Origin of the sequence: Lichenibacterium ramalinae (assembly GCF_004137085.1) — a bacterium.
In the GTDB taxonomy this organism is placed as follows: domain Bacteria; phylum Pseudomonadota; class Alphaproteobacteria; order Rhizobiales; family Beijerinckiaceae; genus Lichenihabitans; species Lichenihabitans ramalinae.
In genome coordinates this window covers 1-41,515 of the sequence record NZ_QYBC01000031.1, presented here as the reverse complement: position 1 = coordinate 41,515, position 41,515 = coordinate 1, and the positions used below count along the sequence as shown (strand labels likewise).

Below are 41,515 nucleotides of genomic sequence, written 5' to 3'. Positions count from 1 at the left end.
GGCATTCTTGTGGATGTTCATCCGGTCCCTCCCTTGGGGCTGAAGCGTCGCAACCTCAGCTTCCTCGGTTCGGATCGGATGGACAACCTATGGAAAGCTCACAGCTAGAGCGCTTCCGTCCCGGCTGAATCCGCTCCAGCTCCGACGCGAGGGATGCCGCAGCGGGTGGGATTCGCCGAAGCGATGCCGCCTCGTCCGACATGGCTCGGGACCGTGTCGTGCGGTCGCCCACCCACCAGCCCGTCAGCCCGCCAGCCCGCCCGCCGCCGGGTGCCGCCGGCTCAGCCCGGCCCCGGCAGGCGCCGCGCCACGAAGTAGCGCCCGGCCGGCACGCCGGGCGGCAGCGGGTGGGGGGCGAGGCGCGGGTGGGGCAGGGGGCAGCCGCTCGCCGCGAAGCCGCCGGGGGCCAGCAGCCGGGCCACCAGGGCCGGGAGCCAGTGGCCGAGGCCGTCGTCCCGGTCCGCCAGGCCGCTCTCGATGTCGGCATGGACCAGCGCCGCGCCGGCATCCGGCAGGTGCCGGGCCGTGTCGCGGACGTCGCCGACGAGCAGGTCCTCGGGCGGCGGCAGGAAGGGCAGGTCCGGCACCACCACGGATTCGAAGACCAGGATGCGGCGCCCGGGGAAGCGCTGGCGCAGGTGGTCGTAGGTGCGCCCGTTGCCGAAGCCGATCTCGAGGATCGGGCCCGGCACGGCGTCGAGCCGCCCGGCGAGGTCGTCGAGGATGTCGCGCTGCGCCGACATCCGGCGGATAAAGGATTCGAGGCGGCTCATCGGCGGCTCATGGTCGGCTCATGGGCGGGCGATTCGAGGATGGGCGGCTCCCCACGGGGCCACCCCGGCGGTCGCGGGCGGCCGTGGCGTCCCGTCAGCCCGCCAAACGCCCGGCATAGGCGGCGATGCGGCGGAACGCTTCCGCGAGCCGCGCTTCGGGGGCGGCCAGGGCGATGCGCACGAAGCCCGCCGTGGCGGGGCCGAAGGCGGCGGCGTCGACCAGCGACACGCCTTCGGCACGGAACAGGCCCCAGGCGAAATCCGTCGAGGTGAGGCCGGTGCCGCGCACGTCGAGCAGGGCGAACATGCCCGAGGCCGGCCGCAGCATGGCGAGGCCCGGCAGCCCGGCCAGGCCCTCGGCCGCCACGGCGACGCGGGCCCGGTAGGCGTCGCGCATCGCCTCCGCGGTCTCGTCGTAGAGGGCGACCGCAGTCAGCGCCGCCGCCTGGACGAACCCCGGCAGGCCGTAGATCATGTTGAGCCCGAGCCGGTCCATGTGGGCGATCAGCGCCTCGGGCCCGATCGCCCAGCCGATGCGCCAGCCCGTCATGGCGTGGGACTTCGACAGGCTGCCGATGGTGACGCTGCGGTCCGCCATGCCGGGCAGGGCGCGGAACGGCCGGTGGGTGCCGGCGAAGACCAGGCTCTCGTAGACCTCGTCGGCCACGACCCACAGGTCGTGGCGCAGCGCCACGTCGGCCACGGCGGCCATCTCGGCCTCCGTCATCACGACGCCGCTCGGGTTGTTGGGGTTGGCGAGCAGGATGGCGCGGGTGCGGGGCGTCACGGCCCCGGCCAGCGCCGCGACGGCCGGGCGGAAGCCGTCGTCGGGCGAGGCGGCGACGCGGACGACGCGGGCGCCGGCCGCCGCCAGCGTGGCCTCGTAGGTGGCGTAGATGGGCTCCATCACCAGCACCTCGTCGCCCGGGTCGAGGAGGCACAGGGCCGTCGAGAAGAGGCCGTTCTGGGCGCCCGCCACGATCATGACGTTCTCGGCCGTCGTGGGCACGCCCGCGCGCCGGCGCTGCAGGCCCGCCACGGCGTCGCGCAGGGCGTGGCGGCCCGGGATGGGCGTGTAATGGGTGTCGCCGGCCCGCAGCGCCGCGACCGCGCTCTCGACGATGGGGGCCGGCGTGTCGAAATCGGGGTCGCCGACGCTGAGCAGGATGACGTCCTCGCCCCGGGCCGCCGCGAGCCTCGCCTCGTGATGGATGTGCCAGGCGGCCCCGCCGGGCGCGTCGAGCCGGTCCACGAGCGAAGAGAAGCGCATGGGGGAACCTTTCTCGAGGGGGTGGCGGACGCTGCCTATCCCTAACCGCCCCGGGCCGCCCGCACCACCCCGGACGCGGGGCGGCGCCACGCGTGCCAGCGTGCCAGCAGCAGCACCGCCACGGCGCAGAGACCCGCCAGCAGGCCCGTCCACACGCCCGCTGCCGCGTGCGAGGGCGCCAGCAGGGCGGCGACCGGCACGCCGACCGCCCAGTAGCCGAAGCCCGAGATCAGCATCGGGACGCGGGTGTCCCGGAGGCCCCGCAGCATGCCGGCCAGCACCACCTGGGCGCCGTCGGCGAGCTGGAAGGCTCCGGCGAGGGCGAGCAGGACCGTGGCGGTCCGCACCACCGCCTCGGCATGGGGCTCGGCGGGGTCGAGGAACAACCGCACGAGCGGGCCCGGCAGGGCGAGCATGACGAGGGCCGCCGCCGCCATGGCGCCGAGGCCGAGCGCCAGCGCCGTCCAGCCCGCCCGGCCCACGGCCGCCGCCTCGCCGGCGCCCGCCGCCCGCCCCACCCGGACGGCCACGGCCTGGCCGATGCCGAGCGGCACCATGAAGGTGAAGGAGGCGATCTGCAGCGCGATGGCGTGAGCGGGCAGGGCGGGCGCGTCGTAATGGCCGATCAGCGCGGTCGCGGCCGTGAAGGACCCGGTTTCGAGCATGATGCTGATGCCGATCGGCAGGCCGAGCCGCCACAACGCCCCGCAGGCGTCCCAGGGCGGCCGGGCGAGGCCGGCGAAGACGCGGATGTCGCGCAGCCCCGGCGCCAGCGCCACGGCGCCCGCCAGCGCCCCCGCCATGAACAGGTTCGACACGACCGTGGCGAGCCCCGACCCCGCCGTGCCGAGCGCCGGCAAACCGGCCCCGCCCCCGATCAGGAGGACGTTCAGGCCCGCGTTGAGGACGACGGCGGCCAGGCCCGTGACCACGGCCCAGCCCGGACGCTCGAGCGCCGCCAGCATGGAGCGCAGCACCAGATAGGCGAGGGCGGGCAGCAGCCCCCATTGCATGACGTGGAGGTAGTCGGCGGCGGCCCGCGACAGCGCGGGGTCCTGCCCGGCGGCCCGGAAGATCGCCTCCCCCTGCCACAGGACGGCCCAGATGGGCGCCACGATGGCGAGGGCGTTCCAGAACCCGCCCTGCACGACGCGGCGCGCGGCCCCGGGCTCCCCGCCGCCGCCGATCGCCCGCGAGATCAGCGGCGACACGGCCGCCGTGAGCCCGATGCCGAAGGTCAAGGCGACGTTGTAGAGCGCCAGCGCCAGCGTCACCGCCGCCAGCGCCTCGGGGGCGATGTGGCCGACGAGGGCCGCGTTGGTCAGGTTCATCGCCATCTCGATGGCGTTGGTGACGACGAGCGGCACGCTGAGGGCCAGGCAGGCCCGGACCTCCCGGCGCCAGGCCGCGGCGGTTCCGCCGCGATGCGATGGATCGAACATCGCCCCCTCCTACAGGGGACGGGGCGCGGGGGCCATGGGGCGGGGTGGCGCCCCCGGAAGCGAAGGGCGCGAAGGGCGGGGGGACGCCCCCGGGACCGGGCGAGGTCCCCGGGCCGCGCCCCGCCGTCGCGGGGGGGGGGCACCGGTCGGTCGGACGGACCCGCCGGCCCGGATGGCGGCCGTGACGTACCGCGGATCGAGGTCGGTCGAGCCGACATTCGGACGACGTGTTCCGAAACGGCGCCGCGTCGCGGTGTCGCCCGACATGGTCCGGACGCGGACAAAGCGTTGCGCGGTGCCACAGGTTTGCTAAGCGAGAGGATGAAGATGCGGGCGGCTTGCGGCCGCCCCCTCGGCGCGCCTCCGTGGGAACCGGTCTCCTTGTCGTCAATCACCGCAACGGCCCCCATCGTCGGCGAGGAGGAGCGCAGGGCGGCGCTGGCCGCCTATGCCATCCTCGACACCGCGCGGGAGCCCGAGTTCGACGACATCGTGGCCATGGCGGCCCAGGCCTGCGGCACGCCCATGGCCTACATCAACTTCATCGACGGCGACCGGCAATGGCTCAAGGCCGAGCTGGGGGTGGGCCGGCGCGAGATGCCGTCGGCGGCCTCGCTCTGCCTGCGCACGCTCGGCGAGGCCGACCTCCTGCTGGCACCGGACCTCGCCGAGGACCCGAACAACGCCGAGGCCGCGCTCATTCTCGGGCCGCCGCCGCTGCGCTTCTACGCGGGCGTGCCGCTGAAGACGCCGGGAGGCGTCGCGGTCGGCACCCTCTGCGTCATCGACTACAGGCCGCGGCGCCTCGACGACCAGCAGCTCTTCATCCTCCGGGCGCTGGCCCGCACCGTCATGGTGCAGCTCGAGCTGCGCAAGGCGGTGGCGGAGCGCGACCTCGCCCTGGCGGCGCGGGAGCGGGCCGACCGGCAGCGCGAGGGCGAGGAGTTCCGCAGCCGGCAGGTGCTCGACGGCGCCATCGATTACGGCATCATCACGACGGACCGCGAGGGCCGGGTGACGAGCTGGAACGAGGGGGCCCGCCGCCTCATGGGGTGGCGGGAATCGGAGGTGCTGGGACGACCCCTCGATCGCATCTACACGCCCGAGGACAGGGCGGCCGGGCGGCCCGCCGAGGAGATGCACCAGGCGCTGGCGACCGGGCGCGGCAACGACGAGCGCTGGCACCTGCGGGCCTCGGGCGAGCGCTTCTGGGGCGACGGCGAGGTCATGACGCTGTCGGACGAGACCGGCGCCGTCACGGGGTTCCTGAAGATCCTGCGCGACCGCACGGAGCGCCGCCGGGCCGAGTGGACCCTGCGCGAAAGCCGCGAAAGGTTCGACGCGGCCCTCGCCAGCGGCCTCGTCGGCTTCCTCGACTGGGACGCGGTGAGCGGGCACATCCGCGGCGACGGCGGCTTCGCCGGGGTGTTCGGCTTCACGGCCGCGCAAGCGGCGGCCGGGGTCGCGCCCGACGAGCTCATGTCGCGCATCCACGCCGAGGACCGCGAGCGCGTGCGCGCCGCCGTGTCGGCGACCCTCGACGCCGGGACGGACGTGCTGACGGAGTTCCGCGTCGGGGCGGCGTCCGGCGAGGCCCGCTGGCTGCTGCTCAGCGCGCGCTGCTATCTCGCCGAGGGCGGCAAGCCGCTGCGCATCGCCGGCATCACCATCGACGTGACGGCGTCGCGCTCGGCGGAAGCGGCGCTGCGGGCCAGCGAGGAGCTCAACCGGCGCATCCTGGCCTCGTCGAGCGACTGCATCAAGGTGATGGACCGCGAGGGCGTCATCCAGTTCGTCAACGACGGCGGCCTCGTGGCCCTCGACGCCGACGACCCCGAAGCCGTCCTCGGCCGTCCCATCACGGCACTGTGGACCTCCGCCGACCGCTCCGGGCTCGAAGGGGCCATCGCCGAGGCGCTCGGCGGCCGCGTCGGGCGTTTCCGCGGCCATGCCAGGACCCTGAAGGACCGGTCGCGCTGGTGGGACATGGTGGTGACGCCGATCCTCGGCGGCGACGGCCGGCCCGAACGGCTCCTCGCCGTGTCGCGCGACATCACGGCCGAGATCCTGGCGGAACGCGAACAGCTGGCGCTGATGGCCGAGCGCGACGCCGAGCGCCTGCGCCTCAAGGCGGTGCTCGACAGCGCCCCGGTCGGCATCGTCTTCGCCGAGGCGCCCTCGGGCCGCATCGTCGGCCAGAACCCGCGCGCCGACCGCATCTTCGGCCACGGGCTGCGCCGCACCGAGGCGCTCGACCAGCACGGCGCCTGGGTGCTGCACGACCCCGAGGGAGAGCGGCTGCCCGTGGACCGCTACCCGCTGGTGCGGGCGCTGACGCAGGGCGAAACGTCCGACGGCGAGGAATACCTCTACGGCCGCGACGACGGCACCCTGGCCTGGATCCAGCTGACGGCCGCGCCCCTCCGGGACGCGTCCGGCGCCATCGCCGGCGGGGTCGTCTGCATCGAGGACATCTCGGCCCGCAAGGCCACCGAGGGCGCGCTGCGGCGCCTCAACGAGACGCTGGAAGCCACCGTGGCGGAGCGGACCCACGAGCTCGACAGCATCTGGCGCCATTCGCGCGACATGCTCTGCGTGGCCCGGTTCTCCGGCACTTTCCTGCGCCTCAACCCGGCCTGGGCCGGGACGCTCGGCTGGGCCATGGAGGAACTGCTCGACACGCCCTTCATCGACCTCGTGCATCCCGACGACCGGGAGCGGACGCTGAGCGCCATGTCGGTGCTGGCGAACGGCGTGACGGTGCCGGGCTTCGAGAACCGCTACCGTCGCACGGACGGTTCCCACCTGTGGTTCTCCTGGAACGCCGTGCCGCACGACGGGCTCATCTACGCCATCGTGCGCGACGTCACGGCGGAGCGCGAGGCCGCCGCCGCCCTCGCCAAGGCCGAGGAGCAGCTGCGCCAGTCCCAGAAGATGGAGGCGGTGGGCCAACTGACCGGGGGCATCGCCCACGACTTCAACAACCTGCTGACCGGCATCACGGGCGCGCTCGACCTGATGCAGCGGCGCATCGCCCAGGGGCGCACCGGCGACGTCGCCCGCTACGTCGACATCGCCATCACGTCGGCCAACCGGGCCGCGGCGCTCACCCACCGCCTGCTGGCCTTCTCGCGCCGCCAGCCCCTCGACCCGCGCCCGACCGACGGCAACCGCCTCGTCCGGGCCATGGAGGACCTGCTGCGCCGCACGATCGGCGAAGCCATCGCCTTCGAGGTTTCGCTCGCCCCGGACCTGTGGCCGACGCTGTGCGACCCCCACCAGCTCGAGAACGCGCTGCTGAACCTCGTGATCAACGCGCGGGACGCCATGCCGGAGGGCGGGCGCCTGGCCATCGCCACCGGCAACGTCGTCCTCGACGAGAGCCGGCGGGACGTCGGCGCCCCCGGGCCCTACGTCTGCCTCGCCGTCACCGACACCGGCCACGGCATGGCGGCCGAGGTGGTGGCCCGGGCCTTCGACCCGTTCTTCACCACCAAGCCCCTCGGCCAGGGCACCGGCCTCGGCCTGTCCATGGTCTACGGCTTCGTGCGGCAGTCCGAGGGTCACGTCGCCATCGACAGCGCGCCGGGGCGCGGCACGACGGTGCGGGTCTTCCTGCCCCGCTTCCGCGGCGCGGCGGCGGGCGACGACGAGGCCGCGACCGTGTCCTCCGCCCCCTCCCCGCTGGCCGGGGCGGACGAGACGGTGCTGGTGGTGGAGGACGAGGCTTCGGTGCGCAACCTCGTGGTCGACGTGCTGGCCGACCTCGGCTACCGCGCCCTCGAGGCCGCCGACGGGCCGGCGGGCCTGCGCATCCTCGAAGGCTCGGACCGGGTCGACCTTCTCGTGACCGACGTGGGCCTGCCGGGGTTGAACGGGCGCCAGCTCGCCGAACAGGCCCGGGTGCTGCGGCCGGGCCTCGGCGTGCTGTTCATGACGGGCTATGCCGAGGACGCCACCTTCGGCGACAGCCACCGCGACCCGAGCCTGCAGATGCTGACCAAGCCCTTCGCCATCGACGACCTGGCGGCGCGCATCCGGGCCATGATCCAGGCGCGCTGAGCCGGCGCTTCGGGGGCCGCAGGCGGGCCACGCCCGCCGAAGCGCCCCCTCGCCGCTCCGGCGGCCCTCCGCTATCCTGGAGACCCCAGCCGGACGGACGCAGCATGCCCCACCCCCTCGAACTCGGCCTCGACACGTTCGGCGACACGACGGCCGGCCCGGACGGCACGCCCCTGTCCCACGCCGCCGTGCTGCGCGACGTCGTGGCGGAAGCGGTCCTGGCCGACGAGGTCGGCGTCGACTTCATCGGCGTCGGCGAGCACCACCGCGCCGACTTCGCGGTGTCGTCGCCCGAGGTCCTGCTGGCCGCCATGGCGGGGCGCACCCGGCGCATCCGCCTGGGCTCGGCCGTGACGGTGCTGAGCTCCGACGATCCCGTGCGGGTGTTCCAGCGCTTCTCGACGCTGAACGCCGTCTCGGACGGCCGCGCCGAAGTCGTGCTGGGCCGCGGCTCCTTCACGGAATCCTTTCCGCTCTTCGGCTACGCGCTCGACCAGTACGAAACGCTGTTCGAGGAGAAGCTCGACCTCTTCGCCGCCCTGCTCAAGGGCGGCCCCGTGTCGTGGCGCGGCACCACCCGCGCGCCGCTGGCCGTCGACGGCGTGGTGCCGAACCTCGAGGCGCCGCTGCGGTGCTGGGTCGGCGTCGGCGGCAGCCCCGACTCGGTGATCCGCGCAGCCCGCCACGGCTTTCCCATGATGCTGGCCATCATCGGCGGCGACCCCATGCGCTTCGCCCCCTACGTCGACCTCTTCGGCCGCGCCTTCGCCCAGATGGGCCTGCCCGTGCCGCCGGTCGGCGTGCATTCCCACGGCTACGTGGCGGAGACCGACGAAGCCGCCCGGGACGAGCTGTGGCCGGACTACAAGCGCATGCGCGACCGGATCGGTGCCGAGCGCGGGTGGCCCCCGATGCGGCGGGCCGAGTTCGACGGCGAGGCCGACAGCGGCTCGCTCTACGTCGGCTCGCCCGAAACGGTGGCGCGGCGCATGGCCGCCACCATCCGGGGCCTCGGCCTGTCGCGCTTCGACCTCAAATACAGCGCCGGGCCGCTCCCCCACGACCGGCTCATGCGGTCCATCGCGCTCTACGGCTCCCGCGTCGTCCCCATGGTGCGGGACCTCCTGGGCCGCTGAGCCCCGGGGCGCCAAAGCGCCGGCGCCTTCGGCGAAGCCGCTCCAGCTCCCGAATCGAGAGCAGTGTCATCGGCTTGGAGTCGCCAAGGCCAATCGGAGAAAGCCGGTACTGCTCCAGGCGACGCGCTGGCACCGAGCAACGTTTCCTCCATCGCAATCGGTCGATCGATTTAACCGGTCGATCATACATCGCTGACAGTCTCTGGCAGAACAAGATCCAATATCCTCCTTCGATATTGGATTTCGGCAGACTTTCATGATGTTCAAGTTGCAATCTCATCTTCACAGACTGGCTGCGCGATGGCGAGCGGACACGCGCGGCGTGGCCGCCGTCGAGTTCGGACTGCTCGGCGGCATGTTCATCCTGCTGATGTGCTTCTGGATGGAGATCGGGCTGAGCCTGTTCATGCAGGCCGCGCTCGACCGCGCGGTGCGCAAGGAGGCGCGGCTCATCCGCACCGGCACCATCACGGCCTCGGGCGCCGCGACTTTCGCCGCCAACCTGTGCACCGACCTTCAAGTCCTGATGAGCTGCGCCAACATCCAGTACAACGTGGCCTCGGCGTCGAGCTTCGCGGCCCTGTCGGCGGCGGTGCCGACCGACGGGTTGAGCCGGATGACGACGACGGGCTTCGCGCCGGGCGGATCGGGCCAGGCCGTGATCGTGCAGGTCGGCTACGCGCGGGCCCTGTTCCTGCCCATCGTCAACGCGGTCCTCGGCAAGAACGGCACGCTGCTGGTCTACGCGTCGCTGGCCTTCCAGAACGAGCCTTTCTGAGATGGCCCGCCCCAGCTTCCGGAGCGCGTCGCACGGCGCGGTCGCGGTCGAGTTCGCCCTGCTGCTGCCCGTGATGGTGGCGATGCTGTTCGGCAGCATCTCGGCCGCCAGCCTCGTGCGGGCCAGCATGAAGATCTGGAACGTCGCCCAGGCGATCGGCGACCTCGTCGCCCAGCAGACCTCCCTGTCGGCGGCGCAGATGAACGATTTCTGCAAGGGCGGCGCGCTGACGCTCGCGCCCCTCTCCGGGGGGTTCACCGCCACGGTGGCGAGCGTCACCTATGTCGCGGGGGGCAGCCGCGTCGTGAACTGGCAGGACACGACCTGCGGCGGCACCGCGATGGCCAATGCCCTGGCGCTCGGCACGCCCTACACGCCCAATGCCGGGGACAGCGTGATCGTGGCGCAGGCCACCTACGTCTACAGCTTCCCGCCGTCCTACATCCTGCCGCCCTCGTTCACCTTCACCCGCACCACCTATTCGCGCCCGCGCGCCGGAACCGCCGTGGTGCATTCGTGACGGTCCCCCACCCCCACACAGGACGGCGCGACGCCATGGCGACCTTCGGTGCAGTTCCCCGTGCGGTCCTGCGCGGCTTCGCGCGGTTCCGCCACGACCGGCGCGGCGGCGTCGCGGTCTGGTTCGGCGTCGGCGCCGTGGCGCTGCTGTTCTTCGCCGGCTCGGGGCTCGACCTCGCCCGCGGCATCAACCAGCAGGCCGAGATCCAGGGCGCGGCGGACGCCGCCGCCCTGGCGGGAGCCGGAGCCTATACGAGCCCCGACACGCTCGCCGCCGCGACGGCCGCCGCAAACAATTACATGGCGCAGTTCAAGACCGCGAGCGGCCTCACCGACCTGACCTTCACGGTGACGCCCGGGACCGTGAGCAGCGGCAGTGGTGTCGCGGTCTACAAGATGACGGTGAAGGCTTCGGGGACGATCGCCAATACATTGATGGCCATGGCCAGCAAATCCACCACGGTCGCCGTGACGGCTACGGCGCAGAACCCCGTCTACAACATCACCATCACGATGGCGGGCTTCAGCTCCAGCGCCGTCGATACCAACACCGTGTCCTATTACACGGTCCCGGCCGACGGGTCGGTGCCCACGACGACGGCGCTGCTCTACAGCAATGCCAAGAACTCGACCGCGACGGCCGGCTCGCGGGTGGTCCAGCTCACCGCCAGCCAAAAGCTCGGCTTCATGCTGACCAACACGACGGACGGCAATGCCGCGACCACCTGCACGACCGTTTTGTTCATCTTTCAGAACTGCTCGTCGAACAGCTATGGTAACAACGCCTATGGCGGCCAGCCGAACAGCGTGCATTATTTCTACTCGCACCTGTTCCCGCCCAGCAAGTTGGCCTACCCGAGCGTGACGCAGAACTGCAGCCTGCGGGTGCTGGTCGGCACGGGGTCCAGCCCGTCGACCGGCTGCTCGGCGGCGCTGCCGACCTATGCGACGGTCAATTGCGTCAATGCGTCGGGGCTGACGCTGTCCTATTACTGGAACGACATGGGCGGCAGCACCGACGACAAGGACTACAACGATGCCGTCTATACGGTTGCCTGCTCGCAGGTCGGCACATCCACCAGCAAGGGGCTGGTGCTGACCAACTGAGGGCCGGTAAATCAACGCCCTCGTCGCTGAGGCGAACAGAGGCGCTTCGACGATGGCGCCTGGCATTCGGGCGCAAGTCCACTGCCTCCACAGCCTTCGAGGTCGGCGGCGAGGCGGCGTCACGCGGCCTGCGGCGCCAGCCGGCCCATCTCGTTGTTGACGAGGGTGCGGTAGGGGCCGTCGAAACGGATGAGGTCGTCGGGGGCGCCGTCCTGCACCACCACGCCGCCCTGCATCACCAGGATGCGGTCGAAGGTGCGCAGCGTCGACAGGCGGTGGGCGATGGCGACGACGGTGCGGTTCTGCATGAGGTTTTCCAGCGCCTGGCGGATCGCTTCCTCGGATTCGCCGTCGAGCGCGGAGGTTGCTTCGTCGAGCAGCAGGATGGGGGCGTCCTTCAGGAAGGCCCGGGCGATGGCGATGCGCTGGCGCTGCCCGCCCGACAGCAGCAGGCCGCGGTCCCCCACCATGGTGTCGAGCCCCTCCGGCATCTTCTCGATGAAAGGGCGGCACCGCGCCGCGACGGCGGCGGCCCAGACCTCCTCGTCGGTGGCGTCGGGCCGGCCGTAGCGGATGTTCTCGGCGAGGCTGCGGTTGAGCAGCGCCGTGTCCTGCGGCACGATCGAGATGGCCCGGCGCAGGCTCTCCTCGGTGCTCATCGCGATGTCCTGCCCGTCGATCAGCACGCGGCCCGTTTCGAGCGGGTAGAGCCGCTGGACGAGCGCGATCAGCGTGGACTTGCCGCTGCCGGAAGGGCCCACGAGGCCGACGCGCTGGCCGGGCTCGATGGCGAGCGACAGGTCGCGGAAGATCTGCCGCCCGGACGGGAACCGGAACGTGACGCTGTCCAGCACCACGCGCGCCCCGCGCGGCTGGAGTTCCACGGCATCGGGGTGCTCGCGCAGGTCGTGCGGGGTCAGCAGCGTCGCCAGCGCCTCCGACAGCCGGGCCATGTGCTGCGTGACGTCGACCAGCGCGACGGCGAGGTCGCGGGTGGCGCTCAGCACCGACAGGCCGAGGGTGCAGACCAGGATGACGTCGCCGGCCGAGATGCGCTTGCCCTGCCACAGGTGGATGGCCCAGCCGAGCATCACCAGCGTCAGGGCCACCACCACCAGGGCATGGGCCAGCCGCAGCTTCTCGAGGTAGAGCAGGCTGCGCCGGCGGGCCTGCACCTCGTCGCCCACCGTCGCGTCGAAGCGGCGGTGTTCGCGCGGGATGCCGCCGAAGGCCCGCACCAGCGCCATGTTGCCGATGACGTCCACCATGGCGCCGTCGACCGCCGCGGCCTTGTCGGCGAAATCGTGGTGCAGCGGCTTGCCGGCCGCGGCGAAGCGGAACATCCCCACCATGACGACGGCGGCCACCGCCACCAGCGCCCCCGCCATGGGCAGGCTGACGGCCGACAGGTAAAGCACCGACCCCACCGTGGCGGCACAGGGCGGCAGCACGTTCCACACCGCCATGTTCTCCATCGTGAAGACGGCGTTGGAGGTCGCCGACACGCGGCTCGTCAGCACGCCCGGCATGCGGTCGGCGAAATAGCTCGGGGCGTGGCCGGTGAGGTGGCGGAAAAGGTCCGAGCGGAGGTCGCCGCTCACCTGCACGAAGGTGTGGCTGGCGACCCAGCTGGCGACCCGCCAGAGCAGGTTGTCGGCCGCGACGAAGCCCACCACCACGGCGAAGGCGTGCCAGGGCCGTCCGCCGCCGTCCTGCCCGGCCGCCAGCGTGTCGACCAGGAACTTGATGCCGTATTGGGTGGACACCGAACAGGTGACGGCGCCCAGCACCGCCGCCAGGATGACGGCGTGGCTGAGCCAGCGCCGGGCCGCGTAGCGGCCGAAGAAGGCCAGGGGGCGATGAGCGTAACGTTCCATCGGCGCGGAAACCTTCGGTCGTCGGTGGAAGCCCGCCGACGCCTGCGGCGGACCCGCCCCGGTTCGGCTCCGGGACGGGCGCAAGCCGCCATCCAAACAAACTCTCCCGCACTGCACAAGGCGCCAGTCGGCGTCACGCCGTCATCGACGCATGCCGGCGCCGGAATGCGAGCCTGTCGGCAGGCATGAGTTGCAATTTCGCGTCACCACCGTCCCGACAATCCTGGTCCGATCGGTCCTCAGGGCGGGTCCGCACCCTCGGCCGTCGCCGGGCGGGTTTCCGGCATGGCGAGCGCCGTCACCACCACGGCGAGCGCGGCGACGCCCGCCATGGCCAGGAAGGCCGTGTGGCTGCCGAGCGTATCGGCCAGCAGCCCCACCGCCGTGGTGCTGACCGAGGCGCCGATGCCGACCGCGCAGCCGATGGCGCCCTGGGCGAGGTTGAACCGCCCGCTCCGCCCCGCGACATCGGCGATGGTGAGGGGCACCAGCACGCCCAGCACCGCCGCCGAGATGCCGTCGAGCGCCTGGACGGCGACGAGCAGCGTCGGGTCGGTGGTGGCGGCGAAGAGCAGGCCGCGCAGGGGCAGGGCCGCGAAGCCGATGACCAGCAGCGGTTTGCGTCCCCAGGACTGGGCCTTCCACCCCACGACCGGCGACAGCACCGTCACGATGGCCTGCGGCACCACGATGGCGGCCGCCACCATGGCGGAGGCGGCGTGGCTCGAGCGCAGCGTGAGCATGCTGGCGGCCAGCGGCAGCATGCTGGCATTGGCCATCTGGAACAGCACCACGCAGGCCGCGAAGACCAGGAGGGCGCGGTTGCGGGCGAGCCCGGCGAGGCCGGACAGCAGCGACCCGCCGGCGGGCTCCGCCGCGGCCCTGCCGGCGGGGGCCGGGCGCCGGAGGTCCTCGGCGCGGATGCGCAGCAGCGCCACCAGCGCCGGCACCACCAGGGCGGCGGCGACGAAGAAGACGGCGCGGTTCGACAGGTAGTAGCCGCAGGCCCCCATGCCGGCGGCGGCGAGGCCCGTGCCGGCCGAGGCGAAGGCGGCGTTGCGGCCGAGGCGGCTGCCGAGCCCGGCCCGGCCCACGAGCGCGAGGCTGAGCGAGGCCATGGACACGCCGAGCACGCAGCTCGCCGCCGCCTGCAGGACGCGCGACGCCATCACGACCGGGACGACCGGCCACACCGCCAGGGCGAGGGCGCTGATGCCGATGCCGGCCAGCGCCACGGCAGCGGCGGCCCGGGTGGACCGGACGGCATCGACCAGCGCGCCGGCCGGGATCTGGGCGGCGAGGCTGACGAGGCCGCCGACCGTGAGGACGAGGCCGATGTCGGTCTGGGTCCATTTCGACGCCGTGAGATAGACCGCCACGAAGGGGCCGAAGCCCGTCTGCACGTCGGCGACGAAGAACACGAAGCCGTCGAGGCCGTGCCGGCTGCGCGGCGCGGGCGTGGGCCGCCCGTCAGGCGCCGGAGCGGGTCCGGCGGAAGCCGCCCGCGGCGGGTCGGAGGTCACCACGGCGGATCATTTCTGCGCCGGCGCGGCGGGGGCGGGAGGGGCGGCAGAGGCGGCGGGGCTCGGCGGCGTCGGCGCAACCGGGCCGGGTGCGGCCGGGCTCGGCCCCAGGATCACCACGGATTCGCCTTCCTTGTAGACGGGCGAGACGCGGAGCCGCTCCGCCGGCAGGTCGGCCGTCGCGGCGTCGGATTTGACGCCGGCCCCGAAGTGGAGCGCGTGCCAGTCCACCGCGATCTTGCGCGTGCCGACACCGAAGAAACCGCCGAAATCCACCACGGCGGCCCGGATCGCGCCGGTGCGGTCCACGAGCACGTCGACGATGCGCCCCATGTCCTCGCCGGCCGGGCTCTTCACCTTCTTGCCCAGCACGCTGCCGATCTGGTCGTCGTCGACCACGGTGGCGGGCGTGCCGGAGGCGGCGGGCTCCGCCGCCGCGGCAGGGGCCGGCGCGGCAGGGGACGGCGCGGCAGGGGCGGGCGCCGTCTGGGCCGGAGCGGCAGGGGCCGGCGCCGTCTGGGCCGGAGCGGTCTGGGCGAGGGCGGGGCGGGGCGCCATCGCCGACGCCAGGACGAGCACCGCCACGACCAGCGCCGTCATTCCAGTGTCGGCCAGTCCCTTGCCGGCCACTCCCTTGGTGGCCAGTCGCTTGCCGGCCAGTCCCTCGCGTGCCATGGCGCGCCGGGCCCGCATCCGTCGATCCTGCATGCCGCAACCTCCCGCGTCCGCCACAGTCCCGGCGCCGTGCCCCGCCGGGCGGTATCCTTCCAACGGCAGGGCAGGGCGGCCGGTTCACCGGGGCCCGGCGGACCCTGCCGGTTCACGCCGCCTGGATGAAGCTTTCCAGCACCATCTTGCGCCCGGCCTTGTCGAAATCCACCGTCAGCTTGTTGCCGTCCACCGCCGCGACGGCGCCCGGCCCGAACTTCTGGTGCATGACGCGGGCCCCGACCGTGTAATGCGCCGTCTGGGTCGACTTGGCGATGAGCTCGCCCTCGATGACGCCCGGCAGGCGCGCCACGCCGGAGGTCGCGCCGGCGCCCTGGCGCTGCGCCCGCTGCCAGCCCGGCGTGGCGTAGGACGAGGTGCCGAAGGTTTGGACGTTGTCGAAGCGCGACGGGCCGTAGCCCGAGCGCTTCTCGCGCGCGTTCTCGGCCACCGCGACATGCTCCTCGGGCAGTTCGTCGAGGAAGCGCGACGGGATCGTGGTCTGCCACATGCCGTGGATGCGGCGGTTGGTGGCGAAATACACGAAGGCCCGGCGCTTGGCGCGGGTGAGGCCCACGTAGGCGAGGCGCCGCTCCTCCTCGAGGCCGGCCTTGCCGTTGTCGTCGAGCGAGCGCTGGTGGGGGAACAGCCCCTCCTCCCAGCCGGGCAGGAACACCGTCTCGAATTCGAGCCCCTTGGCGCCGTGCAGCGTCATGATGGACACGCGCTCGCCGGCCTCGGCGCCCTCCGTGTCCATGACGAGGGCGATATGCTCCAGGAAGGACACGAGGTCCGGAAACTCCTCCATGGAGCGGACGAGTTCCTTCAGGTTCTCGAGCCGGCCGGCCGCCTCCGCCGAACGGTCCTTCTGCCAGAAATCCGTATAGCCGGATTCGTCCAGGATCTGCTCGGCGAGTTCCGAATGCGGGATGGTGCCGAGGCGCGCGCGCCAGCGCGCGAAATCCCCCAGCAGCGCCCGCAGCGTCTGGCGCTGCTTGGGCTTCAGCTCGTCCGTCTCCACCATCATGGCGGCCGAAGCCATGATCGGCAGGTCGCGGTCGCGGCCGAAGGCTCGCAGGATGCCGATGGTGCTGTCGCCGAGGCCGCGCTTGGGGGTGTTGACGATGCGCTCGAAGGCGAGGTCGTCGTCGGGCTGGGCGACGCAGCGCAGGTAGGCCAGGGCGTCGCGGATCTCGAGCCGCTCGTAGAAGCGCGGGCCGCCGATGACGCGATACGGGAGCCCCAGGGTGATGAAGCGCTCCTCGAACTCGCGCATCTGGAACGAGGCCCGCACCAGGATGGCCACCCCGTCGAGCGACAGGCCCTTGCGCTGCAGCTGCTCGATCTCCTCGCCGACCTGCCGGGCCTCCTCCTCGCTGTCCCACACGCCCGACACGCGCGGCTTCTCGCCCGGCTCGCCCTCCGTGAACAGCGTCTTGCCGAGCCGGTCCTCGTTGCGGGCGATGAGGCCCGAGGCGGCACCCAGGATGTGGCCGGTCGAGCGGTAGTTGTTTTCGAGCTTCACCACGGCGGCGCCGGGGAAGTCGTGCTCGAAGCGCAGGATGTTGTCGACCTCGGCGCCGCGCCAGCCGTAGATCGACTGGTCGTCGTCGCCGACGCAGCACACGTTGTGGCGCCCCTGGGCCAGCAGCCGCAGCCACAGGTACTGGACCACGTTGGTGTCCTGATACTCGTCGACCAGCATGTAGCGGAACCGGTCCTGGTACTGGGCCAGCACGTCAGGGTTCTCGCGGAACAGCCGCAGGCATTCGAGCAGCAGGTCGCCGAAGTCGGTGGCGTTCAGCGTCTTCAGCCGCGCCTGGTAGGCGGCATAGAGCTGCTGGCCCTTGCCGTTGGCATAGGCACCGGCCTCGCCGGCCGGCACGCGGGCGGGGTCGAGCCCGCGGTTCTTCCAGCTGTCGATGAGGTGGGCGAGGCCGCGCGCCGGCCAGCGCTTGTCGTCGACGTTGGCGGCCTGCAGCACCTGCTTCAACAGGCGGATCTGGTCGTCGGTGTCGAGGATGGTGAAGCCGGACTTGAGCCCCACGAGTTCGGCGTGGCGCCGCAGGATCTTGGTCGAGACGGCGTGGAAGGTTCCGAGCCAGGGCATGCCCTCGCCCGCCGGGCCGATGAGGGCGCCGATGCGCTCCTTCATCTCGCGCGCCGCCTTGTTTGTGAAGGTGACGGCCAGGATCTCGTGCGGCCGCGCCCGCCCGGTCGACACGAGGTGGGCGATGCGGGTGGTGAGCACGCGCGTCTTGCCGGTGCCGGCGCCGGCCAGCACCAGCACGGGCCCTTCCAGCGTTTCCACGGCGCGGCGCTGCTCGGCGTTGAGCCCGTCGAGGTAGGGCGCCGACAGGTGGGCGCGGGCCCGCTCCGCGATGCCGCCCGGGCGGGGCGCCGGCGCCGGCGTGGCGGCCCGGGGGACCATGGGTGGGGCGGCGGAATCGGCCAAGGGCGGCTCCTCGCGGCCGCCCCCGGGCGGGGGAGGCCCGCATCGGGGACGGGAACAGAAGCCGAACTCTTAAGCCCATCGACACCCGCGCGAAAGGGGCCGCGGTGCCGCTCCACCCGGCTCCCGCCGCTGCGGCAAGCCCGGGGCGCCCCCCGGCGGCGAAACCCGGCGATCCGATGGCGATTGCGGCTCCACAAAGGCCTCGGAATGGGTTAGGAACGGGTTCGAAGCCCAGGGCTTCGCGCGGGTGTGGTGGAACTGGTAGACGCGCCGGACTCAAAATCCGGTTCCGCAAGGAGTGTCGGTTCGATTCCGACCACCCGCACCAGTCTTTCGGTTCAGCGGTTTTGCCAAGGGTTGGGAACCGCCAATGCGCGTCCGAGAAAGCCGATACGGCCCTGGCGCGGCGGAGTGTTGCGACGGCAGCGTGGGGGCCGCGGCGTCGCCCGGGAGGACAGCGGTGGATTCTCCCTGTCGGGGGAGGGTCGGCGTCCCCGCCCGAAAGGTCCGACGGCATGGGTGTCGTGTCCGGCAATGCCGTCGCGAGGGCGTCGCCGACGGTGTGCCGATCAGTGAGGGCTCTCATCCGCCGAAGCAGCCATTGGGGCCGAGCAAGAAGTACCTCTCACGATCAAACTCGGTTGAAGTTCGACGGTCCTCGCCGGCAGGTTCACATCGCCGATGCGATCGCGAAGCAGACGCCGCGCGACATGACCCATCTCCTGCCGCGAGTAGCTGATCGTCGTCAGGCTGATGTAGCCGTAGCACGCGATGTCGATGTCGTCGAAACCGCATAGCGCGAAATCGACACCTGCCATCAGGTGACACTCCCTGGCGGCCCCGAGAACACCGAGCGCCATGGAGTCGTTCGCCGCGAATATGGCGGTCGGCCGATCTCGAGATGCGAAGAGCTCCTTTGCGCCGGCATAGCCGGAGCTTTGAGTGTAGTTTCCGAGCAGCACGCGTACGGCCGCAGGCTTCACGCTCGCCACCCGCTGCAGAAACGCCTCCTTGCGGAGCTGTGCCCCGGCCCCGGTGCCGCCGTCGAGATGGGCGAGCCTGCGATGGCCGAGCTTCAGGAGATGCTCGGCGGCGAGATCACCGCCGCTCTTGTCATCGACCAGGACGCTGTCGACGCCGGGAATGTTGCGCCCGACGACGACGGTGGGGACGGTTTTGGCCAGGTGCTGGATCTGCGCGACCGCGAGGCGCGACCCGATCAGCACGATGCCGGCGACCCGATGGGCGAGGAACGTGTCCAGGGACGTCCTTTCACGCTCGACATCGTTGAAGCCGGACGCAAGGTACATCTCCGGAGGTTCGTCCTCGTTGGCTGGCGCGAACCCGTCCACGATGTCCGACATGATCGGGTTGTGCAGGTCGGCGAGCAGGACGCCGAAGGCGGAGGACGTGGTCCCGGCCAGACGGCTCGCGTTGACGTTGGGGGAGTAGCCCATCTGGCGGGCGATGCGATGGATCTCGTCCGTCCGCTTGACCGAAATCTTCGGCGAGCCCCGCAATGCCATGCTGACGGTCGCTCGCGAAACTCCAGCCCGCGCCGCGATGTCATCTAAGGTGACGTGGTCCACTTGCGTCCGCTCCATGCTGAGTTGACAGGCATAGGTGAAGCGCTTAAACCGTGCAAGTGAAGCGCTTCACCTGCGAGGGAGAGCTGCAAAAAGCAGCCGACGCGCTCGATCCCTGGGCATCGTCGCCCCGACTTTCCGGATCATCATAGGGAGGACGCCATGCCGAGAGGATCATTCCTGGGCGCGAGTCTGCTTGCGCTCGCCGCAGGTTTCAGTACCGCCGTTTCCGCCGCTCAGCCCACCTTCGTCATGGTGAGCCATTCGCCCGAGTCCGATTCCTATTGGACCAGCGTTGTCAAGGGTCTGCAGCAGGCCGGCAAGGATCTCGGCGTCACCGTCCAGTATCGCGGCACCGACAACAATCTGAACGATCCCAATCAACAGCGCCGCAACCTCGAGGCTGCGATCGCCGGAAAGCCCGATGGGCTATCGTCACCGATCCGACGCCGGCCTCCCTCAACGCGACGATCAAGAAGGCCACCGACGCCGGCATCCCCGTGATCCTCGTCAACCAGGGGGCGATCAGGTTCAGAAGGTCGGTGCGCTCACTTTCGTGGGCGAGGACCCTTCGGATGAAGGCGCTCTCGGCGGGGAGCAGTTGAACGCCCTCGGCGCGAAACATGCGCTCGTCATCACGACGCCGATCGGCGCGATCCCGTTCGTCGACGCCCGGACCAACGGCTTCCGAAAGGCCTTCAAGGGTACGTCGACCCTGGCCGAGATACCGGTCTCCGACCTCAACAGCTCCAACCGGATCAAGACGATCACGGAGACCCAGCTGCAGAAGGACCAGTCCATCGACGCGGTCTTCTCGATCGGCTCCTGCTGCATTGCCGCCATGGACCAGGCTCGCACGGATCTCGGTGACCGTGGCAAGTCGATGCACTGGGGTACGATCGACCTAACGGCGGGCGGCATGCAGGCGATCAAGAACCACGACCTCGATTTTGCCCTCGACGCGCAACAATACGCTCAAGGCTACTACCCCGTCGTGATGCTGGCCCTCTATGTTCGCCAGGCGGTCCGGCCCGCGGCGGCCTCTTATCCGACCGGTCCTGCGGTCATCACGCCCGACAACGTCGCCAGGGTGCAAGCCGCGACGGGATCACGTTGAACGCCCCCCGGACCCATCCTTCGCTGGAGCATCCATGAGCGCGAGCCTCACGTCCCCGGCGGGCGGTCAGGACGGTTCGAGGCCGTCGTTGAGCCTTCGAACCTTCCTCATGCGTCCCGAATTCACCGCCGTCGTCGGCACGATCGTCGTCTTCGCCTTCTTCGCCATCTTCACGGGAAGTGCGGGTTTCCTGACGGTGGCGATGACGCGCAACTACTTGGAGGTCGCCGCCGAGATTGGGATCATCGCCGCTCCCATCACGCTGCTGCTCGTCGCCGGCGAGTTCGACCTTTCGGTCGGCTCCATGGTGGCGGCCAGCGAGGTCATCATCAGCTACCTGACGGTCGATGCCGGCTGGTCGCTCCCGGCGGCACTCGGGGCGGCGGTGGTGGCTGCGGCGGCCGTCGGAACGATCAACGGCTACCTGGTGGTCAGGACCAAACTGCCGTCCTTCATCATCACCTTGGCGATGCTCTTCATCGTGCGGGGCGCGGCCCAGGGCGTGCTGCGCATGCTCACCGGGACGAGCACGATCGACGGTGTCCGGGAGGCCGTCGGCGCCGCGCCCTCCGCGCTCCTGTTCTCGTCCACGGTGGGTCCGCTCTCGATCTCCGTCGTCTGGTGGATCGCCATCACCCTGCTGGCGGCCTGGGTCCTCGACGGGAGAGTCTTCGGCAACTGGATCTACGCGACAGGCGGCAATCAGGCCGCAGCGGTGCGGACCGGCATCCCGGTCAATCGGGTCAAGATCCTCCTCTACGTCGCGGTCGCGGTTTCGACGACGCTCGTGGCCGTGCTCGATCTTTATGCGATCAACCAGGGCAGCGCCAATGCCGCGACCGGCCGGGAATTCGAGGTCGTCACGGCGGCCGTGATCGGCGGCGCGCTCCTCACCGGAGGGTACGGATCGCCGATCGGCACGCTGTTCGGAGCGCTGCTGTTCGGGATGGTCGATCAGGGCTTCTTCTTCACGCCTTTGCCGGACGTGTGGTTCATGACCTTTCTCGGCCTGATGCTCCTCCTGGCCGTGTTCATCAACAACTACACCCGCATGCAAGCGCTCAAGCCCCGGGGGAGGAGTTGATGGACGGCAAACCTTATCTCGAGGCGCTCGCCGTATCGAAGTCCTACGCCAATGTCGCGGCGCTGCAGGACGTGACCATCACGGTCCGGCCCGGCGAGGTCGTCTGCCTGCTGGGAGACAACGGCGCCGGCAAGTCGACCCTCATCCAGGTGCTGAGTGGCGTCGTGCAACCCGACACCGGGACGATGCGGATCGCCGGCGCGGATGTGCGCTTCGCGTCCCCGAACGACGCGCTCGACAAGGGGATCGCCACGGTGTTCCAGGATCTGGCCGTCGTGCCGATCATGCCGGTGTACCGGAACTTCTTCCTCGGGCGTGAACCGACGATCGGCTGGGGTCCCTTCAAGCGCTTCGACAGTCGGCGCGCGATCGCCACCGCAGAAGAAGCGTTGCGGGACCTCGGCGTCAGCGCCGGTGCCGTGCGCCGGCCGATCGGCACGCTCTCGGGCGGCCAGCGGCAAAGCGTTGCCGTGGCCCGCGCCGTCCATTTCGGAGCCCGCATCCTGATCCTCGACGAGCCCACATCCGCCCTCGGCGTGAAGCAGTCCGAGATGGTGCTGGACTACGTCAGGAAGGCCAAAGAGCGTGGGATCGGCGTGGTGTTGATCACCCACAACGTGCAGCACGCCTACCCCATAGGCGACACCTTCGTCGTGCTGTTTCTCGGCCGCCAGCTGGGCACGTTCAAGAAGACCGACCTCAGCGAGACGCAACTGATGAAACTGATGGCCGGCAAAGTCGACGGCATCCCTGGCATCCCCGCGGTGGCCTGATGAGCGAGACACCGACAGACGCCGCGATCCGGGACGGCCTCGAAACCCGGTCGAAGACGGTCACGCTGGAGGGCACGGGCCCCGTCTTCGTCGAGGCGGGACCAAGAGCCGTCCTGATGCTCCACGGCTGGGGTGCGTCGCCCGAAAGCCTCCGCTTCATAGCAGCCGGCGTCGCTGGCAGCGGGTATTCCGTTTTCGTGCCGACGCTTCCCGGACATGGCACCTCCGCGCAGGACATGACGGCGACGGGGCCTCTCGACTGGGTCACGGCCAGCCGCCATGCGCTGAGGTGGCTGTTCGATCGTTTCGGCCCGGTCTTCGTTGTCGGTGTCTCGATGGGTGGAACCCTCGCGCTGCAGATGGCGGCGCTCGACCCGGCCCTGGTCGCCGGTGTCGCCGTCGTGAATGCTCCTCTCGTCCTGATGCAAGCACAGTTCGCCATCGACCTGATGTCCGGACCAGCCGAGGAGCTTCTCCCGGCGTGGCACGGGCCGACGTTCGTCGGGCCCTCTGTCGAGGAGATCACCTATCCGGAGCGGAGCCGGAAGAGCGGCGTCGATCTTCTGGCCATGGCGGCACTTGCACGCGAGGTCCTGCCCCGCGTCGCCGCCCCTTTGCTGATCCTGCAATCCGTGCAGGATCCGGTGGTCCCCAAAGACAATGCCGAGATGATCAGAGCACAGGCTGGCAGTCGATCGAAGCGGATCGTCTGGTTGCTGAACTCCCTGCACGCTTCCCAGCTCGATCTCGATCGTGACGAGATCGTACGTCTGGTCGTGGAGTTCATCAGCCCGCTCGTGTGAACCCAGGACCCCGAGCTTCGACCGACATGGTGCTTCCGCCCGAAGCTCTCCCGTGATGCCGTCCGCCATCCTGGCCAGGCGGAGGATCCGCTCACGCGAGTGAGGCATCGATACACGTTGTTGAGGACTGTTGCAGATCTTCCTAGCTGACGCGAGCGCCTTCATGCCTTTCAACCCTCAAACATATTTCTCGCACACGATCGATACTGCGCAACAGATTGAGAGCTTCAACGCGGAGAGACGGATCTCGGTCGCTTTCCGTCCCGTTTCAGGCCTGACGCCCTCGCTGACCTTCGAGGGCGGGCAGAGCTCGTCCCTCAGCCTCTGGCAGACGACGTCACGAAGTGGGTTCCTTACGGTGCCGAACGACGATCTCGAAGTCTTCACCGTCCGTTTCGTGACTGACGGCTCCATGGTCCGACGCGACCATCGTGAACAGCATATCGGCCGGCCCGGTCACGCCATGATGGTGTCGTTCGACGCCATGCGCAGCGAGGAGGCCTCGGCGGACTTCGCAGCCGTGAGTGGGACCGTGACCCGGACCGCGCTTGCCGCCGCTCACACGTTTCTAGAGAAGCCGAAGCGGCAGGGTCACTTACCGCGCTTCGAACCGGTCGTGGACGCGACGGGGCTCCCGTTGCAGAACCTGATGCGAACCATGAAGCGAGTGGTGGGGCAGTTGAGAGAGGGTGTCCAGACATCCGATCTGGTCTTTCCGCTCCTCGAGGAGATCATGGTGTATCGGTTGCTGACCGCGTGGCCCCGCGAGGACTTGGACCGTGTTCCGAGCGGCCCCGTGGGCCCGCAGCCGATCAAGCGCGCAAAGGCGTACATCGACGGTCATCTCGCGGAGAAGATCCTGCTGTCCGATGTCGCGAGTGCGGCCGGCGTGGGCGTGCGTCGCCTGCAACTGGTGTTCAAGGGTGAATTGGGTAAAACTCCGGTGCAGTTCATCTTGGAACGGCGCCTCGACCGCGTCCGTGCCGACCTCAAGCACGCGAACGACGACGGTGCCTCGATCGGCACGATCGCGACCCGATGGGGTTTCACCCACATGGGTGACTTCGGCCGGCGTTATCGGAAACGCTTCGGCGAAGTCCCGAGCGTGACCCGGCGCGGTTGACGTCACGGAGAGGGGCTCCACACAGGCGCCGATGGCGCTGTTCAGCCCAACCTGCGGCAGTGTCGATGACGACACTTCGGGAACAAGACACTCGCGTCGCCGACCTGGTCGATGGTCGCCCGGCTGGGGCGGACGGAGGTCGCTGCGGGCGATGGCGGTCATCGTGGATGCGGCGGAATTTCTGAGCAATAAAGTGCTCCCCGAGCGTCTGGTCGGCTTGGCACTGCGGCAGCATCCGAGCACTGTCGCGGACAGCACCGCATTGGGCGACCGCGATCAAACCCACGAGCACAGCGAATGAAGCTGATCTGCCTGTCGCTCCCGGTGCAACGGGGCTGTATCGCCCAGCATGAAGATGCGTCATCGTCGCCGCGGCGAGCGTGACGCTGCACGATACGACTGATCTCCGCCCGATGCCGTTGTCCAGAGCCTGTCCGGCGATGCTGCCACTGCGCGCTGGACGTGGTGTTCACGCGGACACGATAGCTCCATCGGCTCTCGCTCCGTCGCCGGTCTTCGTGCGACGACTGAAGATGCGTCGCACACTGGCCGCTGCCGACCGCCGGACAGGTGGGCGGAGCCTCCGATCGACCCTTATCGTCACGGCGACGCCGGAGATCGCCAGCGCGGCATCGGCTTTCTCCGAGCCGCCTTGGCGGCTCCAAGCCGATGGAACTGCCCTCGACTCGAAGTCGGAGCGAATTCGCCGGGGGCGAAAGCGCTTCGGCCCGGTGGGAGGCGACGGGCACGGGCCGGGATGGCTGCGCGGCCGGCTCGGAGTCCGCCGATGCCGGCACCGTCGGCATCGTTCGCCAGTCCGGGGCGTCGCGCGCCTGGGCCTCCGTCAGCCCGCCGCCTGGTCCGGCACCGGCGCGACGCCGAGGATCGCCGCCTCGCGCACGAGGTCGCAGAAGCTGTCCGTCGCGTCCGAGGTGCCCCGCGCCGCCTGCACCATGACCATGTCCAGCGCGGGCAAGGGGGGCAGGCCGGAGTCTTCGCCGAGTTCCGCCACGCCAGGCCCATGCATCTGCCGTCCGAAGGCCGTGACGCCGACCCCGGCCAGCACCGCGGCCTCGAGCGTGGCGAAGCTGTGGCTCTGGAACATGGCACGCCAAGGCCGCCCGGCCCGGCGCAGGGCATCCAGCATGACGCGACGGCTCTCGCTCGGCTCCGGGATCAGGGCGAGGTCGACCGGATCGGGGACGGGGTGGGGCGTGTCGGCGCGGCCGTACCAGCTGAACGGCTCCACCCACAGCCGCTCGCCGCCGCTGCGCCCGGCCGGGCGCTTGGCGATGACGGTGTCGAGCCGGCCGCCGTCCAGCCCGTCGAACATGATCTTGCTCAACCCGCATTCGACCTCGAAGGAGAAGCCCGGATGTTGTCGCGTGAACAGGCCCAACACGGCGGGCAAAACCGTGCGGGCGAAGTCTTCCGTGAGCCCCAGCCGGATCACCCCGGCGACTTTGGGATGGGTGAAATGACGGCGCGCATCCCCGCCGATCTTCAACATGGCGCGGGCGTAGATCAGGTAGGCTTCCCCGTCGGGCGTGACCTCGACACCGCGCCCGCCCCGGATCAGGAGCTGGCGCCCGAGCGCCGCCTCGACGGCGCGCACCCCCTGGCTCACCGCCGATTGCGTCACGCCGAGCGTCGCGGCCGCGCGGGAGAAGCTTCCCTCCGCGGCGACCGCCGACAGCATCCGCATCTGGTCGAGGTCGAAGGGTTCCGTCGACAAGGGCCTCTCCATGTTCCGTCTCAGAGATTGGATAGCGCGATTCGGATCCTGTGAATACGCGAGCCGACTATCAGTCCCGCTTTCACCAGTCATCACTTGAGCTGATAATCGGTCTGCCGTTCCGCTCGCTGTTGACATGGCGTTCGACTTGTCAGATCTGTTGGATATAAGAACAGATACATCCGAGATGGGGCTCAACGGCAACCGGGCGGGGTGTCGACTGCGGTCGACGTCCCCAGGCGTGGCCGGCCGAGGCTGCAATCGCTCCCTCATGCTGCCTCGCATGGCCCCATCGCATCCGAATCCCACCCCGGCCCGTGGCCGCACGCCGCGTCGCGGAGCGCGGTGAACCGCTTCCAGGTGTCTCGTCAGCGCGGTCGGCCATGCCGCCGCGGCAGGAGAATCCATGTCGTCGTCAACAGTCGCAGACCTCATCGTCGCCACGCTGAAGGGGGCGGGCGTCAAGCGCATCTTCGGGGTCGTGGGCGACAGCCTGAACGGCATCACCGATGCGCTGCGCCGGGACGGCACGATCGAGTGGCTGCACATGCGCCACGAGGAGGCAGCCGCCTTCGCGGCCTCGGGCGAGGCCCAGGTCACGGGCACGCTGGCGGTCTGCGCGGGCTCCTGCGGGCCGGGCAACCTCCACCTCATCAACGGCCTCTACGACGCCCAGCGCACCCGCGTGCCGGTGCTGGCCATCGCGGCCCATATCCCTTCGGCCGAGATCGGCTCGAACTATTTCCAGGCCACCCATCCCGAGATCCTGTTCAAGGAATGCTCGCATTACTGCGAACTCGTGTCGTCGGCCGAGCAGATGCCCCGCATGCTCGACACCGCCATCCGGGCCGCCGTCGGGCACCGCGGCGTGTCGGTGCTGGTGATCCCGGGCGACGTCGCCATGCTGAAGACCGACGCGAAGCCGACGCCGGCCGCCGCGCTGCTGCCCCCGCCGAGCGCCGTGACGCCGCGCGCGGCCGAACTCGACGCCCTGGCGGCGATGCTGAACGGGGGGAAGCGCGTCACCCTGTTCTGCGGGCGCGGCTGCGCCGGCGCACATGGGCCGCTGATGCGCCTCGCCGAGGCGCTGAAGAGCCCGATCGTCCACGCGCTGGGCGGCAAGGAACACGTCGAATGGGACAACCCCTACGACGTCGGCATGACGGGGCTGATCGGCTTCTCGTCCGGCTACCACGCCATGATGGGCTGCGACGTGCTCCTGATGCTCGGCACGGACTTCCCCTACCGGCAGTTCTTCCCGACCGATGCTCTGATCGCGCAGGTCGACCTCTTGCCCGAGAACCTCGGGCGGCGCTGCAAGCTCGACCTCGGGCTCGTGGGCGACGTGGCCTCGACCGTGGAAGCGCTGCTGCCGCGCCTCGACGCGAAGGCGGACCGCGCCCACCTCGACAAGAGCCTGGCCGACTACGCGAAGGCGCGCGAGGGGCTCGACGAGCTCGCCACCGGCGAAGCCGGGCACGAGCCGATCCATCCCCAATACGTCGCCAAACTGGTGAGCGAGATCGCGTCGGACGACGCGGTCTTCACCTTCGACGTCGGCACGCCCACGGTCTGGGCGGCGCGCTACCTCGCGATGAACGGGCGCCGCCGCATGCTGGGCTCCCTGGCGCACGGCTCCATGGCCAACGCGCTGCCGATGGCCATCGGCGCCCAGGCGGTCGACCGCGGCCGGCAGGTCGTGTCGATCTCGGGCGACGGCGGCTTCGCCATGATGATGGGCGAGTTCATGTCGCTCGTGCAGCTGAAACTGCCCGTGAAGCTCGTCATCATCGACAACGGCACGCTCGGCTTCGTCGAGCTGGAGATGAAGTCGTCCGGGCTCCTCGCGTTCGGCGTGGAGCTGCAGAACCCTGATTTCGCCGCCGTCGCGAAGGCCATGGGGGTCCATGCCGCCCGCGTCGAGGACCCGGCCGACCTGCGCGGCGCGCTCGAAGCCGCCTTCGCCCACCCCGGCCCGGCGCTGGTCGACGTGGTGACGAACCGCCAGGAGCTCGCCATGCCGCCCAAGATCACGCTGACCGAGGCCGCGGGCTTCAGCCTCTGGGTGGCCAAGGCCGTCCTCAACGGGCGCGGCGACGAGGTGCTCGACCTCGCCCGCACCAACAGCCTGTCGGGCTTCTTCCGGTGATGGCGCGCGTCCCGGCCCAACCCCACCTTCAGAGATCGGAGTGACGTCATGCCGCTCGTCCGCGTCGACATGCCGGCTGGCCGATCGCCCGAAGTCCGCGCCGCCCTGGGGGATGCCATCCAGCAGGCGCTCCACGACGCGCTCGGCGTGCCCCTGGCGGAGCGCTTCCAGGTCATCGCCGAGCACCCGCCGGGCGGCCTCGTCGTCGACCCCGGCTATCTCGGGATCGCGCGCTCGGCCGAGGCCGTCATCGTCCAGGTGACGCTCAACCGCGGGCGTGACGCCGCCAGCAAGAGGCATTTCCACGCGACGCTGGCCGATGCCCTGCAGGCCGCGACCGGCATGCGGCGCGAGGACCTGGTGGTGAGCCTCGTCGAGGCCGGCCCCGAGGACTGGTCCTTCGGCAACGGCGACGCGCAGCTCGCCTGATCCCACACCCCTTCCAGGAGACTCCTCCGATGATCCGTTGCGTGCGCATCTGGACCGGCCCCGACGGCGATACGCTGTTCGAGGAGGGCGCCGTCGACCTGCCCAAGGGCGAGCGCGGGGACGTGCTGAGCGGGACCGTCGAGGCGGCCAGCATCTCGTTCCGCGAGACCGAGCCCGGCGGTTCCTTCTCGCCCCATCGGGCGCCCACCCGCCAGTTCGTCATCACCCTGGCGGGCACGCTCGAGTTCAGGACCGCCAAGGGCGCGACCTTCACGATCCGCCCCGGCGACATCCTGCTGGCCGAGGACACGACCGGCAGCGGCCACAGCTGGCGCCTGATGGACGACCAGCCCTGGCGCCGCGCCTACGTGATCGTCGGCGCCGACACTCCCGTGCCCTTCATCAAGAGCTGACGCCCGCGACCCGCGAAACGGAGAGATCCCTTGCCTGAAACACACAGCTCCGACAGCGTCGACGTGGTCCTGATCGGCGCCGGCATGATGAGCGCGACCCTTGGGACTTTCCTCAAGACGCTCGACCCCGCGCTCGACATCGCCATGTTCGAGACCCTGCACGATTGCGCTCAGGAAAGCTCCGGCTCCTGGAACAACGCCGGCACCGGCCATGCCGCCAATTGCGAGCTGAACTACACGCCCCAGCGCCCGGACGGCAGCGTCGACATCGCGAAGGCGCTGGAGGTCAACACCGAGTTCGACCTGTCGCGCCAGCTCTGGGCCTTCCTGGTCAAGCAGGGCGCCATCCCGGACCCGCGCGCCTTCATCCACCCTTGCCCCCACATGAGCTTCGTTTGGGGGGCCGAGAACGTCGCCTTCCTCAAGGCGCGCTACGGGGAGATGTCGGCGCACCATTGCTACGAGGGCATGGAGTACAGCGAGGACGGGGCCAAGATCACGGAATGGGCGCCGCTCATCATGGAGGGGCGTGCGGCCGGGGAGCCCGTCGCCGCCACCCGCATGGTCACCGGCACCGACGTCGCCTACGGGTCGCTGACGCACCTGCTGGTGAAGCACCTGTCGGAGCAGCCGGGCTTCGATGTCCATTACGAGCACAAGGTGACCGGGCTCGACCGCGACGGCGACCGCTGGCGCGTCACCGTCGCCGACATGACGGACGGCTCGTCCTCGACGGTGACGGCGAAGTTCGTCTTCATCGGCGCGGGCGGCGGGGCGCTGCCGCTGCTCCAGAAATCCGGCATCCCCGAGGGCAAGGGCTACGGCGGGTTCCCGGTCAGCGGCATCTGGCTGCGCTGCGACGCGGAAGGGCTCGCCGAGCGCCACCACGCCAAGGTGTACGGCAAGGCTTCCTCGGGCTCGCCGCCCATGTCGGTGCCCCATCTCGACCTCCGCATCATCGACGGCAGGAAGTCGCTGCTCTTCGGCCCCTACGCGGGCTTCTCGACGCGCTTCCTCAAGCACGGCAAGCTGACGGACCTGCTCGGGTCGCTGACGCACGACAACATCGTGCCGCTGCTCGACGTCGCGCGCGACAACGTCCCCCTGTCCGAATACCTGGTCGGCCAGGTGATGCAGAGCGCGGCGCACCAGTTCGACACGCTGAAGCAGTTCTTCCCCCGTGCCCGAAGGAAGGACTGGCGCGAGGACGTCGCAGGCCAGCGCGTGCAGACCATCAAACCGCACATGAGCACGGGCTGGTTCAAGCACGAGGAAGGCGTGCTGGAGTTCGGCACGGAGATCGTCAAGGCGGAGGACAAGTCCATCGTGGCGCTGCTCGGCGCCTCGCCGGGCGCCTCGACGGCGGCCTCCATCGCGCTCGACGTGATCGAGACGTGCTTCGGCGACCGCCTCACCGCCGACGGCTGGATGCCGAAGCTGAAGGAGATGGTCCCGACCTACGGCATTGACCTCAAGACCGACGCCGACGCCTGCCGCCGCACCCGCGCCGACACCGCGCCCGTGCTGCGGATCGACAACGTCTGAACCGCACTCCGCCGGACCGGCCCCGCGCCGCCGGGATACCCTGACGCAGACCGCATCCTCGTCCCCACGCTCCAGGAGAGCCCAATGCTCGGCTTTGGAACCAACGACCATCCGACGATGACGGACGTGCCGATCGGCCTCGACGCCAAGGGCACGCGGAAGGAGTTCGACTCGATGGGCACCGTCGCGGTGCCGGCCGACACGTACTACGGGGCCCAGACGGCGCGCTCGCTGGTGCACTTCTCCATCGGCGGCGACAAGATGCCGATGCCCGTCTACCACGCCTACGGCGTCGTCAAGAAGGCCTGCGCGCTCGTCAACCGGGCGGAGGGGCGCCTCGCCGGTTGGAAGGCGGACGCCATCGTCCGCGCCGCCGACGAGACGATCGCGGGCAAGCTCGACGCCCACTACCCGCTGTTCGTGTGGCAGACGGGCTCGGGCACGCAATCGAACATGAACGTCAACGAGGTGCTGTCGAACCGTGCCATCCAGTTGCTCGGCGGCACGCTCGGCACGCAGCAGCCCGTCGGCCCCAACGACGACGTCAACATGGGCCAGTCCTCCAACGACACCTTCCCGACCGCCATGCATGTCGCGACGGTCGGGCAGATCGACGCTCACCTGCTGCCGCAGCTCGACGCGCTGGCCAAGGCCATCGAGGTCAAGGCGACGGACTGGATGGGCGTGGTCAAGACCGGCCGCACCCACCTCGAGGATGCGACGCCGCTGACGGTGGGCCAGGAATGGTCCGGCTACGCGGCGCAGATCCGCGGCGCGATGGCGGCCGTGGAGGCGTCGAAGGCGGGACTCTTCGAGCTGGCCGTCGGCGGCACGGCCGTCGGCACGGGGCTGAACGCCCCCAAGGGGTTCTCCGTCGCGGTCGCGAGGCAGATCGCCGAGCTGACCGGCAAACCCTTCGTCACGGCGCCGAACAAGTTCATGGCGCAGGGCTCGCTCGACGCCATGGTGCGGGCGAGCGCGGCGCTGCGCGGCGTCGCCGTGGCGCTGATGAAGATCGCCAACGACATGCGCTGGCTGGCCTCGGGGCCGCGCTGCGGCCTCGGCGAGCTGAAGCTGCCCGCCAACGAGCCCGGCTCCTCCATCATGCCCGGCAAGGTCAACCCGACCCAGTGCGAGGCCATCGTGATGATCTCCATCCAGGTCCTGGGCGAGGATGCTGCCGTGGCCTTCGCCGGAAGCCAGGGCAACTTCGAGCTCAACGCCATGCGGCCCATCATCATCAACAACGTGCTGCACATGATCCGCATCCTCGCCGACGGAGCCGAGAAGTTCCGGACCTTCTCGGTCGAGGGCACGGACCTCGACAGGGCGAAGATCGCCTCCTACGTCGGCAACAGCCTCATGCTGGTGACGGCGCTCTCCCCCGTGATCGGCTATCAGAAGGCGGCCCACATCGCCGAGAAGGCCGAGGCCGAGGGCACGACGCTGCGGGACGCCGCGCTGGCGTCCGGCGACGTCGACGCCGCCACCTTCGACCGCGTCTGCGACCCGAAGGGCATGGTGGGCGAGGGTACCGCCGGCGCATGACGCCGGGCGGCGGGAGCGGCGAGGAACCGACGACACGGGCCGGCGACCCCGGCCTGATGCTGGTCGGTCGGCTCGCGTCGCTCCTGTTCATCCATGGCCAGACCACGGAAGGCACCCGCGTGGCCGTGCGACAGGTGGGCGAGGGCCTCGGCCGCGACCTGCTGCTGCTCGACGCGCACTGGGGCGGCCTGACGATCTCGGCGGACGGTCCAGCGGCCGACCTGCGGGTGCCGGCGACGCCGCTCGCGATCGACATGGGGATGGTCGGCGCGGCGGAAGCGCTGGTGGCGGTGGTGCGGGCGCGGCGGGTCGGCGCCGGCGAGGCGCTCGCGGCACTGGCGGCAGTGGAACGGAGACCGCCGGTCGGCCTCGCCCGCTTCGCCGCGGCGGCGGGGCTCGGCGCCGGCGCCCTCGCGGTCATCTTCGGGGCCACGGACGTCGCGACCGTGGCGCTCGCGGCGGCGTCTGCCGGGGCTGGTGCCGGCCTGCGCCGCGCGGCGTCGCGGCTGAGCGGCAACCCGTTCCTGCAGCCGTTCCTGGCGGCCCTGCTCGCCGGCATGGTGACGGCCGCCGCCCTGGCATTGCGCCTCCCGGCTTCGGCGAACCTCGTCGCCGCCTGCCCCTGCATGGTCCTGGTGCCCGGGCCGCATTTCCTCAACGGCATGCTCGACCTCGCCCGGGCCCGCATCCCGCTCGGCGCCGCGCGGCTCGCCTTCGCCGGGCTGATCGTCGCGGCGATCTGCGCCGGATTGCTGATCGGACTCTCGCCCGAGGCCGCGGTCCTGCCCGCCGGCGGGGCAGCCGCGCCCGTGCCGCTGACCGCCGACGGGCTGGCGGCGGGGCTGGCGGTCATCGCCTACGGTTCGTTCTTCAACATGCCTTGGAGAACGCTCCCGGCGCCGGTCGTGGTCGGGGTGCTGGCCCATGCGCTGCGCTGGGAGTTGCTCGCCCGCGGCGCCAGCGTGCAGTCCGGCGCCTTCGTGGCGTGCCTGTTCGTGGGCGCCGTCATGACACCCGTCGCCCACCGGTTCCGCTTGCCCTTCGGCGGGCTGGCCTTCGCCTCCGTCGTGTCGCTGATCCCCGGCCTCTTCATGTTCCGCACGGCCTCGGGGGTCATGGCTCTGCTCGGCGAGCCCGGCGTGGCGTCGCTCGCCATCGTGGCGAACCTGCTCGGCGACGCCGCCACGGCCTGTGTCGTTCTGCTGGCGATGACGGCGGGCCTGCTCGTGCCGAAGATGCTCCTCGACGGCGTCGCGGGCTTCCGCTCCCGCGGATCCGCCCCGCGAAGAGGGTTCGGCCCCGTGCGGCCGGGCGACACCGACGCGGCAGCGGCATGGTGCGACCGGAAGCCATCCGGAGCCTCCCGGAGGGCGGAATGACCTTCGGCGCCCGTGCGCATCGCCCGCGTTCCCCTCGGCTTCGCGTCTCCGAAAACCACGGCGATCGCCGTGCCCCGCCAGCAGGACGGCCTCGACCCACCGTGGCAAGCGCGCCCGCGCCTACCATCAGGTGTTGACGCACTGGTCATATGAGGTAATGATAAGTCCAATAGAAAGCTCGCGGGAGGTTACATGTTCAGGACGGTGCTCCTCGGGCGCTTGATGCTCGCTGCCGCCGCTTGCGCCGTTCTGGCCGCACCGGCGCGCGCTGAAACCACATTGTCGGTTTGGACGATTCCTTGGAGCCCCGCGGCGCATACCGCTTTCGGCAGCATGATCAAGGATTTCGAGGCGAAGCACCCCGACGTTCACGTGCAGGACACCAGCCGCGGCGTCGACGAGCACAAGACCGCGATGCGCGTCTCGGCCGGCTCCGGCCAGGGTCCCGACGTCTACTTCATGTGGGGTGGCCTGGGGCTCGGCGGCGAGTTCGCCATGGCGGGCGTCAGCGCGCCGCTCGACCGGTACTACGCCAGATATCGTTGGGACGATCGGTTCACCCCGGCGAGCCTCAGCGACTCGAAGCGCTACCCGGGGGGACGTCACGGCGTCCCTTTCCTCATCCACGGTGAGGGCCTCTACTACAACAAGGCCCTGTTCGCGAAGGCCGGCATCACGGCGCCGCCGACGACCTACGACGACCTCGTGGCGGATGCCGAGAAGCTCAAGGCGGCCCGCATCCCCGCCATCACCTTCGGCGGCACGGTCAACTGGCACCTCATGCGCTTGATGGACGTCATCCTCGAAGCCAAATGCGGAGCCGCCAGGCACGACGCCCTCATGAGCATGAAGCAGGACTGGACGACGGAGCCTTGCGCCACCCAAAGCTTCGCGGAACTCAAGAGGTGGGCCGACAACTTCGTGCTCAAGCCGTTCATGGGGCTGGCCGACGACCAGGCGCAGAGCCTCTTCTACTCGGGTCGCGTCGCAATGGCGCTCGAAGGCGATTGGTTCGTCAACATGATCGCCCAGCACGGCGATGTCGACAAATACGGCCTGTTCCTGATGCCCACGGCCACCGACCGGCTTTATTTTTTCAGCGAGTATTTCTATATCAACAGCAAGAGCCAGCATCAGGACGCTGCCGCAGAATTCTTGGACTTCATCACCTCTCCCGAGGAGCAGCAGAAATATCTCGGATCGTTCAGCTCGATCTCGGTGGCCAAGGGCGTCGACTACCGCTCGGACCACGTCGAACTCGACCGGACCTGGCGGGACATCTTCTCGAACGTTTCCGCGACCTATGCCAACGGCGATCAGGCCTTCCCGCTCGACGTGACCACCGAATACTGGCGGGTCATCAACAAGATCGCCACCGACGACATGTCGCCAGCGGAGGCCGTCAAGGCCATGCAGACCTTCGTCAGCAATCGCAAGACTTGACCCGGCCGTCGATTTCGGGATCCGATCGGGACGGGCACGCACATGGCAATGGGTGAACCAGACGCGTCGGCGCTGCACCCCGCTCCGACGGCTCGGCCGCCTCGGCCCTCGCTGGGCCGAAGCATGCCGATGCAGGGCGCGATCCTGCTCGGACCGGCCCTCCTCGTCTACGGCGTCTTCTCCATCTGGCCGATGCTCGACGTCGTGAGACTGTCTTTCATGCATTGGGACGGTCTCGCGCCGGTGCAGACCTTCGTGGGTCTCGACAATTATCGAGACATTTTGCGGGACGATCCGGTCTTCTGGGTGGCGTTCGACAACACCCTGATCTGGACGGCCCTGTCGGTGGCGATCCCACCGTCGATCGGCTTCGCGATCGCCATCGGCGTCAACCAGCCCCTCACCGGGCGGAACGCGTTGCGGGCGGCCTTCTACCTGCCGGTGATCATCGCGTCGATCGCGGTCGCGACGATGTGGCGTTGGATGTACGACCCCTTCTTCGGGGTCATCAACGCGGCCCTGACGGCGCTCGGTCTCGACGGCCTGATCGGGGATTGGCTGGGCGACCGTCACATCGCCCTCTATTCAGTCTTCGTCGCCTACTGCTGGCAGAACGTCGGCGTGAGCATGGTGCTGTTCCTCGCGGGCCTCCAGACCGTGTCGCCGACACTGCTCGAGGCGGCCCGCATGGACGGTGCCGGGCGATGGCAGCGCTTCCGCCATGTCGTGCTGCCGGCGATGCGGCCCACCATCACGATCGTCGTCATCCTGACGCTGATCAACTCGCTCAAGGCTTTCGACATCGTCTACGGCATGACGCACGGCGGGCCGGCCCAGTCGACCCAACTCATGGCGTTCTGGGCGTTCTGGCAGTCCCTACAGCTGCACGACTTCGGCCGGGGAAGCGCGATCGCCGTGGTGTTGCTGGCCATCACCCTGGTCATCGTCATCCCCTACCTGCGCTGGTCGCAGGCTCGCGAGGCGGCGGCACGATGACGGCGATGACGCCGACCGCGACCCCGCGGGGCGAAGACGCCGGGCGGAGGCGTCCGCCGCGGGATTGGGTGCTGGTGGGCCTGTGGATCAGCCTGGTCCTGCTCGCCGTCCTTTGGCTCGCCCCCTTCGTGTTCATGGTCTTCACCGCCTTGAAATCGGACGCCGACATCAACGCGACGGCAGCCTACGCCCCTCCGACGGGTCTCGACTGGGGCAACTTCACCGATGCCTGGGTCCGCGGCAACTTCTCGACGACGCTGAAGAACAGCGTGCTCATCACCGTCGTGAAGGTCCCCTTGGGCATCCTCGTTTCCGCCATGAGCGCCTATGCGCTGGCGCAGATCAGGTTCCGCGGCAACCGGCTTCTCTTCCTGCTGATCCTGCTCGGCACGATGATCCCGTTCCAGGTGCTGCTCGCCCCCCTGTTCACCATGGTGAACAGATTGGGTCTGATCGACACCTACGCCGGCATCATCCTCCCTTACATCGCGTTCGGCGTCCCGTACCAGGTCTTCGTCCTCTACGGGTTCTTCCGTCAGCTTCCGAAGGAGATGAGCGAGGCCGCCCGCATCGACGGCGCCTCCCACGTGGTGATCTTCTTCCGACTGTTCCTGCCCCTGTCCCTGCCGGCCCTGTCGGCGCTCGTCATCCTCGACTTCGTCTCCACCTGGAACGAGTTCGCCATGGCGCTCGTCCTCCTGCAGGACAGCAGCAAGTGGACCCTGCCGCTCGGACTCATGGCCTTCCAGGGCCAGTTCTCGGCCGCCTACGGGCCGCTCAACGCCGCGATCATCATGACGATCCTGCCTGCGACGATCGTCTACCTCATCTTCCAGCGCTTCTTCGTCGGCGGTCTCACGCTCGGTGCCGTCAAGGAGTGAGCGCCCTTTCGGCCTCCAGACAAGGAACGAACGATGACGCAGGCAAAGACCGTCGCGCTCTGGGATGTGGCGGAGTTCGCGCTGACGGGTCCGGTCCTGAACCATCCCTTTGCCGACGTGGACCTCACGGCGACGTTCGCGCAGGGGAACCGGAAGATCCAGGTCACCGGGTTCTACGACGGCGATGACGCGGGACAGCCGACCTGGCGCTTCCGCTTCATGCCGGATCGGCAGGGCGAGTGGCTGTACCGCACGGCGAGCGCAGTCGCCGAGCTCGACGCACGGGAGGGCGCCTTCACCTGTGGGCCGCCGTCGCCCGGCGCGCACGGACCCGTCCGGGTGCGCAACACGTTCCATTTCGCCCATGCGGACGGCACCCCCTACTATCCGTTCGGGACGACCTGCTATGCCTGGACGCACCAACCCGAGGCCATGCAGGAGGAGACGCTCGCGACCTTGGGGGCGAGCGGCTTCAACAAGGTGCGCATGGGTGTCTTCCCCAAGCACTACATCTACAACGAGAACGAGCCGCTCCATCCGATCTTCGAGCGCCGCCCGGATGGCTCGGAGGATTTCACCAGGCCCAACGTCGTCGCCTTCCGCCATTTCGAGCGACAGGTGGAGAAGCTCATGCGCCTCGGCATCGAGGCCGACGTCATCGTGTTCCATCCCTACGACCGTTGGCACTATTGCGACATGTCGTTCGAACAGGATTGCGCCTACGTCAAATACCTGACGGCCCGGCTCAGCGCCTACAGGAACGTGTGGTGGTCCCTGGCGAACGAGTTCGACTTCCTCCTCGACGTCAAGCCCATCCCGCAGTGGGACCGGTACTTCCACGTCATCGAGGAGCATGATCCCAACCGGCACCTGGCCTCCATCCACAACGGGGAACCGGAGGTCATGTTCGACCATCGGAAGCCCTGGGTCAGCCACGTCTGCGTGCAGAACACCGAGGTGAAGAAGACACCCGAGTGGCGCCGCCAATGGGGCAAGCCGCTCGTCAACGACGAACTCGAATACGAGGGCGACATCCCCAGGCCCTGGGGCAACATATCGGCCCGCGAACTCGTGCATCGGTTCTGGATCACCGTCCTCGGCGGCGGATATGCCGGCCATGGCGAGACGTTCCTGCATCCCGATGACCTCCTATGGTGGGCCAAGGGGGGCAGCCTGCGGGGCGAGAGCGCGCCGCGGATCAAATTCCTGCGCAAGCTGATCGAGGACGATGGCCGCCATGGACTGACGCCGCTCGTCGACGACGGGCGCTGGGAGTTCCGCCGCGTGTCCGGCGCACGGGACGGCGACGTCACGTTCCTTTATTTCGGCGAACATCAACCGCGCGAGTGGGCGGTCGGCCTGCCGAAACGGGACGGCGACTACGCCATCGACCTGATCGACACCTGGGACATGAGCGTCACGCCGATCGAGAAGGCGCCGTTGCCGGTGTCACCCGCCCTCCGTCAGCGCGGTGGCGCCATCACCGGCGACAGGCCCGAGGCCGCCTTCGGCATCCGGCTTCCAGGCCGACCTCACATGGCCGTCCGCGTCAAACCGCGATGAGGCTCGGCCGGCGGCTCGGCGGCTTCGGACCGGATGGACAACCCATGAAAGCTCACAGCTCGTCCTGAGCGACCAGGCGGTATCCCGAACCGACCTTCACGATCGTTCCACGGCTCGGAAACGGGAAGTGGAACCCCTGCACAAGCATGTCTTCGGACGCAGCGAGGTCGTAGATCCGGTGGCGCTGGGCGGCCGCCTCCACCCCGTCCATGTCGAGGAAAATCTGCCAATCCGGGTGGACCACGAACAGCGTGGGAGTGTTCGTCACGTCGGACTGCACCAACATCGACCGACCGCCGGACCGCACGAGGAACGAGGTGTGTCCCGGCGTGTGACCCGGCGTCCCGATGGCCGTCAGACCGGGCAGCAACTCGTCTGCCCACGCGAACCGGGACACGCGCTCGCCGAGCCTTGCGAAGATGCGACGGTTGAGGGCGAAGAGGTCCGCCACGCGGCCCTGCGCTGCCGCCATGCGCGCATCGTCCATCCAGAACGCCCATTCCGGAGCCGGCACGAGGACACGCGCGCGCGGGAACGCCGGGGTGCCATCGGCCGCGATGAGGCCGCTCACGTGATCGACGTGGAAATGCGAGATCACCACCACATCGATCGACTCCGGATCGATGCCGGCGACAGCCAGGCTTCGGAGCAGCAGGCCGCTGGTGGCGCCCTTGGCCTGCCCGCAGGCTTCCCCGAACCCGGTGTCGATCAGCACCCGCCCGCCCGCGGTGTCGATGACCACCGGGTTGTCATACATCTCCATCTGCCCCGGCGGCAGACCCGACGCTTCCAATGCGGCCAGGACCGCTCGACGGTCGACGTTGACCACGAGCCCGTCTGGCAGCGGGAAGCGACGCACGCCGTCTGCCACGGTGGTGACGCGAATCGCGCCGACGTCACGGGACGCGGCCCGCGGCAGATCCATCATGACGACCTCCTAATTAGAGTCGAACGATCTCGACGACACGGGAAGGGTGGTGGGCGACGAGTGTCGGACCGGACGTCGCGGATCGCGGCCTCGTCGACGATGCAGCATCCCGCGGCAGGGTCGTGGGCCCGCTCCTCGGCCCACGCGTTTGAGGCTCGCAGCATGACCGATGTCTTCGGCTGCAACACACGCGTCGGTCGACGCCGATGTCACACAGGCGACGTTCTCCCCCCGATGTTGTCCTGCGTTTCCGGTTGAACGCGGCAGCCGTTCAGGAAGCGGCTCAGCATGTTGAACCATGAGATGGTCAGGATGTACTTCCTTGCGCCGGTGTTCCCGTAACGCGCGATCAGCCGCGCGAGTGTCCCATCGGAGAGTGTCGCGTCCGTGCAAAGCTCGTCGCATGCCGCGCTCATCTCGACGATCCGCTGGTCGAGGCCCGTGACGGGGCCGTCGGCACACATGGCATCGATCTCTTCTTGTGAGCAGCCGACGTTCTTGGCCATGACGGCATTGGCCTGCCACTCGTAGGCCGAGTTCAGCTTCTTGGCGCAACGCAGGATGATGAGTTCGCGGAGCCTGACATCGATGCCGCTCGCCGTGAACACGGCACCGATGAGGTCCGCTATCGGCTTGAACATGTCTTCGGTTCCCGCAAACATGCGGGAAACGTTCAATGGAGCTCCCGCCCTGAGGATCGCCTTGGCGGCTTCGGTCAGTTCTCCGTCGGTGGGAAGCGGGACGACGACGTCGTGGTCGACAAACACGGGAGGCATATTCATGACGTGGATCTCCGAAGGTCGATCGATGCGAAGTTTCGCATGTGGTTCCGGGTCGACGCGGCCGATGACGATCGTGCTCCGCGCCTCCTGACCGGAGCGCTTTCGCCTTCGGCGACTCCAACTCCGAATCGCGGGCAGTTTCACCGGCCCGGAGTCGCCAAGGCGGCGGCTGGAGACGCGTGCAGACGGTGGGTCGTCGAGGAAGGCCCGCTCATGCTCAGCGGACGAATCCACCAGAGAAGCCATGTCGCGCCATCCCGTCATCGACAAGGAAGAGACGCGACACCCTGCATGGTGAACTCCGCGGCCTTGCGCTCCTCCTCGGGGGCGAGCGGGTCTCCTGCGATCCGAGCGGATGCCGATCTCAGCTTGTCGTTGCACGAGCAGGCCGGCACTTGGAAATCGACGGTACACGCATCGTGGTGCATGCAAGCTTCGTCGAGAGCATCGACGGGTGCTGGATGTCGACCCTTGTTGCCCGGACCGCAATAGTTGCCGTGATACACCAACTCACCGTGCATCAGGCCATTGACGACGTCCTGCGCCCTGACGGGCGACACCAAGGGGTGCAACAAAAGCCCGACCACGGCGGTGAGGACGATCGAACGGTAGTTCATGGCGTGAAGTCCTTTCTCGATACTCGCCGGGTGGCGCCGATCAGCGTTGTAGGTCGATGACCACGTCCTGCACGTCGGTGCCTTGGACCTGAAGCCTGATCGCCTGTCGGCGACCGTCGGCGCGAGCGGAGAGCCGGATGGACACGCCGATCGCCTGGAGGTCCGCCGTCATGTCACCGCTCTTCGATAGTCGACCCGTGACCGTGCCTTCCGCCTGTCTCGTCGTCTCTTGCCAAGCGCCCGAAAAGCCGGTGCCGTCGGCCGTCAGCTGGGTCAATACATGCACGCGATAGCTGTCGCTGGCGCAATTCATGTCGATGTTCATGGCCTGGGCATCGGGCCGCATCGCATATGCGGCCTTACAGCGGATCGGCTCACGCGAACCATCCGCCATCACGATGGATCCACGGCCGGACCAGTTCCCGGCAAAACGCGAGAAGCCGTCCGACGCGAAAGCTGGATGGGCCAAGCTCACCATGGCGGCTGCGGACAGCGATGCGATCGCGGCCGAGTGGCGAACGGAACTCGTCTTCCTCATGGTCTCAACCCCGTTGGGTCCGCATCGATGATGTTTGACGCGGTCCGGATCAGTCGATGATCGTTGCCGTCCTGTGCCCCCCGCATGATCGAGCACTCACGCGGCAGTCTGGGACGCGCGCTCCAGACACGAGATGACGGTGGCGGTCCAGCCCGTCTGATGACTGGCGCCCAGTCCCCGTCCCGTTTCGCCGTGGAAATGCTCATAGAACAGAACCAGCTCGCGCCAGTAAGGATCCACCGAATATCGATATTCCTCTCCATGGCAGGGGCGGCGTCGCGCAGTGTCGGGTAGGAAGAGACTGGAGAGTCGCCGCGACAGCTCTTCGCTGACCTGTTTCAGGTTCATGAATACACCCGTTCCTGTCGGGCACTCGACCTTCAACTCATCGCCATAGGCCGTATGGAAGCGTTCCAGGGTCTGGACGATCAGG

The 41,515-nt window shown here is 69.5% G+C and carries 35 protein-coding genes, 1 tRNA gene and 1 pseudogene; 23 read left to right on the top strand and 14 right to left on the bottom strand.

What is annotated here, in order from left to right; genetic code table 11:
* Positions 1–281: 281 nt before the first annotated feature.
* From D3272_RS24950 to D3272_RS24940, 3 genes are all read right to left on the bottom strand, one after another.
* A complete protein-coding gene (locus D3272_RS24950; protein ID WP_129221942.1) occupies positions 282–773 on the bottom strand; it encodes a class I SAM-dependent methyltransferase in 492 nt (163 codons plus the stop codon).
* A 94-nt stretch (positions 774–867) separates the two neighbouring features.
* On the bottom strand, positions 868–2,043 hold the full coding sequence (locus D3272_RS24945; protein WP_129221941.1) for a pyridoxal phosphate-dependent aminotransferase: 1,176 nt from the start codon (positions 2,041–2,043) through the stop codon (positions 868–870).
* Positions 2,044–2,084: 41 nt separating this feature from the next.
* Positions 2,085–3,485, bottom strand: a complete 1,401-nt coding sequence (locus D3272_RS24940; protein WP_129221940.1) for an MATE family efflux transporter — start codon at positions 3,483–3,485, stop codon at positions 2,085–2,087.
* Positions 3,486–3,866: 381 nt separating this feature from the next.
* On the opposite strand from D3272_RS24940, the gene D3272_RS24930 reads away from it, so the two are divergent.
* From D3272_RS24930 to D3272_RS24910, 5 genes are all read left to right on the top strand, one after another.
* On the top strand, positions 3,867–7,547 hold the full coding sequence (locus D3272_RS24930; RefSeq protein WP_165361524.1) for a PAS domain S-box protein: 3,681 nt from the start codon (positions 3,867–3,869) through the stop codon (positions 7,545–7,547).
* 104 nt (positions 7,548–7,651) lie between these two features.
* Positions 7,652–8,683, top strand: coding sequence for an LLM class flavin-dependent oxidoreductase (locus D3272_RS24925; protein ID WP_129221937.1), 1,032 nt, complete (start codon positions 7,652–7,654; stop codon positions 8,681–8,683).
* Between the two features lie 322 nt (positions 8,684–9,005).
* Positions 9,006–9,461 (top strand): TadE/TadG family type IV pilus assembly protein, encoded by a 456-nt coding sequence (locus tag D3272_RS24920; protein ID WP_165361523.1) that lies wholly within the window; start codon positions 9,006–9,008, stop codon positions 9,459–9,461.
* Position 9,462: 1 nt separating this feature from the next.
* A complete protein-coding gene (locus D3272_RS24915) occupies positions 9,463–9,981 on the top strand; it encodes a TadE/TadG family type IV pilus assembly protein (protein WP_129221935.1) in 519 nt (172 codons plus the stop codon).
* A gap of 35 nt (positions 9,982–10,016) precedes the next feature.
* Entirely contained in the window at positions 10,017–11,087 is a 1,071-nt protein-coding gene (locus D3272_RS24910; RefSeq protein WP_129221934.1) for a TadE/TadG family type IV pilus assembly protein, read from the top strand.
* A 119-nt stretch (positions 11,088–11,206) separates the two neighbouring features.
* Here D3272_RS24910 and D3272_RS24905 read toward each other — a convergent pair whose 3' ends face one another.
* From D3272_RS24905 to D3272_RS24890, 4 genes are all read right to left on the bottom strand, one after another.
* Positions 11,207–12,964, bottom strand: coding sequence for an ABC transporter ATP-binding protein (locus tag D3272_RS24905; protein ID WP_129221933.1), 1,758 nt, complete (start codon positions 12,962–12,964; stop codon positions 11,207–11,209).
* 239 nt (positions 12,965–13,203) lie between these two features.
* On the bottom strand, positions 13,204–14,490 hold the full coding sequence (locus tag D3272_RS24900; protein WP_245496779.1) for an MFS transporter: 1,287 nt from the start codon (positions 14,488–14,490) through the stop codon (positions 13,204–13,206).
* 6 nt (positions 14,491–14,496) lie between these two features.
* A complete protein-coding gene (locus tag D3272_RS24895) occupies positions 14,497–15,195 on the bottom strand; it encodes a PRC-barrel domain-containing protein (protein ID WP_245496778.1) in 699 nt (232 codons plus the stop codon).
* Between the two features lie 112 nt (positions 15,196–15,307).
* Positions 15,308–17,626 (bottom strand): ATP-dependent helicase, encoded by a 2,319-nt coding sequence (locus D3272_RS24890; protein WP_129221944.1) that lies wholly within the window; start codon positions 17,624–17,626, stop codon positions 15,308–15,310.
* Positions 17,627–17,893: 267 nt separating this feature from the next.
* Between D3272_RS24890 and D3272_RS24885 the strand changes: the two genes are divergently transcribed.
* Positions 17,894–17,978, top strand: a tRNA-Leu gene (locus D3272_RS24885).
* A gap of 241 nt (positions 17,979–18,219) precedes the next feature.
* On the opposite strand, the gene D3272_RS24880 is transcribed toward D3272_RS24885, so the two are convergent.
* Entirely contained in the window at positions 18,220–19,239 is a 1,020-nt protein-coding gene (locus D3272_RS24880) for a LacI family DNA-binding transcriptional regulator (RefSeq protein ID WP_165361522.1), read from the bottom strand.
* Between the two features lie 159 nt (positions 19,240–19,398).
* Here D3272_RS24880 and D3272_RS24875 point away from each other — a divergent pair, with 159 nt between their 5' ends.
* The 7 genes from D3272_RS24875 (at position 19,399) to D3272_RS27565 (ending at position 24,437) form a co-directional block, all read left to right on the top strand.
* Positions 19,399–19,740, top strand: a complete 342-nt coding sequence (locus D3272_RS24875; RefSeq protein ID WP_129221931.1) for a type 1 periplasmic-binding domain-containing protein — start codon at positions 19,399–19,401, stop codon at positions 19,738–19,740.
* Positions 19,661–20,353, top strand: a complete 693-nt coding sequence (locus tag D3272_RS24870; protein WP_129221930.1) for a substrate-binding domain-containing protein — start codon at positions 19,661–19,663, stop codon at positions 20,351–20,353. Before D3272_RS24875 ends, D3272_RS24870 begins: the two co-directional genes overlap by 80 nt.
* Positions 20,354–20,441: 88 nt before the next feature.
* Positions 20,442–21,437: an ABC transporter permease gene (locus D3272_RS24865; RefSeq protein ID WP_207210308.1), complete on the top strand. Its 996-nt coding sequence runs from the start codon at positions 20,442–20,444 to the stop codon at positions 21,435–21,437.
* Positions 21,437–22,210, top strand: coding sequence for an ATP-binding cassette domain-containing protein (locus D3272_RS24860; RefSeq protein ID WP_129221928.1), 774 nt, complete (start codon positions 21,437–21,439; stop codon positions 22,208–22,210). The genes D3272_RS24865 and D3272_RS24860 overlap by 1 nt, the downstream gene beginning before the upstream one ends.
* Complete coding sequence (locus D3272_RS24855) at positions 22,210–23,013, top strand: alpha/beta hydrolase (RefSeq protein ID WP_129221927.1); 804 nt, start codon at positions 22,210–22,212, stop codon at positions 23,011–23,013. Before D3272_RS24860 ends, D3272_RS24855 begins: the two co-directional genes overlap by 1 nt.
* 130 nt (positions 23,014–23,143) lie before the next feature.
* The gene (locus tag D3272_RS24850) at positions 23,144–24,136 is read left to right on the top strand and encodes a helix-turn-helix domain-containing protein (protein WP_129221926.1); all 993 of its coding nucleotides are present in this window, start codon (positions 23,144–23,146) and stop codon (positions 24,134–24,136) included.
* 151 nt (positions 24,137–24,287) lie between these two features.
* Positions 24,288–24,437 (top strand): hypothetical protein, encoded by a 150-nt coding sequence (locus D3272_RS27565; protein ID WP_165361520.1) that lies wholly within the window; start codon positions 24,288–24,290, stop codon positions 24,435–24,437.
* Positions 24,438–24,980: 543 nt separating this feature from the next.
* On the opposite strand, the gene D3272_RS27560 is transcribed toward D3272_RS27565, so the two are convergent.
* Positions 24,981–25,871, bottom strand: coding sequence for a LysR substrate-binding domain-containing protein (locus tag D3272_RS27560; protein ID WP_165361519.1), 891 nt, complete (start codon positions 25,869–25,871; stop codon positions 24,981–24,983).
* 406 nt (positions 25,872–26,277) lie between these two features.
* On the opposite strand from D3272_RS27560, the gene poxB reads away from it, so the two are divergent.
* The 10 genes from poxB (at position 26,278) to D3272_RS24795 (ending at position 38,217) form a co-directional block, all read left to right on the top strand.
* On the top strand, positions 26,278–28,020 hold the full coding sequence (gene poxB, locus D3272_RS24840; RefSeq protein WP_129221924.1) for a ubiquinone-dependent pyruvate dehydrogenase: 1,743 nt from the start codon (positions 26,278–26,280) through the stop codon (positions 28,018–28,020).
* Positions 28,021–28,068: 48 nt separating this feature from the next.
* Positions 28,069–28,449, top strand: coding sequence for a tautomerase family protein (locus D3272_RS24835; RefSeq protein WP_129221923.1), 381 nt, complete (start codon positions 28,069–28,071; stop codon positions 28,447–28,449).
* 29 nt (positions 28,450–28,478) lie between these two features.
* Complete coding sequence (locus D3272_RS24830) at positions 28,479–28,862, top strand: cupin domain-containing protein (RefSeq protein ID WP_129221922.1); 384 nt, start codon at positions 28,479–28,481, stop codon at positions 28,860–28,862.
* An 84-nt stretch (positions 28,863–28,946) separates the two neighbouring features.
* Positions 28,947–30,407, top strand: a complete 1,461-nt coding sequence (gene mqo, locus D3272_RS24825) for a malate dehydrogenase (quinone) (RefSeq protein WP_129221943.1) — start codon at positions 28,947–28,949, stop codon at positions 30,405–30,407.
* A gap of 84 nt (positions 30,408–30,491) precedes the next feature.
* Entirely contained in the window at positions 30,492–31,955 is a 1,464-nt protein-coding gene (locus D3272_RS24820; protein WP_129221921.1) for a class II fumarate hydratase, read from the top strand.
* Positions 31,952–33,334 (top strand): threonine/serine exporter family protein, encoded by a 1,383-nt coding sequence (locus D3272_RS24815; protein ID WP_129221920.1) that lies wholly within the window; start codon positions 31,952–31,954, stop codon positions 33,332–33,334. Before D3272_RS24820 ends, D3272_RS24815 begins: the two co-directional genes overlap by 4 nt.
* A gap of 192 nt (positions 33,335–33,526) precedes the next feature.
* Complete coding sequence (locus tag D3272_RS24810) at positions 33,527–34,777, top strand: ABC transporter substrate-binding protein (protein WP_129221919.1); 1,251 nt, start codon at positions 33,527–33,529, stop codon at positions 34,775–34,777.
* 129 nt (positions 34,778–34,906) lie between these two features.
* A complete protein-coding gene (locus tag D3272_RS24805; RefSeq protein ID WP_245496777.1) occupies positions 34,907–35,773 on the top strand; it encodes a carbohydrate ABC transporter permease in 867 nt (288 codons plus the stop codon).
* Positions 35,770–36,654 (top strand): carbohydrate ABC transporter permease, encoded by an 885-nt coding sequence (locus D3272_RS24800; protein ID WP_129221917.1) that lies wholly within the window; start codon positions 35,770–35,772, stop codon positions 36,652–36,654. The genes D3272_RS24805 and D3272_RS24800 overlap by 4 nt, the downstream gene beginning before the upstream one ends.
* 33 nt (positions 36,655–36,687) lie before the next feature.
* Positions 36,688–38,217: a DUF5060 domain-containing protein gene (locus D3272_RS24795; protein ID WP_129221916.1), complete on the top strand. Its 1,530-nt coding sequence runs from the start codon at positions 36,688–36,690 to the stop codon at positions 38,215–38,217.
* Between the two features lie 52 nt (positions 38,218–38,269).
* On the opposite strand, the gene D3272_RS24790 is transcribed toward D3272_RS24795, so the two are convergent.
* The 5 genes and pseudogenes from D3272_RS24790 to D3272_RS27555 all read right to left on the bottom strand — a co-directional run.
* Positions 38,270–39,145, bottom strand: coding sequence for an MBL fold metallo-hydrolase (locus tag D3272_RS24790; RefSeq protein WP_129221915.1), 876 nt, complete (start codon positions 39,143–39,145; stop codon positions 38,270–38,272).
* Between the two features lie 209 nt (positions 39,146–39,354).
* A complete protein-coding gene (locus D3272_RS24785; protein WP_165361518.1) occupies positions 39,355–40,173 on the bottom strand; it encodes a carboxymuconolactone decarboxylase family protein in 819 nt (272 codons plus the stop codon).
* Between the two features lie 14 nt (positions 40,174–40,187).
* The gene (locus tag D3272_RS24780) at positions 40,188–40,544 is read right to left on the bottom strand and encodes a phospholipase A2 family protein (RefSeq protein WP_129221913.1); all 357 of its coding nucleotides are present in this window, start codon (positions 40,542–40,544) and stop codon (positions 40,188–40,190) included.
* 40 nt (positions 40,545–40,584) lie between these two features.
* A complete protein-coding gene (locus D3272_RS24775; RefSeq protein WP_129221912.1) occupies positions 40,585–41,082 on the bottom strand; it encodes a hypothetical protein in 498 nt (165 codons plus the stop codon).
* Positions 41,083–41,178: 96 nt separating this feature from the next.
* Positions 41,179–41,515, bottom strand: a pseudogene (locus tag D3272_RS27555) (MGH1-like glycoside hydrolase domain-containing protein); the annotation flags it as partial.

Excerpts from the sequence above, each read along its gene's own strand:
- D3272_RS27565 (WP_165361520.1), top strand. The coding sequence starts at position 24,288 with ATGGCGGTCATCGTGGATGCGGCGGAATTTCTGAGCAATAAAGTGCTC.
- mqo (WP_129221943.1), top strand. The coding sequence starts at position 28,947 with ATGATGAGCGCGACCCTTGGGACTTTCCTCAAGACGCTCGACCCCGCG.
- D3272_RS24940 (WP_129221940.1), bottom strand. The coding sequence starts at position 3,485 with ATGTTCGATCCATCGCATCGCGGCGGAACCGCCGCGGCCTGGCGCCGG.
- D3272_RS24830 (WP_129221922.1), top strand. The coding sequence starts at position 28,479 with ATGATCCGTTGCGTGCGCATCTGGACCGGCCCCGACGGCGATACGCTG.
- D3272_RS24780 (WP_129221913.1), bottom strand. The coding sequence starts at position 40,544 with ATGAACTACCGTTCGATCGTCCTCACCGCCGTGGTCGGGCTTTTGTTG.
- D3272_RS24790 (WP_129221915.1), bottom strand. The coding sequence starts at position 39,145 with ATGATGGATCTGCCGCGGGCCGCGTCCCGTGACGTCGGCGCGATTCGC.
- D3272_RS24910 (WP_129221934.1), top strand. The coding sequence starts at position 10,017 with ATGGCGACCTTCGGTGCAGTTCCCCGTGCGGTCCTGCGCGGCTTCGCG.
- D3272_RS24905 (WP_129221933.1), bottom strand. The coding sequence starts at position 12,964 with ATGGAACGTTACGCTCATCGCCCCCTGGCCTTCTTCGGCCGCTACGCG.
- D3272_RS24820 (WP_129221921.1), top strand. The coding sequence starts at position 30,492 with ATGCTCGGCTTTGGAACCAACGACCATCCGACGATGACGGACGTGCCG.
- D3272_RS24895 (WP_245496778.1), bottom strand. The coding sequence starts at position 15,195 with ATGCAGGATCGACGGATGCGGGCCCGGCGCGCCATGGCACGCGAGGGA.
- D3272_RS24915 (WP_129221935.1), top strand. The coding sequence starts at position 9,463 with ATGGCCCGCCCCAGCTTCCGGAGCGCGTCGCACGGCGCGGTCGCGGTC.
- poxB (WP_129221924.1), top strand. The coding sequence starts at position 26,278 with ATGTCGTCGTCAACAGTCGCAGACCTCATCGTCGCCACGCTGAAGGGG.
- D3272_RS24815 (WP_129221920.1), top strand. The coding sequence starts at position 31,952 with ATGACGCCGGGCGGCGGGAGCGGCGAGGAACCGACGACACGGGCCGGC.
- D3272_RS24785 (WP_165361518.1), bottom strand. The coding sequence starts at position 40,173 with ATGGCTTCTCTGGTGGATTCGTCCGCTGAGCATGAGCGGGCCTTCCTC.
- D3272_RS24950 (WP_129221942.1), bottom strand. The coding sequence starts at position 773 with ATGAGCCGCCTCGAATCCTTTATCCGCCGGATGTCGGCGCAGCGCGAC.
- D3272_RS24775 (WP_129221912.1), bottom strand. The coding sequence starts at position 41,082 with ATGAGGAAGACGAGTTCCGTTCGCCACTCGGCCGCGATCGCATCGCTG.
- D3272_RS24855 (WP_129221927.1), top strand. The coding sequence starts at position 22,210 with ATGAGCGAGACACCGACAGACGCCGCGATCCGGGACGGCCTCGAAACC.
- D3272_RS24805 (WP_245496777.1), top strand. The coding sequence starts at position 34,907 with ATGCAGGGCGCGATCCTGCTCGGACCGGCCCTCCTCGTCTACGGCGTC.
- D3272_RS24925 (WP_129221937.1), top strand. The coding sequence starts at position 7,652 with ATGCCCCACCCCCTCGAACTCGGCCTCGACACGTTCGGCGACACGACG.
- D3272_RS24810 (WP_129221919.1), top strand. The coding sequence starts at position 33,527 with ATGTTCAGGACGGTGCTCCTCGGGCGCTTGATGCTCGCTGCCGCCGCT.
- D3272_RS24875 (WP_129221931.1), top strand. The coding sequence starts at position 19,399 with ATGCCGAGAGGATCATTCCTGGGCGCGAGTCTGCTTGCGCTCGCCGCA.
- D3272_RS24800 (WP_129221917.1), top strand. The coding sequence starts at position 35,770 with ATGACGGCGATGACGCCGACCGCGACCCCGCGGGGCGAAGACGCCGGG.
- D3272_RS24870 (WP_129221930.1), top strand. The coding sequence starts at position 19,661 with ATGGGCTATCGTCACCGATCCGACGCCGGCCTCCCTCAACGCGACGAT.
- D3272_RS24945 (WP_129221941.1), bottom strand. The coding sequence starts at position 2,043 with ATGCGCTTCTCTTCGCTCGTGGACCGGCTCGACGCGCCCGGCGGGGCC.
- D3272_RS24835 (WP_129221923.1), top strand. The coding sequence starts at position 28,069 with ATGCCGCTCGTCCGCGTCGACATGCCGGCTGGCCGATCGCCCGAAGTC.
- D3272_RS24795 (WP_129221916.1), top strand. The coding sequence starts at position 36,688 with ATGACGCAGGCAAAGACCGTCGCGCTCTGGGATGTGGCGGAGTTCGCG.
- D3272_RS24890 (WP_129221944.1), bottom strand. The coding sequence starts at position 17,626 with ATGGTCCCCCGGGCCGCCACGCCGGCGCCGGCGCCCCGCCCGGGCGGC.
- D3272_RS24860 (WP_129221928.1), top strand. The coding sequence starts at position 21,437 with ATGGACGGCAAACCTTATCTCGAGGCGCTCGCCGTATCGAAGTCCTAC.